General features: G+C 34.3%; 42 protein-coding genes (1 of these 42 only partly in view). 14 read left to right on the forward strand and 28 right to left on the reverse strand.

The window, feature by feature from the left end; all coding sequences use genetic code 11:
- The 11 genes from P7122_RS14930 to P7122_RS14980 all read right to left on the reverse strand — a co-directional run.
- Positions 1-259: the start of a hypothetical protein gene (locus tag P7122_RS14930; protein WP_278006603.1), read on the reverse strand. 380 nt of this gene lie to the left of the window's left edge; 259 of the gene's 639 nt are visible here — the first part of the coding sequence; the start codon lies at positions 257-259; its stop codon lies beyond the left edge, outside the window.
- Positions 260-414: 155 nt separating this feature from the next.
- Positions 415-1,077, reverse strand: coding sequence for a hypothetical protein (locus P7122_RS14935; protein WP_278006604.1), 663 nt, complete (start codon positions 1,075-1,077; stop codon positions 415-417).
- A 136-nt stretch (positions 1,078-1,213) separates the two neighbouring features.
- Positions 1,214-1,969 (reverse strand): toxin-antitoxin system YwqK family antitoxin, encoded by a 756-nt coding sequence (locus P7122_RS14940; protein ID WP_278006605.1) that lies wholly within the window; start codon positions 1,967-1,969, stop codon positions 1,214-1,216.
- A 147-nt stretch (positions 1,970-2,116) separates the two neighbouring features.
- Positions 2,117-2,548, reverse strand: a complete 432-nt coding sequence (locus tag P7122_RS14945) for a hypothetical protein (RefSeq protein ID WP_278006606.1) — start codon at positions 2,546-2,548, stop codon at positions 2,117-2,119.
- Positions 2,549-2,694: 146 nt separating this feature from the next.
- A complete protein-coding gene (locus P7122_RS14950; RefSeq protein ID WP_278006607.1) occupies positions 2,695-4,143 on the reverse strand; it encodes a TolC family protein in 1,449 nt (482 codons plus the stop codon).
- On the reverse strand, positions 4,136-7,384 hold the full coding sequence (locus P7122_RS14955) for an efflux RND transporter permease subunit (protein WP_278006608.1): 3,249 nt from the start codon (positions 7,382-7,384) through the stop codon (positions 4,136-4,138). The genes P7122_RS14950 and P7122_RS14955 overlap by 8 nt, the downstream gene beginning before the upstream one ends.
- An 18-nt stretch (positions 7,385-7,402) precedes the next feature.
- The gene (locus tag P7122_RS14960; protein ID WP_278006609.1) at positions 7,403-8,491 is read right to left on the reverse strand and encodes an efflux RND transporter periplasmic adaptor subunit; all 1,089 of its coding nucleotides are present in this window, start codon (positions 8,489-8,491) and stop codon (positions 7,403-7,405) included.
- A 125-nt stretch (positions 8,492-8,616) separates the two neighbouring features.
- Entirely contained in the window at positions 8,617-9,021 is a 405-nt protein-coding gene (locus tag P7122_RS14965; protein WP_278006610.1) for a hypothetical protein, read from the reverse strand.
- A gap of 81 nt (positions 9,022-9,102) precedes the next feature.
- Positions 9,103-9,534, reverse strand: a complete 432-nt coding sequence (locus tag P7122_RS14970) for a DUF4268 domain-containing protein (RefSeq protein ID WP_278006611.1) — start codon at positions 9,532-9,534, stop codon at positions 9,103-9,105.
- Entirely contained in the window at positions 9,534-10,208 is a 675-nt protein-coding gene (locus P7122_RS14975) for a ZIP family metal transporter (protein ID WP_278006612.1), read from the reverse strand. The genes P7122_RS14970 and P7122_RS14975 overlap by 1 nt, the downstream gene beginning before the upstream one ends.
- A complete protein-coding gene (locus P7122_RS14980) occupies positions 10,209-10,940 on the reverse strand; it encodes a class I SAM-dependent methyltransferase (protein ID WP_278006613.1) in 732 nt (243 codons plus the stop codon).
- Positions 10,941-10,995: 55 nt separating this feature from the next.
- On the opposite strand from P7122_RS14980, the gene P7122_RS14985 reads away from it, so the two are divergent.
- Complete coding sequence (locus tag P7122_RS14985) at positions 10,996-12,153, forward strand: THUMP domain-containing class I SAM-dependent RNA methyltransferase (RefSeq protein WP_278006614.1); 1,158 nt, start codon at positions 10,996-10,998, stop codon at positions 12,151-12,153.
- 327 nt (positions 12,154-12,480) lie between these two features.
- On the opposite strand, the gene P7122_RS14990 is transcribed toward P7122_RS14985, so the two are convergent.
- From P7122_RS14990 to P7122_RS15035, 10 genes are all read right to left on the reverse strand, one after another.
- Positions 12,481-12,954, reverse strand: coding sequence for a hypothetical protein (locus tag P7122_RS14990; protein WP_278006615.1), 474 nt, complete (start codon positions 12,952-12,954; stop codon positions 12,481-12,483).
- Between the two features lie 27 nt (positions 12,955-12,981).
- Entirely contained in the window at positions 12,982-13,254 is a 273-nt protein-coding gene (locus P7122_RS14995) for a DUF202 domain-containing protein (protein ID WP_278006616.1), read from the reverse strand.
- Positions 13,255-14,865 carry a class I SAM-dependent methyltransferase gene (locus P7122_RS15000; protein WP_278006617.1) on the reverse strand — a complete coding sequence of 537 codons (1,611 nt, stop codon included), beginning with the start codon at positions 14,863-14,865 and terminating at the stop codon, positions 13,255-13,257.
- Positions 14,866-14,944: 79 nt separating this feature from the next.
- A complete protein-coding gene (locus P7122_RS15005) occupies positions 14,945-17,356 on the reverse strand; it encodes an alpha-ketoacid dehydrogenase subunit alpha/beta (RefSeq protein WP_278006618.1) in 2,412 nt (803 codons plus the stop codon).
- Between the two features lie 155 nt (positions 17,357-17,511).
- Positions 17,512-20,358, reverse strand: coding sequence for a gluzincin family metallopeptidase (locus P7122_RS15010; RefSeq protein WP_278006619.1), 2,847 nt, complete (start codon positions 20,356-20,358; stop codon positions 17,512-17,514).
- A complete protein-coding gene (locus tag P7122_RS15015; protein WP_278006620.1) occupies positions 20,355-21,629 on the reverse strand; it encodes a T9SS type A sorting domain-containing protein in 1,275 nt (424 codons plus the stop codon). Before P7122_RS15015 ends, P7122_RS15010 begins: the two co-directional genes overlap by 4 nt.
- 21 nt (positions 21,630-21,650) lie before the next feature.
- Positions 21,651-22,337 carry an LOG family protein gene (locus tag P7122_RS15020; protein ID WP_278006621.1) on the reverse strand — a complete coding sequence of 229 codons (687 nt, stop codon included), beginning with the start codon at positions 22,335-22,337 and terminating at the stop codon, positions 21,651-21,653.
- A 48-nt stretch (positions 22,338-22,385) separates the two neighbouring features.
- Positions 22,386-25,214 (reverse strand): excinuclease ABC subunit UvrA, encoded by a 2,829-nt coding sequence (gene uvrA / locus P7122_RS15025; RefSeq protein ID WP_278006622.1) that lies wholly within the window; start codon positions 25,212-25,214, stop codon positions 22,386-22,388.
- Positions 25,215-25,391: 177 nt separating this feature from the next.
- A complete protein-coding gene (gene bamG, locus P7122_RS15030) occupies positions 25,392-26,627 on the reverse strand; it encodes a BamG family beta-barrel-assembly machinery protein (protein ID WP_278006623.1) in 1,236 nt (411 codons plus the stop codon).
- Entirely contained in the window at positions 26,614-27,921 is a 1,308-nt protein-coding gene (locus P7122_RS15035) for a DUF4270 family protein (RefSeq protein WP_278006624.1), read from the reverse strand. Before P7122_RS15035 ends, bamG begins: the two co-directional genes overlap by 14 nt.
- Positions 27,922-28,133: 212 nt before the next feature.
- Between P7122_RS15035 and P7122_RS15040 the strand changes: the two genes are divergently transcribed.
- From P7122_RS15040 to P7122_RS15070, 7 genes are all read left to right on the forward strand, one after another.
- Positions 28,134-29,051 (forward strand): DUF6268 family outer membrane beta-barrel protein, encoded by a 918-nt coding sequence (locus P7122_RS15040; RefSeq protein WP_278006625.1) that lies wholly within the window; start codon positions 28,134-28,136, stop codon positions 29,049-29,051.
- On the forward strand, positions 29,032-30,042 hold the full coding sequence (locus P7122_RS15045; protein WP_278006626.1) for a Kelch repeat-containing protein: 1,011 nt from the start codon (positions 29,032-29,034) through the stop codon (positions 30,040-30,042). The genes P7122_RS15040 and P7122_RS15045 overlap by 20 nt, the downstream gene beginning before the upstream one ends.
- Positions 30,043-30,176: 134 nt before the next feature.
- Positions 30,177-30,539 carry a DUF4907 domain-containing protein gene (locus tag P7122_RS15050; protein WP_278006627.1) on the forward strand — a complete coding sequence of 121 codons (363 nt, stop codon included), beginning with the start codon at positions 30,177-30,179 and terminating at the stop codon, positions 30,537-30,539.
- A gap of 26 nt (positions 30,540-30,565) precedes the next feature.
- Positions 30,566-31,600 carry a sensor histidine kinase gene (locus tag P7122_RS15055; RefSeq protein ID WP_278006628.1) on the forward strand — a complete coding sequence of 345 codons (1,035 nt, stop codon included), beginning with the start codon at positions 30,566-30,568 and terminating at the stop codon, positions 31,598-31,600.
- A complete protein-coding gene (locus tag P7122_RS15060) occupies positions 31,597-32,331 on the forward strand; it encodes a LytR/AlgR family response regulator transcription factor (RefSeq protein ID WP_278006629.1) in 735 nt (244 codons plus the stop codon). The genes P7122_RS15055 and P7122_RS15060 overlap by 4 nt, the downstream gene beginning before the upstream one ends.
- Positions 32,332-32,471: 140 nt before the next feature.
- Positions 32,472-32,759, forward strand: a complete 288-nt coding sequence (locus P7122_RS15065) for a DUF2188 domain-containing protein (protein ID WP_278006630.1) — start codon at positions 32,472-32,474, stop codon at positions 32,757-32,759.
- Between the two features lie 133 nt (positions 32,760-32,892).
- Entirely contained in the window at positions 32,893-33,039 is a 147-nt protein-coding gene (locus P7122_RS15070; protein WP_278006631.1) for a hypothetical protein, read from the forward strand.
- 16 nt (positions 33,040-33,055) lie between these two features.
- Here the strand turns inward: P7122_RS15070 and P7122_RS15075 are convergent, their stop codons facing one another.
- The gene (locus tag P7122_RS15075; RefSeq protein WP_278006632.1) at positions 33,056-34,042 is read right to left on the reverse strand and encodes an endonuclease/exonuclease/phosphatase family protein; all 987 of its coding nucleotides are present in this window, start codon (positions 34,040-34,042) and stop codon (positions 33,056-33,058) included.
- Positions 34,043-34,396: 354 nt separating this feature from the next.
- Here P7122_RS15075 and P7122_RS15080 point away from each other — a divergent pair, with 354 nt between their 5' ends.
- Entirely contained in the window at positions 34,397-34,921 is a 525-nt protein-coding gene (locus P7122_RS15080; RefSeq protein ID WP_278006633.1) for a DUF8685 domain-containing protein, read from the forward strand.
- 7 nt (positions 34,922-34,928) lie between these two features.
- Here P7122_RS15080 and P7122_RS15085 read toward each other — a convergent pair whose 3' ends face one another.
- The 4 genes from P7122_RS15085 to P7122_RS15100 all read right to left on the reverse strand — a co-directional run bounded on the left by P7122_RS15085 (position 34,929) and on the right by P7122_RS15100 (position 41,393).
- The gene (locus tag P7122_RS15085; RefSeq protein ID WP_278006634.1) at positions 34,929-35,678 is read right to left on the reverse strand and encodes a hypothetical protein; all 750 of its coding nucleotides are present in this window, start codon (positions 35,676-35,678) and stop codon (positions 34,929-34,931) included.
- Between the two features lie 70 nt (positions 35,679-35,748).
- Positions 35,749-39,006: a S41 family peptidase gene (locus tag P7122_RS15090; RefSeq protein WP_278006635.1), complete on the reverse strand. Its 3,258-nt coding sequence runs from the start codon at positions 39,004-39,006 to the stop codon at positions 35,749-35,751.
- Between the two features lie 84 nt (positions 39,007-39,090).
- Positions 39,091-40,794, reverse strand: a complete 1,704-nt coding sequence (gene ggt, locus P7122_RS15095) for a gamma-glutamyltransferase (protein ID WP_278006636.1) — start codon at positions 40,792-40,794, stop codon at positions 39,091-39,093.
- The gene (locus P7122_RS15100) at positions 40,791-41,393 is read right to left on the reverse strand and encodes an acyl carrier protein phosphodiesterase (protein ID WP_278006637.1); all 603 of its coding nucleotides are present in this window, start codon (positions 41,391-41,393) and stop codon (positions 40,791-40,793) included. The genes ggt and P7122_RS15100 overlap by 4 nt, the downstream gene beginning before the upstream one ends.
- 91 nt (positions 41,394-41,484) lie before the next feature.
- Here P7122_RS15100 and glmM point away from each other — a divergent pair, with 91 nt between their 5' ends.
- On the forward strand, positions 41,485-42,873 hold the full coding sequence (gene glmM, locus P7122_RS15105) for a phosphoglucosamine mutase (protein WP_278006638.1): 1,389 nt from the start codon (positions 41,485-41,487) through the stop codon (positions 42,871-42,873).
- 12 nt (positions 42,874-42,885) lie between these two features.
- Positions 42,886-44,391 carry an aminotransferase class V-fold PLP-dependent enzyme gene (locus P7122_RS15110; RefSeq protein ID WP_278006639.1) on the forward strand — a complete coding sequence of 502 codons (1,506 nt, stop codon included), beginning with the start codon at positions 42,886-42,888 and terminating at the stop codon, positions 44,389-44,391.
- A 1-nt stretch (position 44,392) separates the two neighbouring features.
- Here the strand turns inward: P7122_RS15110 and P7122_RS15115 are convergent, their stop codons facing one another.
- Entirely contained in the window at positions 44,393-45,283 is an 891-nt protein-coding gene (locus P7122_RS15115) for a lysophospholipid acyltransferase family protein (RefSeq protein WP_278006640.1), read from the reverse strand.
- Between the two features lie 63 nt (positions 45,284-45,346).
- Between P7122_RS15115 and P7122_RS15120 the strand changes: the two genes are divergently transcribed.
- A complete protein-coding gene (locus P7122_RS15120) occupies positions 45,347-45,982 on the forward strand; it encodes a rhomboid family intramembrane serine protease (protein ID WP_278006641.1) in 636 nt (211 codons plus the stop codon).
- A gap of 53 nt (positions 45,983-46,035) precedes the next feature.
- Here P7122_RS15120 and P7122_RS15125 read toward each other — a convergent pair whose 3' ends face one another.
- Positions 46,036-47,190 (reverse strand): TlpA disulfide reductase family protein, encoded by a 1,155-nt coding sequence (locus P7122_RS15125; protein WP_278006642.1) that lies wholly within the window; start codon positions 47,188-47,190, stop codon positions 46,036-46,038.
- Positions 47,191-47,336: 146 nt separating this feature from the next.
- On the opposite strand from P7122_RS15125, the gene mnmE reads away from it, so the two are divergent.
- Both mnmE and P7122_RS15135 read left to right on the forward strand, forming a co-directional pair.
- The gene (gene mnmE / locus P7122_RS15130; RefSeq protein WP_278006643.1) at positions 47,337-48,722 is read left to right on the forward strand and encodes a tRNA uridine-5-carboxymethylaminomethyl(34) synthesis GTPase MnmE; all 1,386 of its coding nucleotides are present in this window, start codon (positions 47,337-47,339) and stop codon (positions 48,720-48,722) included.
- A gap of 331 nt (positions 48,723-49,053) precedes the next feature.
- Positions 49,054-50,522: immunoglobulin domain-containing protein (locus P7122_RS15135; RefSeq protein ID WP_437130095.1), on the forward strand; the 1,469-nt coding region annotated here is incomplete at its 3' end.

The raw sequence follows: 50,522 nt of genomic DNA on the forward strand, positions 1-50,522 counted from the left end.
TTGCTTTTAACAAATCTTTCGTGATTTTCCACTTTTCAATGTCGCTTTGACTTATTTGATTTTCAATAAGTTTTTTTAATTCGGGATGTGCATTTTTTTGTTTGTAATTGAAAGAAAGAAGTTCGTAATAGAAATTCGGATTTAAGTTTTCCTTTAATTCGGTTGATTTATAAACCCATTTTTCAAAATTCGGCAGAAGTCCTTTTTCTGACCAAACTTTATATAATTCATCTTGTATGTTTCTTGAAATTTCGCTCATTTATCAAATGCACTACAACGGTCTCGTATAACCATCAGTTACGGGTTAAAGTAAGCAAATTTTTTGGTTTAGCACTGGCGTTAGCAATTCCGAGTGGATTCGGACGCAGTCGAATCCACCGTAATTGTGGTTATACATTGTTACCACACGTTTTTTTATTCCAACTCTGTCAATGTATGTTTTAATTCAGTTTTGTGGAATGTCCTTAATTCTATCGTTTTTTCTTTTTTGTTTTCAATTAAGTAAGGAACATCTCCGTCCAAAAATAAGATGTCAAATCCTTTGTGTTTAATTCGTTCCCAGCGAGATGTTTTAAATCTTGAGTCTTTATTTGATTTTCTCTCAAAAGTTGAGTCGGTTACAAAGTAAATAGTGTCTTGAAAGATTTCATTTTTCCAAGAAAATCTTTTTCCAGTCAGTTCAGCTTTTTGGTTGTTCTTATATTTTTCTGACAACTTTCTGTAAATATGCAAAAAGTTATTATTTGGAATTTTTACAACTAATGAATCTGCGTTTACTTTTATAATTTCATAATATTCTAAAGGGTTATCCTCTGAATATTCATCATTAAAGACAATATTGTCAGAAAAAAGATTTCTTTTACTTTCTCTAATTTGGTCAGTTCCAAAATCTCTGTACGAACCTTGAGCATAAACTTTGTTGTTTTCAAAAGTTATTAAATTTTGGATTGGAAAAATTATATCTGAATTAGTTGATGAAGAATAGTCTCCAATCCAAGTTCCTTTCAGGTTTTTGTCAGTTTGACAAGCAGATAGTAAAAGGACTAAAATTAATGATATGTATGCTGTTTTTCTCAAATGTGTGGTAACGGTCTTGTGTATGATTAGTTGCGGGAAAGGACGCAATCATTTTTCGCCGTAAACCAAAGATAATTAATAAGATTTAATTTTCGAGAGGAAATTCAATCGCAATGTGCTATACACGTTGTTGTGGTTAGTTATTTTTATCCGAAACATAAACTTCTTTTTCGAAGTATTTTTTGTGTTCGCTTACAGTTCCGATTGCTGAATCATTTCCGATATTTGTAAATTCGTATAATTCCTCGACGATTTGTCCTTTAATATTTTGCTTGCCTTTTTTAAATCCAAAAATTCCAAATCGATAGTCGTCATTTTCAATTCCAAAAGTGTCCATTTTTATTTCAGTTTCCGAGTATTTGTTTTCAATCACAACATACATTAACTTTTTGTAAACTTCGATATTTGAATTATAGTCAAAACTCGCTATGTTTTTTCCTGTCTTAATCGTATCTGGAATTTTTAAGTTGAAAAACGAACTGTTTTTATACTTGATTTCTCCATTTTGGTCGAAATATATTGATTGATTTTTATACAAACTATCTCTTAACGTTAACCATTCAGATTTTTCTTTAAGAGAGCCATCTTCTCTGTAATAATTCCACCAGCCTTTTTGAAATCCGTTTTCCACCAAACCTTTTTCTTTTATTTTTCCATTTTCGTAATAGTAAAATAATGTGTCGGCAGGCACTCCGTTTTTAATATAAGACAACGATTTTAGTTTACCGTTTTCATAAGCCTCTCCGCCAAAACCAGTAAATAGTGAATCAGCTTTAGAATCTGTAAATTCTACTTTGACCATTTCTCCGTTGTATTCTTGAAAAATTTCTTTTTTTTCAGATTTACAATTGATAAATACTAAAGCTAATAATATGTAAGTAAGTTTCTTCATAATTAACCACAACGGTCTCATATAACCGTCAGTTACGGATTTAAAGTTAATAATTTTCGGTTAAGCACTGATGTTAGCAATTCCGAGTGGATTCGGACGTAGTCGAATCCGCCGTAATTGTGTTTATACATTGTTGTGCAACGTTTTTTATTCAGTTTTATAATGCAATAATCCTTTTTCATAAAGCATATTTTTAAATTCTTTGGAATTGCAATTCACTTTGTCAGTAGATATTGCGTTTCCAATTCCATAAATAAAAGGTCCAGGTCGATTACTCCAACCTTTTCCAAATTCTCTTGGTTCATAACCAGCAATTCGTCCACTAATTAAAATCCGATTTTCGTCCGTTACCTTTTCCACGATTAAGTCAACACAAGGATAAATTTTGTTTTCGTCGAGATAAACTTTTTCCGCAATCAATTCAGTCACATTATCTTTTCCAATTGCTTTTATTCTTTCAGCGAAATGCCATTCAAACTCAAAGTCGTTTGGCAATTCTTTTCCCGAATGTAATTCAGCATAAAGTTTTAGTTCTGAAAGAGTCTTTTCGATATGTTTTTTGAATTCGTTTCGGGTCATTTTTCAAATGTTGCACAACTCGTTATATACCAACTAATATATGGTTTTATTTGTGAATTTGTGGAGATAAATGAAAGTGTAATAAAAAAAGCCACTCTACAACGAATTGCAGAATGGCTTATGAAATTAATTAAGGGTATTAAGGGTTAGTTCCAGCCACCACCTAAAGCTTGATATAGCTTTATGTTGGCTAAAAACTGATCTCTTTTGGTTTCTATAATCTCTATTTTAGAATCTAAAGCTTCACGTTGTGTTAATAACACTTCGGTATATTCTGCTCTGGCAGATTTAAACAGCTTTATGGATAAATCTATAGACTCTGTAAGCGCTTCAACTTGCTGCTCTTTAAGTTTGTAGCTTTCTTTTAGGTTGTTAATGTTAGAAAGCTCATTTGCAACTTCTATATAACCATTTAAGATTGCTTTTTCATATTCAAATACAGCTTGTAATTGTCGGTTGTTGGCTGTTTTGTATTCCGCTTTTATAGCATTTCTGTTAATTAATGGTGCAACGGCATCGCCAACCAAATTATATAATAAAGATTGTGGTGTGTCTACAATATATTTTGGTTTAAAGGCTTCTAAACCTACTCCTGCTTTTATACCAATAGAAGGGTAGAAGTTTGCTCTGGCAATTTTTACATTGAGTTTAGAGGCTTCCAATTCGTACTCAGCTTGCTTAATATCTGGTCTGTTTGCTAATAATTGAGACGGAATACCAGCATAGATGGTATTGATGTTTTGTTCTACAAAACTATTTGCATCTCTGGTTATGGGCTGAGGAAAACGACCAATTAGAAAGTTAATCTTGTTTTCGGTTTCAACAATTTGCTGTTGTATGGTGTACTTATTGCTTTGGTTTTTTAAAACTTCAGCTTCAAAGCGTCTCACAGCGAGTTGTGTTGCTCTTGCTGCTTGCTTTTGAAGTCTTACCATTTTTAATGCATTTTGCTGAATTTCTAAGTTTTGCTCTATGATGCTAAGTTGGTTGTCTAAGGCTAAAAGCTCGTAATACGAACTTGCAATTTCAGCAACTAAATTTGTAATCATAAAGTTTTTGCCTTCAATAGTGCTTAGGTATTCTAATACTGCAGCCTTTTTGCCGTTTCTTAGTTTTTTCCAAACGTCTAGTTCCCAAGTCGCGGAAAGACCTGCTGTGAAATTTGAAAGAGGTTCTGGAAATTCTTCATTTTCACGAATGTCTAGGTTATGTTCTACAGCACCATTTCTGGTGTATTCGCCAACTTTTTCTACTTCAGCACCAGCGTAAATATTTACAAACGGAAGGTATTCTCCTTTGCGGATTTGTACTTCGTTATTAGCAATGGCAATTTGTTGTAACATAATGTTTAGTTCCTGATTGTTTACCAATGCAGTATCTATCAATGCTATCAGGTTATCATCAGAAAAAAAATCGCGCCATTTTATCTGTGCAGAATTAGTGGTATCTGTCTCTTTATTTAGAAAATGTTCTGGTACAGTTTTATTCTCTTCTCGTATGGTATTTTGTGTAGGTACACATGAGCTTAAGATTAAAACAGCGACCAAGACAAAAAGCTTAAGAGGCTTTGATTTAAACAATTTATAGTTATTCATCTTTGTTGTTTTTTCTTAATTTGTTGAGTAATTTTTGAAGTCTGTTAATACTTTCGGTATTAATTTTGGTTTGGTCTTCTGCTTCACTTTTTTCAATGAACTCTTCAGAAAGTGGTTGGTCTTTTTCGTCCTTAATAAGACTTTTTCCATCTGCCATTTTACCAAAAATGTAATACAACCCAGGAATTATTAAAACACCAAACAATGTTCCTAAAAGCATACCACCAAGCGAAGAACCACCAATGGTTCTGTTACCAATTGCACCAGCACCAGAGGCAATAATTAAAGGAATTAAACCAGCTATAAAAGCAAATGAAGTCATTAATATAGGTCTAAAACGTGCTTTGGCACCTTCAATAGCGGCTTCTAAAATTGTGGACCCTTGACTCCGTTTTTGTACCGCAAATTCTACAATAAGCACCGCATTTTTTCCTAGTAGTCCAACAAGCATTATTATACCTATTTGGGCATAAATATCATTGGCAAGTCCCATAACTTTTAATAAAAAGAACGAACCAAAAATACCAACAGGTAATGATAGAATTACAGCGAGTGGTAAAAGGAAACTTTCGTATTGTGCTGCTAAAACCAAATAAACGAAGATGAGTACTACTACAAAAATGTAAATAGACTCGTTGCCACGAGATGCTTCATCATAAGATAGGCCTTCCCAAGCAACATCGTATCCTCTTGGTAGAGTAGCTTCAGCCACTTCTTGTATGGCTTTAATGGCATCTCCACTGGTGTAACCTGCAGCAGGTAACCCTCTAATTGCTGCTGAATTGTAAAGGTTGTAACGTGTTATTTCGTTTGGTCCTAATTTTTTTTCTAAGGTCATAAACGACGAATACGGAACCATATCTCCCTCTTCATTCTTAACAAAAAGTTTATCTAAATCTGTAGGCAATGCTCTGTACTCTGGTGCAGCTTGTGTGTATACTTTAAAGAATCTACCGTATTTAATAAAACCTTGCTCGTAAGTACTACCAATTAGGATGTTTAGGTTTTCCATAGCTTTACCAATAGAAACCCCTTTTTGCATGGCAACTTTGTTGTTTATTTTTATCTCGTATTGCGGATAATTTGCAGCATAAAATGTAAACAACCCAGTAATTTCTTTGCGAGCTCTAAGCGCATCCATGAAATTGTTATTTATTTTCTCAAACTCGTGATAATCGGTAGAGTTTGTTTTGTCTAATAGACGCATTGAAAAACCTCCAGAAGATCCAAATCCAGGTACAGCAGGTGGTTCAAAATATTCTATTACAGCTCCAAGGTTTTTGGTTTCTTCTTCAAGCTCTTCCATGATTTCGTGTACCGAATGATGACGCTCTGACCATGGTTTTAAGTTAATTAAACATGTACCTGCGTTAGAACCTCGACCTTCAGTCATAATTTCATATCCAGCTAAAGATGATACCGATTGTACACCTTCAGTTTCTTCACAAATCTTTTGAAGTTTTTTTGCCACTTCATTAGTACGCTCTAAAGTAGCTCCAGGAGGTGTCTGAATAATAGCATAGATCATTCCTTGGTCTTCGTTTGGAATAAAACCTGCTGGCAATACTTTGTTTGTGAAGAAGATACCAGCACAAAACACAGCTAGTATACCAAAGGTTAATACTCTACGTGCTACAATTTTATTTAACACTTTTACATAGCGTCCTGTAAGGCGTTCAAATCCTCTGTTGAACCAATCTATAAAACGATCTATTAGTGATTTTTTCTTTTTGCCATGATTGTGTTTTAGTAACATAGCACATAGTACAGGCGTAAGTGTAAGTGCTACTAATGCTGAAATAATTATAGAACCAGCCATAGTAATAGAGAACTGTCTGTAGAACACACCAACAGGTCCTGTCATAAAAGAAATAGGTACAAATACAGATACCATAACTAATGTAATGGCAATAATGGCACCACCAATTTCTCCAACAACACTTTTAACGGCTTCAAACGGACTGAGATGTTCTTCTTCCATTTTGGCGTGCACAGCTTCTACTACAACAATAGCATCATCTACCACAATACCAATGGCTAATACTAAAGCAAACAATGTAATTAGGTTGATAGATAAACCAAACAATTGCATAATAAAGAAGGCGCCAATAAGCGACACAGGAACTGCAATAATTGGAATAAGAGTAGAACGCCAGTCTCCTAAAAATATAAATACAACAATGGCAACAAGAAAGAATGCATCTCTTAATGTATGCACAACTTGTTCTATAGAAGCATCTAAAAAGTTAGAGACATCATAGCTTATTTTATAACTTATTCCTGGAGGAAGATCTTCTTTTAGTTCGGTTAACTTTTCTTTTACAGCATCAATAACATCACTACCGTTACTGCCAAAGGTTTGTTTTAATACAATAGAGGCAGAGGGTTTTCCGTCTAAATTAGAGTAGATGTCAAAAAACTCACTACCTAATTCTACATCTGCGATATCTTTTAATCGCAATATTTCGCCTTCTTCGTTGGCTTTTATAATAATGTCTTTGTAATCATCTGGCTCATTATACCTACCTTGATACGTAAGTACGTATTCTAAAGATTGTGCTTTAATACCAGAACTTCTACCCAAACGACCAGGACGCGCAATAATACTTTGCTCATCCATAGCTTCTAAAACTTCTTCTGCCGATATTTTATAAGCACGCATTCGATCTGGCTTTAGCCAAACACGCATAGCGTATTTTCTACTTCCTAGTATTTTGGCACTAGCAATACCCTTAATACGCTGTATTTCTGGGACAATTTTGGTGTAAGCGTAGTTGTATAAGAATTTTTCGTCTGTATGATCGTCGTCGCTAAACAGGTTTACATACATTAGCATACTTGGCTGTACAGGTGTAATAATAACACCCTCACGCTGTACCAGTTCTGGTAACAACGGCATTACCTGATCTACTCTTGTTTTTACCCTTACAACCGCTTCATTAGGATCTGTACCAGGATCAAAAATAATACGTAATGTACCTTCTCCTGCACTTGTGGCATCAGAGGCAATATAACGCATACCTTGCACGCCATTTATGGCTGTTTCTAAGGGTATTAATGTAGATTTTACTAATACATCTGCACTAGAACCTGGATAGGCTATGAAGATGTTTACAGTTGTTGGTGCAATTTGTGGAAATTGCGATATTGGCAATTGCTTTATAGAAAGCCCTCCAATAAATAATATGATTACCGAAATGACAATTGCCAAAACGGGTCTTTTTATAAATTGTTTAAACATAATGTTTGTAGATTTTTGTTACTCTGCGTATAATTCTAGATGCGATAAAACTTCGGTAGGATTCACCATTTCGGTTTTAATCTTTTCCTTGTTTTTTACCATCCTTATACCTTCTAGAAGTATGGTATCGTTTTCAGAGAGTCCTTTGTCTACAATAAAAAGGTGAGGTAGTTCTGCAGCAATACTTATTTGCTTTTGTATAACTGTATTGTTTTTGTCTATAACAAATACAAAGGTTTTGTCTAGTATTTCAAACGTTGCTTTTTGTGGAATTATAATAGCATCCTTGTGAGGCACTGTCATAAGTATACTACCTGTTTCGCCATGTCTTAAAATACCATCAGGATTTGGAAACGTTGCTCTAAATGCAATATTACCTGTTTGGTTGTTAAATTCTCCTTCAATAGTTTCAACAACACCTGTTTGGTTAAACGGTTTGTTATTAGCCATTAATAGAGTTACTTCTTGTTTGTTGTCTTTGTCTTTGCTGGTAATGTAATCTAGATACTCAGCTTCTGGAACATTAAAATATACCCACATTTTACTATTGTCTGATAATGTAGTGAGCAATTCGCCTTCATCTAATAGACTGCCTTCTCTGGCTTCTAGATGGTCCATAATACCATCAAAAGGGGCTTTTACATTGGTAAATCCTAAGTGAGTCTGAGCCAGAGCAACTTCAGCATTGGCTTTGTCTAGCTTGGCTTTAGCCATTGCAAGCTCGTTAGGCGATACTACATTACCATCTGCAAGTAGCTGTGTGTTTTGTAATTCTATTTCGGCAACATGAGATTCTGCTTTTGCTTTGTTGAGTTCTGCTTCATAAATATTAGGCATTATCTGAAACATTTTTTGCCCTTTTTTTACAAACTGACCTTCGTCTACATAGATGTTTTTTAGGTAACCTTTTTCTAAAGCTCTAAGTTCTATATGCCTTATAGAATGAATCTGGCTTACATAATCCTTGGTTGTTGAAGTGTCTTTTTTTACAGGATGTGTAACTAAAAATGTTGAAGATTCTTCGTGCTTTTCTTTTTTTGTTTCACAGCTAGAAAATAATAGAATGGTTACTGCTGTAATAACAGTGGTAATAAGTTTTGTTTTCACTTTTCTGAAATTTTATAATATGATATAATTGTAGTATCGTACTGCTGTGCAGTAACGATTTTTGTAGGAAAGAAATTCCTGGAAGGCTTAGCAATAACTGTATAGCTTGCTTAAGCGTAAGGGTATCATATTATAAAAACCTGAAAATCTGCGTATAACCTAAATTTAGCTCTGGTTATAGTATTAGGAGATCTAAAAACGCTTTTTTCTAGCTCTTTAGAGGAGTTTTCAAAAAGAAGCGCATTTATAAATGCTGTCGCATTTAAAATTATAGAATCTGATTTTGTTTTTGATGAAGATTCTTCATTCTCAGACTCTTCCTTTTCAGGTGCTTCAGCAAAATAATCAAAGTCAGAATTTTGATGAATAGTAGAGTACTGAAAAGAATCTACATCTAAATCGTCTACGTATTGATTAGAATATGTAAGATTACTACCAATAGAATTAACTGCATTAGCATGTAAGCTAGACATAGTGCCTAGTAACAATGCTAGTGTAAGGTACAGATATGTTCTAAAGGTATTTTTCATTTCAGCGGTCAAAATTATTGCAATCGATACACATTAACAAAAAAAAGAGAATTTTTAATTATAATTTAAGAGTCTTAGTGCTTACGACGCTTTTATAATGTCCTTATATTCTTCAAAAAAGGTTTCGAATAAGATCATGTTTACATTAAAAAATTCCATAACATCTCTCCATGTATTTTTGTTATGGATAGATACTTTCTGTTCTAAAGGAAGGTAAATACGCGATATTTCTTTACCGTTTTCTAAATAATATTCTTCCTCGTAGATTGCATCTGGTAAGTAATCTGTATGAAGTATATTTTTGAGTGCTTCTAATTTTTCCCAGCAATTAATTCGGTTTTCAAGATCGTCTTCTAAGTCTAAACTTATGGAAGCTTTTTTTGTATTGAAATGAAATTTAAAAGAAAGCCCTTTGATTTTTGTGTTATACAACAACCACTTTCTTGGAAATGATTTTCCAAAACTGGTCCAGAATTCTTGTCGTAATAAGCGGCTTTCTTCTTTGCTAAACATTATATAAAGTATGCAATAAATACACCTAAACTAATGGCTACTAGCTTAGATAAATTAAACTTATGACCTTCTCCTGTTTCAAACAAAATGGTTGTAGAAATATGCAAAAAGATACCGATTACCAGCGCATTAATGCTCATAAGGAAATTGGCATTTATAGCGGTAGTGTTAGAGATTAATGTGCCTATTGGTGTCATTGCAGCAAAGACCAGCATAAAACTAATAGCTTGCCCTTTTGTGTATTTTGATTGTAACAAAAATGACGTTAATAAGGCAGCAATAGGTATTTTGTGTATTAGCACTCCATAAACCATATCATTGTGTTGATGGATAGGAAAACCTTCTAAAAAACTATGTATACACAAGCTTAAAAAGAGTAGCCAAGGAAACTGCGAGTCTTGCTTATGAATATGAACATGGCCATGCTCAGCACCTTTAGAAAAAAATTCTAAAATGATTTGAAGCAGTATACCACACATTATAAAAAGACCTGTTTGTTTGGTTTCTAAATGGTGATAGACCTCTGGAAGTAAATCAAAAAGTGTGAGTGCAAGTAAGAAAGCACCACTAAAAGACAATAATAATTTGGTGTATACTGATTTTTTGTTTTTAGTTAAAAACGCAATGATAACACCAATAACTATAGCGTAAACAGGGAAAAGATATTTGTTCATTTATTTAAAAATCATAATCAAACGCTCAGAAGTTTGTGGATGATATTTACCTAACTTGTAATCTCCAAAAACATCGAGCAAATGTACATTAGCTTTTTCAAACAAAGCATTAAAATCGTCTAAGGTTAATGCTTTTACACGTTCTTGAAATTCGTAATGCTCACCATTAATTTCAAAACTAATGTCTTTAACAATATAACCGTCTTTAACACTTCTTTTTTGATGAAAGTCTATGCCTTCAACTGTTTTTATATCTTCAGCAACTAGATGTTCTGTAACATAGTTCACGTTCAAAAAATCTATAACACCAAAGCCATAATCGTTTAATTCTTCTTTAATGGCCTCTATGGTTTTTAGATTACAGGTATCGTCCTCAAAGTAGCCAAAACTTGTAAACAAATTAAAGACAGCATCAAAAGTTTCAGGATATGGTTTTGTCATATCGTGCACAGCAAACTTTAATGTTTCATTTTTAAATTGGTTGGCGTGTTTAATGCTCTGTTCAGATAAATCTACACCAGTAACATTAAAGCCTAGAGTATTGAGATAAATAGAATGCCTGCCTTTACCACAAGCCAGATCTAAAATTTTTCCTCCTTCAGGAATGTTAAGATAGCTCGTGAGGTTGTCCATAAAAACCTGAGCTTCAGAGTAATCTCTATCCTTGTATAGTATGTGGTAGTATGGTGTATCAAACCACGAAGCGTACCATTGTTTAGTTGAATTTGTCATAACATATTACGTCCTGCAAAAATAGTTTAAATTTGCAATCTATTTGACGTGTTATATGGACAATAATTTCAAAATGGTAGCCAAAACCTTATTTGGTTTTGAAGATATATTAGCAAAAGAGCTAACACAACTTGGAGCAATGCAAGTAGAAAAAGGTGTTAGAAATGTAAGTTTTGTTGGTGATAAGGGCTTTATGTACAAAGCTAACATGGGATTGCGTACAGCAATAAAAATTTTAAAACCTATAAAATCCTTTAGAGTTGCCAGAGAAGAAGATTTATACAATAACGTAAAAAATATTAAGTGGGAAAACTACTTAAAATCTGACGGTTCTTTGGCTGTAGATGCTACAGTGCATCACAGTGTATTTACGCATTCTAAGTACACAGCTCTAAAAACCAAAGATGCTATTGTAGACCGTTTTAGAGAGCAAGATGGCAATAGGCCTAATATAGATTTACGTTTTCCAGATTTAAAAATAAACGTGCATATAGATCGTCAACGTTGTACAATTTCATTAGATACTTCTGGTGAATCTCTACATAGACGAGGCTATAAAACAGCGACAAATATTGCTCCAATAAGTGAAGTTTTGGCAGCAGGATTGATATTAATGAGTGGTTGGGATGGTCAGTCAGATTTTATGGATCCTATGTGTGGTAGTGGTACTATTTTGGCAGAAGCAGCTATGATTGCGTGTAACATTCCACCAAACTTAATGCGAAAGGAATTTGCTTTTGAGCGTTGGGAAGATTGGGATGTAGATTTGTTTGAAAAGATAGAAGAATCCCTTTTGAAGAAAACACGAGATTTTCATCATAAAATCTTAGGCTATGATAAGTCTCCTTCTGCAGTAAAAAAGGCAAAAGACAATATTAAAAATGCGCATTTAGACGAGTTTGTACATATACAACACGAAGATTTCTTTAAAACCCAAAAGGCAGGTACAGCTAAGTTGCATATGGTCTTTAATCCACCTTATGGTGAGCGTTTAGAGAATCTTAATATAGAAACGTTTTACGGAGATATTGGTGCTACACTAAAGCACGGTTACTCAAACACAGATGCATGGTTAGTAACATCTAATCTTGAAGCTTTAAAATACATTGGTTTACGACCATCTCGAAAAATTAAAGTGTTTAACGCAAAATTAGAATCACGCTTAGTTAAATACGAAATGTACGAAGGCAGCCGAAAAGCAAAGAAACAATAAGAAGGAAGGGACTATCTTTTTTTAATAATCCAGATGTCTTGTAGTGGTTAAGATTTTGTATCTGAAGTCAATTGTATGTGTTCTAAAACAGTAGTTGTTTTAAATAAATATTTTACGAATATCTCTGGGTGAAAAGTGGTGTAGATTCTGTGTAATTATTTGATAGTGTTTGTTTTATTTATAACTCGCCTTGGTTGTGTTCTAAAATTTCAGACTCAGTTAGTTTTACTTTAAAATTATCTCTAGGCATGGTTAATAACATAATGAATTTGGTTTAATTCACTCAGGATTAAAATAATAAGATATCAGATGTGCTACATTGAAAAGCTATTGTAGTGCTTCTAATTGTAAATTATAGTCGTATTGCAAATCTTCATGAAGTACACTGATTTTTTTCTTTAAAGCCAGAATTTGTCTTTCGTATAGATTGCTCAGTGTTTTGTTTCTATGTATGGATGGTCTCAGTTCATTGAGTTGTTCGCAAAAGTAGAGTAGAAGTTCCACTTCTGTAGATTTTTTATTAGAGTATCTGCTATACACTCTTATTTGACGCAAAATCTTTCTAATAGTCTTTTTCATGTAGAAGTAACTATCTGTGTTTATACCTTCAAATAATTCATCTAATGAAGACTTAACGCTATCTACATAACCATCTTCATCATGTGCTTCAAACAACAAATAGGTGAGCAGTGCTTTGTTTTCTTTTTTGAATTTACCAAGACGTAGACATAATTCTAATAAATCTTCTTTAGGTAAATCTTTAAGCTCTTTTTTTATGGTAACAATAGATTCAATCTTCATTTAAAGGCAAACATTTTTACAGATAACTTAGTAGTGATTTCTTATGGTACGTCTTACTTTGAAAAGTCTAAAAATACCAATACATAATATAAAAGCCGAGACAATGATAAGGATAATACCATAAGATTTTAAGTCTGAAAAGAACTCTAATTTTAAGATGGTAACACCAGTTCCGAGAATTACCAAAAACGTTCTAAAGTAAGCTAAAAACGTACGTTCGTTAGCTAATTTGGTACGCTCTATAGCTAGCCAGTCTCTGGTAATTAATGGTTTGTTTTCGTCTTTGTTTTTTTCTGGCATTTAGTCTTTTCCTTTTAATAGATTAATACTTACTGTTGCTAGTTCGCTATCAGGAAATTTAGCAAAATGCATATCGTCTGGTATTAAACCAGTTTTTTCGGCTATGCTTCTAAAAACATCTACTTCTACAATATACTGATCGCTGTAACCGTGTGTTGCATCGTAAGCTGTGGCCGCAGTTTTACCTATGTTTTTGGCAGCCAATTCAGGCGAAATGGTATGCAGCTCTATAATTAGCAAACCAAATTTATCTACATAAGGCTTCCATTTACTTAGATGCTCTAATAGTGATGCTTCAACATCGTTGTTGTTTAAGCGACTTCCTTCACTAGCATAAGCACCAGAGGAAGTACTTGTAAAATCGTATGCTTTTTGTGGAGCTTCCCAAATACGATTGTGGTCTAAGAAGGTTCTTACGTTAAGCAAATCCTGAAGTTCTATATTGTAATCCTCTTTTAAGTCAGATGCTAGAATATCTGGTCTGCCAATATCTCCCCAAATAACCTTTGCCCAAATATCAGCAGAAATAAGGTTAGCTCTGGTAACTTTTAAAGCGGCTTTATTAAAGTCAGCACCAACTAAAAATAAAGGATGGTCATCTAGCATTTTTCCTCTTAGAGTTTGTTTTTCTATAATATTAAAAATATGCTCTATAAATGCACCATTACCACAACCCATATCTAATATTCCTTTTGGTTGCAGATCTATAGGTCTGTTGAATAAATCAATTATAACTCTGTCAATCACCTTAAAATAGGTAGTATGTGCTCCTCCGCTTCCCCAAACATTCATTTCTCGGTGCACATGCTTTTCTGTATCGTTTGGTGAATCTGTTTTTAACACTAAAGGATTGCCAAAAATAAGTTCATCGAGCTGAAGAAATGTAGGTATATAAGACACTGTAACACCATAAGCACTTGCACGCTTTGCAAAAAATAGACCTTTGTCTGTAAATTGGTAGGTGTCTCGTTTCTTTTTGAACCATCCTAGATGTGCAAAGAAGTCCAGGATTTTTTTAAAGCTTTCAGGATCTTTATGATATTCTTCAGCAGTAAAAGAAGCTTCCATAAAATATTTGTGAAACAATCCATTAACACCTAGTAGTACAATGATAGGTCCAGCTATGGTGCCTTCTATATGCTTGTATATTTGATATTCTATAGAATCTTCATTAAAAATGTCTAAACCAAAGTTAGTTTCAAACTTTTTAAATATGCGCTCTAGAGCAATAAAAGCATCAGTACTTATCACTTTTTCGGTGGCGAATCTATCAGAATAACGTAAGAGATTTACGGCATCTTCATAAAGGTGTACCAGCTGAAAAGCTGCTTTAGATTTATCATTAATTTTGTAAACAATTGTATTGGTTTTATTGTTAAGGTCTTGCTCTAGCCAACCTTGAGAACACAGAATTCTAAGTGCTACATTAAGGTATCCTTCATTGGCACTAAACACTTCAGAAAGTGTTTTTAACTCTATGGATTCTTTTTCTAAAATGTAATTTAATACTTCTTTTTTATGAAGAGCAAATGCTGATGTTGCAGTTGCTATGCCATCTAAATGGCGAAAAATTATACCTCTAAGTTGAGATTTATCTGACTTTGTAAGCATGAAAGATATATTAGTATTTAAATATAAAAAAACCATCATAAAAATGATGGTTTTGAATGCGTTAATATTTCTATAAGATTTATCTCAATTTAGGAAAATCTGAAGGGTTTGCTTCGTGCATAACATCATATACAGCTTCGAATATATCTTCTACAGAAGGTTTGGAAAAGTAATCTCCATCTGTACCATAAGCTGGTCTGTGAGGTTTAGCAGCTAATGTTTTTGGTTGGCTATCTAAATATTGAAAAGCATTTTGTTCGTTCAATATTTGGTCTAAAATGTAAGCTGATGCACCACCTTTTACATCTTCGTCTATAACCATAACACGATTGGTCTTGGCAACACTTTTTACAATGTCGTGGTCTAAATCAAACGGTAATAAAGACTGTACGTCAATAATCTCAGCATCGATTCCAACTTCTTGCAATTCTTTAGCAGCTTGCTCTACTAATCGAAGTGTTGAACCATAAGATACAAGTGTAATATCTTCACCTTCCTTAATAGTTTCTACAACTCCAATAGGTGTTTTAAATTCGCCTATATTACTCGGCATTTTTTCTTTTAGACGGTAACCATTAAGACACTCCACGATAAGAGCAGGTTCGTCACTTTCTAAAAGAGTGTTATAAAAACCAGCAGCTTTAGTCATGTTACGAGGTACTAAAACATGTATTCCTCTAATAAGGTTAAGGATACCTCCCATCTGAGATCCAGAGTGCCAGATACCTTCTAGTCTATGGCCACGCGTTCTTACAATTAATGGAGCTTTTTGGCGACCTTTAGTTCTGTATTGTACAGTAGCCAAATCATCACTCATTATTTGCAGAGCGTATAGTATGTAATCTAAATACTGAATCTCTGCAATAGGTCTAAGACCTCTCATTGCCATACCAATACCTTGTCCTAAAATTGTAGCTTCTCTAATACCTGCATCAGAAACTCTAAGCTCACCAAACTTTTCTTGTAAACCTTCTAAGCCTTGGTTAACATCACCTATATGTCCTGCGTCTTCACCGAACACTAAAGCCTCAGGATACTTATTAAAAATGGCTTCAAAATTATCTCTTAATATTACACGTCCATCCACTTCTGTAGTGTCTCCGTTGTACGTTGGTAATATTTCTTTTTGAAATTCTGCTTTATGCTTAGACTCGCTGTATAAGTGAGAGCTATACTTAGGTTGTATTTTTTCTATATAATTGTTTATCCAGTTTTGAAGCGCTAACTTTTCATTAGAATTTTCTGAAACTACATAGCGCAAAGTTTTACGAGCTGTAGATAGTATATCTTTTCTTAAAGGCTCGTCTATAGCGTCTAAATCATTTTTTAATTTAGAAATAAAAACACTGTTAGCGCTTGTGTTGGCTACACTTTCTATTAGAGATAATGCTTCTTGTTTTTCTTCTTTTATTGGGTTTATAAATGAAGACCAAGCCGCTTTTTTGCCATCTCTTACAGCTTTTTTAATATCTTTTTCTATGACAACTAACTCTTCGTCTGTTGCAATATTGTTGTCAATCATCCATTGACGCATCTGAGCATTACAATCGTACTCAGCTTCCCAAGCTAATCGTTCTTCATTTTTATAACGTTCGTGAGATCCAGAAGTAGAATGTCCTTGTGGTTGTGTTAACTCTTGTACATGAATCATTACAGGCACATGTTCTTTTCTTGCCACTTTTGCTGCACGTTGGTAAGTGTCTATTAACTCGGCATAGTTCCACCCGTTTACTCTAAAGATTTCGTAACCATTACTGTTATCATCTCTTTGAAATCCTTTTAAGATTTCAGATATATTCTCTTTTGTTGTTTGATGCTTTGCGTGTACGGAAATACCATACTCATCATCCCAAACACTAATAACCATAGGTACTTGTAAAACACCTGCAGCATTTATGGTCTCAAAAAATAACCCTTCACTTGTACTGGCATTACCAATAGTTCCCCAAGCAATTTCATTTCCTTCTTTAGAAAAGTTAGTAGTGTCAATGCCTTCTACATTTCTATATATTTTAGAAGCCTGAGCTAAACCTAATAATCTGGGCATTTGACCAGCAGTAGGTGAGATGTCTGCACTAGAATTTTTTTGCTCAGTTAAATTTTTCCAATTTCCGTTTTCGTCTAAACTGTGAGTTGCAAAATGACCTCCCATCTGGCGACCAGCAGACATTGGCTCTTCTTTTAAGTCTGTATTTGCATATAGACCAGCAAAGAATTGTTCAATGGTTAATTGACCAATAGCCATCATAAAGGTTTGGTCTCTGTAATAACCCGATCTAAAATCTCCATTATTAAAAGCTTTTGCCCAAGCAATTTGAGGCACTTCTTTACCGTCACCAAAAATCCCAAACTTAGCTTTACCAGTTAAAACCTCTCTACGACCAAGTAGACTACATTCTCTACTTGTAACAGCTAATTTGTAATCACTGATTACTTCTGTTTTAAAATCTTCGAAGGTAATTTCTGTTTTTGTATTGGGATTTATTTTCATATTGGTCGAATTTTTGGAGATACAAATGTACTAAATATCGACCTTTTGTGCAATAGCTGAAATAAGTATGATTTTAAATAATTCTCAGCATAAGTGCTTTTTTGTTGGTTTTTGCTTAAAAAAACTCAAAAAATTAACATTTGAGTAAGAATATGCTAATACCATTTGCGTCTAAATAGACCTAAAAGTACTTGAGGGTCTACCGTAATGATAAAACGAATGCGCTCTCCGTAATTTGGCTCTGCAATTTCCCATCCAAGGTTAGAGTAAACCGGGAAATATAATTCAAAATAGTCTTCCACCAAGTTGAGCCTTACACCAGAGTCGTATACAAAATGAGCGCTGTCAAATTTATTTTTAACCAAACCAAGGTCTCCATAAGCTTGAATGTACCTCCATATAGATGTGCTAAAGTTGGCCGTAGTCATCCATTGATTTGCAAAAGGTGTATCTAGCACAGACTTAAAACCACCATCTGCAATAATAAGTTGTTGGCTAAATAAGCCAGCAGCTTCTGAGCGGCCTAAGTAGTTTAGGTCAAATAAATAATCTGTTGGTCGGTCTAAACCAAAACTAAAAAAGTCTGAGCTTGGATCTGTGTCATTATTAAGAAATATACCAGCAAATAATCTAAGATTAATATTTCTGTTACCTTGTGTTAGCTTTCTAAATTCATAACTCAAGGAAAGCTTGCTAAAGTTGTTAGCCAATTGTAAATCTGAACTAAAACTAGAGAAGTTAATTCTTCCAGGATTGTAATGCGTGTATCTTAAGTTGAAAACATTATAGTCTGGCTCATTGATTTCTACTGTAGCGTTTTCGCCCAGATCTCTGTTAATACTTACAAATCTGGCGGTAATATTGTCTATTTGATCTGCTCTAAAATCTTTATCATTTCTAAAACTTAATGACAAAGTAGGGCGAATCCTGGTGAAAAATGCATCTTCAGCAAAGGATTGGTAACCAGCATTAATACCATAAGTAATGTCGTATAAGTTTTTGTTTTCAATATTGTGAGTGTAAAATATCGACGTAGATCCTGTTAACGATTTAGATTTTGTTGCGTATTGCGGAGAAAATCTATAGTTAAGTCGCTTCCTTAATATGGTTTTGTTATAGACTTTTGTGCCTAACGTTAGTCCATCATAGATATTATTAAACTCAACCAATGGCATAAAAAAGACTTGGTTGTAATAAGGATCTTCAATATCCTTAAATAACCTAAACTGAAGTGGTTTATTGCTTATAAACGAACCATTAACAGATTTGTAATTATCACGTTGATTAAACTCTGGTATAACGTTGTTATAATCTAAAACAAACTTATCGGTTTGGTTTTTTGGTAAGTTTATGGTTTTTGTGCCTTTAATGTTTTCTACCCATTTCTTACCAATTACAGAATCGTTGCTAATACTGTAAAGCGAAATAGGCATATTGTTATTGCGCTTATTTTTTACAGTAACTTTTATAGAGTCTTCTGTTGTTACAACACTTTTAATTTTGAAATCTATCTTTTTGCGCGTACCTATATAATCGTTAAAAAACCAATCGATATTTTTTGAAGTTTTCGTATTAACAAAAGCTTCAAAATCTGAAATTTTAGTGTTTTGGTTTAGTCTGTTTTGTTTTAAAAATTCTGTAATTGTTTCAGACAAATCAATATCGTCTGTAAACTTGTCTAGATAGTTAAGACCCACACCAGCTTTGTATTTTCCAGCGATATTGGCATTAAATTTTATTAAAGAGTCTTTAGATGTGGTTAAAGGTTGATCTCTGTTTTTTCTTGCAATTTCCATAGAATACAAGAAATACTGAAAATTAAAATCTACATCTGCAGCATGAAAAGCTCTAATTCCCCAAACATTAGCCAATGTTCCTAATAACTTCATGTCTGGATAATAGTCTTCAACATATTTTATCATGTAATAAATTTGAAGCCCTTCAGACAACCAATGTTCTTTTCTTGGGTTAAGTAATAATATGTTGTTTATATATTTCTTTAAGGCGCTTTTTAGCAGTTTTAATTCATATTGAAATTGATCTGGAAAAGGTCTAAGAAAATCTGGTAATTGGTTAAGACCATACAATGGATTTTTGCCATAATCTATTCTGGAAACCAAAAGTCTTTTATGCGGATATTCTCCTAAGTTTTCAATAAGAAACTTAGTGATTTTGTCTGTAAGAATCGCTTTGTCAGGACCAGGTAAACCACTTTCGTTAATGTTAGATACAACTATTAAGTCATCGGTTTGCACAGAGCGAAACATTGGAAACTTTTGAAGCGCTAAGTAGGTGTCCGTTCTGTCTTTTCCAAAATATAATGTTGACTGTCTTTTGGTATCTTTGTTTGGTACTGCAGATAACAGATCTAGCTCAGATGTTGGTCTGTAATTGATTGGGTGTTCAATGGTAATTTTTACATCAGACTTTGGAATAAAAAGATCATCGAGATTTTTATTGCTGTAGTAATGCCATTCGCCATCGTAAACTGCAGGTGTTATGTACCAGTATTTTAGTTCAAAATCTTTATTCTTGGTAATACCATAATCGGTAAATGTAGCATCTGGTAATACTAAAGCATAGCTTAAGTTTATATTGTACGATTCGCCAGGAAGTAGCACCTTACTTAAGCTTACTCTTAATACATCAGGATGTTTAGCTAGATGCTCAAAATTAAGGTTAGACTTGTCATTATTATCGGTAATGCCAGTTATTAGTGTAAATCCACGTTGTTCGCTTTTTGCCAGATGAAACTTTGTGCTAAACTCTTCTTCAAAACGTTTGGCTAAAGGTGTAGATTTAGTAGAATAACTGTTGTTCCAGTCGTGTAGGTAAATTTCGTTTAAGCTATCTCTTGTCTCGTTTTTATAGATTATAGTTTGAGATATTGTAATTGTTTTTGTTTCAACATCAACATTTGCATTAACGTCAATGTAATTTTGACCATAAACAGATGAACAAAAAAGACAAAGTAGGTATGATATGAAAATTCTTTTTATCAATGCGAAACAATAAATTTTAAAGGGCTAGTATTATAATCAGAAAACCCAACATAGTATATGCCATTACTTAGGTTGCTGATATTGAATGTCTGTTTTTGATGAGAGTTGGTTTGTAATTTTTTAACCAATTGGCCGAGTTGGTTATAGATGTTCAGAGGTTGATTTAAAAATTCAGGTGAATTTATGTAAACAATTAAATTTGAGTTAATTAAGGTTTTTTCTAATGCTATTTTTTGTGATGTTTCAAAATCGTTTTTGTTTGAAAGTGTAACGTCTGCTTCTAGTGAAAGCGTTACAGGTAAGTGGTCGCTAAAATTGTGTAAAGCATCTCTAATTTCAAATGAAAATTCTGAATTACTACTTCCGCAATTCGCAGTGTTTATGGCACTATTATAACAAGTGGTTAACGCATTATTGCCATAAACCTGAAAAGAATCTGAAACATAAGTAATGTCTGCATTGCTAAGCATATTTTCTGAAGTTAAGATAAAATCAAAACGATCATCAAAGCCTCCTGTGGTACCACCTAATCCTGTTTGTGTTCTGGTAGATTGTGTAAAAACGTCAATATAATTAGTGTTATTACTCCAGCTACCAACACGGTTTGGTGGATCTACAAAAGTAATGTTGTTGTTAGCGCTTAACAGTTCTTGAAAAGCAGCTTCAGAAGCTGTATAAAGATTAAGATCTCCACCTAAAAGCACATTAGCATCTGCTGGCAAAGTATCAAGGTAAGCCACTAGTTCTGTTACCATCTCAAATCTTCTCTGAGCATTTACTGTACCACTAGAAGCTTTTAGGTGGCAGACAATTACATAAATGTCAACAGGATTTGTGTCTTGGTCTACAGTATTTAATCTTATTTTGTAAACATTAAAATCTCTTAAATCTGTTTGGACAATGACTTCTTCTTGAATGCTAAATTTAGAACTATTATAGTACAGTAAATTCTGTAGATCGTTTTGGTCTCCAAAAACATCATCTGATGTGTTAGATACGTAAGTAGCCATTTCAAAATCTGGGTTAATAGCAGTTCTGGTAATATTTAGAACGTTATTAGCGCCAGTGATATTATTTAGCTCACAAACTAAAAACAAATCTGGTTGATAATCTGCTAAGATAAAAGCAAGATCTTGTTCGCGTCCTGGTACAGCATCTTCCAAAGGATAGTTCAATAGATTATAGAACATAACCTTAAATGTTTCTTGAGCAGAAACATTAGGATATGCTAATAGCATAGCAACCACAAAAACTAGCAATTTCTTTTTCATAGCATTAAAGAAGATAGTCTCTTAGAAGTTAGGGCTTAGGCCGTATTCTTTATAGAAATTATTTAATATTTCTATAATTTCATCAGATGTATCAACAAGATGAATTAAGTCTAAATCATCAGGACTAATATTTCCTGCTTCTAATAAAGTGTTTTTAACCCATTCAAATAAACCTCCCCAAAATTCTTTTCCGACAAGTATAATTGGGAATGTTTCAATTTTGTGAGTTTGTATAAGTGTAATTGCTTCAAAAAGCTCGTCTAAAGTTCCAAATCCTCCAGGCATTACAACAAAGCCTTGAGAGTATTTTACAAACATTACTTTACGAACAAAGAAGTAATCAAAGTCTAAACTTTTATCGCTGTCTATATACGGATTGTCGTGCTGTTCAAAAGGTAACTCAATGTTAAGACCAACAGATGTTCCGCCAGCGATGTGTGCACCTTTGTTACCAGCTTCCATAATACCTGGTCCACCACCTGTAATAACTCCATAACCATGTTCAACGATTTTTTGAGCTACATCTACAGCAAGTTGGTAGTATTTATGGTCTGGTTTGGTACGTGCTGATCCAAATATAGATACACATGGACCTATTTTACTCAGCTTTTCGTAACCATTAACAAACTCTCCCATGATTTTAAAAATTGCCCAAGAGTCGTTAGTTTTTATTTCATTCCAGCCTTTGTGTTTGCTTTCTTTTCTCATATTATATTTTGATGTCTTTATATTAGTTTATAGATGTACAATATAGTATTATTTCAATTCCTTCTTCAAAAATTTAGCAGTATAACTATTTTTGTGTTTTATAATTTGCTCTGGAGTCCCTTTGGCTACAACGTTTCCGCCACCTTTACCACCTTCGTAACCAATATCAATAATATAGTCTACAGTTTTGATAACATCGAGGTTGTGCTCTATAATTAAAACGGTATTTCCTTTGTCTACCAACTTATTAAGAACTTTCATTAAAACTCTAATGTCTTCAAAATGAAGACCTGTTGTAGGTTCGTCTAAGATGTAAAATGTGTTACCAGTATCGCGCTTACTGAGCTCCGTAGCTAACTTAATTCGTTGTGCTTCTCCACCAGAAAGCGTTGTGCTTTGTTGTCCCAGAGTAACGTAGCCTAAACCAACATCTTTAATGGTTTTTAACTTTCGGTGTATTTTTGGAATGTGCTCAAAGAAATCTACAGCTTCTTCAATCGTCATGTCCAGCACATCGCTTATCGATTTTCCTTTGTATCGTATTTCTAATGTTTCGCGATTAAAACGCTTGCCTTGGCAAGTTTCACATTCTACGTAAACATCTGGTAAAAAGTTCATTTCTATAACACGCAATCCACCTCCTTGGCAAGTTTCGCATCGTCCACCAGCCACGTTAAAACTAAAGCGTCCTGGTTTGTAACCACGAATCATAGCTTCTGGGATTTGTGCAAAAAGCTTACGTATTTCATCAAAAGTCTTGGTGTACGTTGCAGGATTACTTCTTGGAGTTCTACCGATTGGAGATTGGTTAATGTCTATAACCTTATCTATATGCTCTAAGCCTTTAATGCTTTTATATGGCATCGGTTTTTTAACACCATTAAAGAAATGTGCATTTAAAATAGGGTAGAGGGTTTCGTTAATTAAAGTAGATTTACCACTACCAGAAACACCAGTAACTCCTATCATTTTTCCTAATGGAAATTCTACATCAACATTTTTTAGATTATTACCAGTACAGCCTTTAAGTACTATTTTATTACCATTGCCTTTGCGACGTTCTTTCGGAACTTCAATTTCTTTTTTTCCATTAAGGTACTCGGCTGTAAGCGTATTAAAGGATAACAACTCTTTTGGTGTGCCTTCACTTATGATTTCGCCACCATGTTTACCTGCAAAAGGACCTATATCTATAACATGATCTGCACGTTCTATCATGTCTTTGTCGTGTTCTACAACAAGTACCGAGTTACCAACGTCTCTAAGCGATACTAACGAGTTGATAAGTTTTTCATTATCGCGTTGATGCAGTCCAATACTAGGTTCGTCCAGGATGTATAATACACCAACAAGTTGTGAGCCAATCTGTGTAGCCAAACGAATACGCTGAGCTTCTCCACCTGAGAGAGATTTAGAACTGCGATTAAGCGTTAAATACGTTAAGCCAACATCGAGTAAAAACTGCGTACGCGCTTTTATTTCTTTTATGATTTCTTCAGAAATTTTGCGTTGTGTTTCAGAAAGTCTGTTTTCTAAATCTTTTAGCCATTCAGCTAAATCTACAACATCCATTTTTACAAGGTCTGCAATGTTTTTTTCATCAACCTTGAAGTAGAGCGATTCTTTGCGCAAACGAGAGCCTTCACATACATTACATTCTACCTTATCCATGTATTCTTTAGCCCAACGAACTAAAGATGTAGAGTCTGATTTGTATTGGTTTTCTATAAAGTTAGCAACACCTTCAAAATCTATGTTGTAATCTCTGGCAACACCTAGCAATTTACTTTCTACAGTAAATTTATCTTTTCCACCATGAAGAATCATTTGTTTAGCCTCTTCAGGAATGTCTTTCCAAGGATCGTTTAATGTAAAGTCGAAACGTTGTGCTATGGTATGGAACTGTTTGAAAATCCAGCTTTTTTTCTCAGGTCCATGAGGTGCCAAAGCACCATTTTTTATCGATAGTGTTTCGTCTGGTACTAATTTTTTATCATTAACCACATACAGCTCTCCAATACCGTTACAGTTAGGACAAGCACCTTTTGGTGAGTTAAATGAAAAGTTATTAGGCTCTGGATTAGGATACGAAATTCCAGATGAAGGACACATTAAATTTCGACTAAAATAACGTGGCTCATTGGTGTCTTGGTCTATAACCATTAATACATCATCACCATGATACATGGCTGTATTTATAGACTCCATAAGACGTTTTTCGTTGTCCTGAGAATTATCAATTTTAAGGCGATCTATAACAATTTCTATATCGTGCGTTTTATAACGATCGAGTTTCATGCCTTTTTCAAGATCTACAATTTCACCATCGGTACGTACTTTTACAAAACCTTGTTTGGCAATTTGCTCAAACAACTCACGATAATGACCTTTACGCGAACGAATAACAGGCGATAAGATATTAATGCGTTTGCCATTGTAAGATTCTAGTATAAGGTCTTTGATCTGCTCATCGCTGTAGCTCACCATTTTTTCGCCAGTTTCGTAACTGTATGCATCTGCAGCTCTGGCAAACAGAAGACGCAGAAAGTCATAAATTTCTGTAATAGTACCAACAGTAGAGCGTGGTGATTTGCTAGTGGTTTTTTGCTCAATGGCAATTACAGGCGAAAGCCCATCAATTTTATCAACGTCTGGACGTTCTAAACTGCCCAAAAATTGTCTGGCATAAGCCGAAAACGTTTCAATGTAGCGTCGTTGTCCTTCGGCATAAATAGTATCGAAGGCTAAAGACGATTTACCACTACCCGAAAGACCTGTAATAACCACAAGTTTTTCTCTTGGTATGGTAATATCAATATTTTTTAAGTTGTGAACTCTGGCTCCTTTTACTTCAATGGACTCGTCGAAATGGCTCATAAATAGTTATCCTTCTTCTTTAATTCTAGCAAAGTTGCAAAGGTACGATTTTAGATGTTAAATAGTTGTGAAGTTATAATGCCATCGTTTTATACAGATTTATTTTTTTAAACTATTAATTATAATGCAATGAAGCTTTTAAGACGAATAACTAAAACGGAATTAAAAGTGTGGTTCTTAATGATACTTTCGCTTTTGAAACCACAAATCTGAAAGCGTTAAATTGATATTAAACATATTAGAACGCTCTTGTACCAGTATGTCTTCTGTTGTTCCTTTGTTGCTATACGTGTATGAAAAATTAAGACTAGAGTTTTTGCCTATTGGCAAGCCAAGACCTAGAGACGTATTAAAGCTGTCAATTTTTGTGTCATCAATTTTTAAATATCCTGAGTTATAATTAAAACCTATTCTGTAATCGACACGTTCAAAATAGTTGCGACTTTGAGGGTTTTTTTTATAAGATGCTCCTAAGCTAAAAATATCCTGATTTACATAATCTCCAATGGCATCTGTTTGATTAGTGCTAGACCAAAATCTTTTATTGTAGTCTGTTGTAAATAGAAGATTATTGAATTTTGCACTATATCCTAAACCAAGTTGTAACGGCAAATCAAAACTATTTATTCTTTCGTCTGTAGTATCTTCTAATGTGCTAGATGATTCTAAATTATACTTTATAACCAAGCTGTTTTTTGTTGCGCCTAAGCTAGTTGGAAAATCTAACGTAACACCAAATTTATGAGTGTCTAGCAAATTGTATTGAGCACCCAATCCAAATCGAACACCACTGTAAAAACTCTCTTCATATATTTCTAGATAGTTGGTAGACGCAACTATAGATTCGGTTTCTTCAACCTTACCAAATAAGTAAGACAACTTTGCACCAAGATTTAGCTTGTCTGTAAGTTTATAGCCATAATCCAAACGCATTTCATTAATACCACCAGAACCAGTTACATTAGTATAGAAAATATCATTGCTTCCTTCTACGTTGTTTTCTAATCCAATAAGTTCGTAACCTATATTGGTTGCTGGGTTTAGTGTTAGTCCTATTCCATATTTCGCTCTACTATAACCAATAGATATATTAGAAAAATTGTAAGTGTTTCTGGATTCGTTTATATCCGAATTAGAAATATTAACCATCTCTGCAGTAACACCAAATTCTAAGACAAAATTATCTTCTACCATAGAAGCAAATGCCGCAGGATTATATAAATTAAATCCGTTTGAAGCATCTAGTGCAATGCCAGAATTACCCATGGCACTGTTGCGCCCAGTACTTATGGAGCTTTCTACACCCAAGCCAAATAACGAATATGGACTTGATGTAAGGTTATTAGTTTGGCTGTATATAGCAACACTAAAAACAAGACCGATTACAAGGATGCTGCTTTTAATTTTTTTCATAAATGGCATAAGTAATAACGAGTTTTGTTTTAAAGTTTGAAGCTTCTCTGTCATTGAGTAATAGTTTGTTTATAGTACTATTATAATCCGTAGGAAGCATTATAAGTGCATTGTCAACCTCAGGTTCTTCATTAAGTTTGCTGTCTATATAATTCAGTACAGACATTGAATATACTTGGTTGTTGTACTCAGAATCATCACTGGTTAAATAAGCATATACATAATCTGAGCTACCACTTACTTGAGACGATAAATTATTGTTTTGATCAACGGTGTATAAAGACAATTCTTCAAAAATCGGTTGTATTTCTGAATGCGCTTCAACTACTGGTTCTACATATAATGTGGCTTCTAGTATTGTACCTTCATCATTGATGTCGTATATGTTTTTTATTGTAGGAAATTGTATTCGGGTTACATAGCCAACACCAGCTTGGCCATAGCTTATATTATTGCTATAGGCACTTGCTAGATTATACTCTTGCGATGTAATTTCTTCTATAGGCAAACCCGTAACATCACTTTCTATTTTATTGTAGTAAGCTGTACTTTCTGAGTCTATGCTAAAATCATATGTATATTCAGAATTTTCCAGTTCGTTTGGTATGGAATAGAAAAAACGAAGAAAAACATCAGAAGTATTAAATCCTACAATGGCACTATTGTCTGTGTTGCTAGGTTGTATGTATAATCCTTTTAGTTTTTGATAAAGAGACTCTTTGTCTGTAATGAGATTATCTTTAATGTCATTAAATATTTCCAGTCCAAAATTGTAATCTAAGGTTACATATAGAGAGTCTGCATTGGGTTCTGCTTCATAAGTTCTACTGCCTAAACTGTTAGCTTCGTAATTAAAATGACTTATGTTGTACAAATACCCATTATCAGATGTTAGCTTTTCTTCAAGCTTATGTACATTAATTGTTGAGGTTTGTGTAGTATCATTATAAAAGTATTGGTCGTATCCTAAAAACAGACCAACACTGTCTAACACAGCATCATCACTAACATAATAGCTGCTCGGATGTACTCTTAAATATGCAGAAGCCTTTACGGTACCAATGTGTTCATCATTGTAACGTCCCAATAACAAACGTCCTTGACTAGAAGTTACCAATGAGTCAAACTTCATTGTAGAAAGCTCTACAGCAAAAGTGTCTATAGAGAGTACTCTAATGTTTGTACTGGTAAAATCTTCACCAACAGACAAGGATGTAATGTCTTCAGAGTTGCAATTAAAGACTAATAAAAAGCAACAAAACGAGAGTATAAATGAAAGATGTTTATTTGGCATGCTCATAAGAATTTCAGCAAATCAACATAACAATAGGAGCTTATAAAAGCGAAATAGACAAGCCAGGATAAAGCATCTACAAACTTCAAAATTTTACCGATTAGTTTTTTCTGAAGCATTTATAGGTTAAAACAAGGTATTGGTCTATAAAAAAAACGGATCAGTCTATTTCGTATTAATCCAATTAGGATTAGGTAGTATGTTCGCCTAAGATGAAAAAAATCATATTACATATTATAGTTGTCAATGCTATGATCAATGCAGTTGCCGCACAAGATTTGGAAACAGAAACCTCTTTAAATCTTTTCTATGATCTGTATCCTACATTAAATTCTGTAGACCTGGATACTAAAGGACTTGCATTTAATACAGCATTTGCAGTGCCTAATGGAGAGCTAGGTGTAGGAGCAGCTTACACATACACCATGTTGAATAGTGATACATACACATGGTCTCCAGAACTAATGGCTTATGGAGATTTTCATCAAATACAATTATTGATGAATTACAACTACAATATTAATGATCAATGGTCTTTGGGTATGGAGTTTTCGCCATTGATAGCATCTACCTTAGCAACGTCTTTGCGTAGTAATGCAATTGTTTTAGAATCTAAATTTGAAGTAAAACGATTGCTTGGTCAACAAACCAAACCCTCTTACGTTACTGTAGGTTTGGCATACGGAACACAATTAGGAGCACCAAGAATATATCCTACACTAAGTTACTTTAACACAGTAAACGAAAAGTTGAGTTACAAGCTGGGTTTTCCAGAAACAGCATTGTATTACAGGCTAAACAATCAAAGCAAATTTGATTTTACATTAGCGCCACAATCTATATACACAATGCATAATCAGCCGTTGTACGATAATAATCTAGCAGCAGAAGTAACAGACTCATATCTCGAATTTACAGCGCTACAGTCAAGCTTAAGATATCATTTCGATTTTAATAACAATTGGTTTTCATTTTTTAAAGTAGGCTATACAACTTCAACAGCAATGAAGATTAAAGCTTTAGATACAGACAATACAATGTACAATTTCAAAGCTGATGATGGCTTTATGGTAGGTTTCGGATTAAATTTTAATATAAATAATAAACAAAATGATGCAAACAAAAAATAACCAACAATGGATGTTATTCATGCTTTTAACAGCAGCATTTATAACCTTTAGTAGTTGTAATAATGACGATGACAGCTCAGATTTAGATGGTAACTGGGTAAAGGTATCAACCTTTAACGAAGAGGCACGTAGTAGCTCTGCCGCATTTACTATTGGTAATGTAGGATATATGGGTACAGGTTACGATGGAGATGATTATTATAACGATTTCTGGAGCTATAATATGGATACCAACTCATGGCAGCAACTTGCAGATTATCCTGGTATAGAGCGCAGCTCTGCAACAGCATTTACTATTGGAGAAGAAGGCTACATAGGTACAGGATACAATGGAGATAGTAATGAAGAGTTAGAGGATTTTTATAAATACAACCCAGTAAGCAATACTTGGGAAGCTATAGCAGATTTTGGCGGATCAGCACGCTATGGTGCTGTTGGTTTTGGATCAGACACTTATGGTTATGTCGGCACAGGTTATGACGGTAGCGACAAAAAAGATTTTTGGAAATACAATCCAGATACAGATACATGGGAAGAAATCTTTGGCTTTGGTGGAGATAAGCGTAGAGAAGGTACCACATTTACCATTGGCAATGAAGTATATCTGGTTGCAGGTGTAAGTAATGGTATATATGAAGAAGATTTTTGGAAGTTTAATTTAGATACCGAAACATGGACAGCCTTAGTAGATGTAGATGATGACGACGATGATTATGTACAACGTTCTAACGCTGTAGCATTTACTATAGATGGCAAAGGCTATGTGGCTTGTGGAGATTATTCTGGTAGCCAATCTAGTGTGTATGAATATGACCCTAACACCCAAGAATGGGAGGAAAAGACAGGTTTTGAACTCTATGCAAGGAGAGATGCTGTTACCTTTAATAATGGATCCAGAGCTTTTGTAGGGCTTGGTAGAAATGGCACTTTATATCTTGATGATTTCATGGAGTTTTATCCAAATCAAGAGCAAGACGATGACGACAATTAATAGTTGGTTTTTAAATTTGATTGATGGCTATTAATCTAAGTTAATACTAGATTAATAGCGGATGGTAGTGTCCGGGCGACTGCACTTTTGTTTTGCGCTCGGCACTCACTATCCAGATAATTAAAGTTTTTTTTATGAGAAAGAATAACAAGAACGATATAGGCTTTTTTATAACCCTTGGTTTTATAGTACTGGTATTTAGTATAGGGTTTATGTTGAGTAATCCGCAACCTTCAAAAGCAAAAGACAATAATGTAAGTTATAGTATAGAAGTCCTTAAGGAAGACGGCAACTGGTTGTATAAAATTTTTAAGAATGACATTTTATATATAAAGCAAGACTATCTGCCAGCAGTACATGGTAAGCAACGGTTTGCTTCTAAAAAAGATGCCAAACAAGTAGCACAGCTGGTTGTACAGAAGTTACAAAGACAGAAAATACCGTTAATTACTAAAGAAGAGTTAATTACAAACAAAATAGCTTTTCAGCCTTTATAAAATACTAGTTTTGTCAAAATTGTGTTGTGAAAAAACTTCAAAGTAAAATTATTATAATTCATATTGTTGTATGGGTAGGACTCAGTTTATTTCCACTGCTCATCACATATGTAGATATAGGTGTAATTCCTAATAATTTGTTTGTAAAACAACTTTTACGACCAGTTTTGTTTTACACCAACTATTTGGTGTTTGTCCCTTTTTTACTCTTAAAACGTAAGGTAGCATTGTATATTTTAGTGTCCTTTTTGTTTTTGTTGCTTTACAACTATTTTACAGAAGCCTTAGTATTTAATTTTTTAGATAGTGCCCATCAATTCCCTTTTCGTAAGCCACCCAATGGACCAAGACCTATGCTCAATATGCGGTATGTAGTACCAGCAGTTTTTTCATTAACAGTGTATTTACTGGGCGGAATTTATGCCTTGGTAGTAGATTTTTACAAAAGAGAACGTATATCAAGAGCAATGGAGCACGAGAAGACAGATATAAGACTTCAATATTTAAGAAATCAATTAAACCCACACTTTCTGTTCAATTCACTTAACAGTATTTACTCTTTAGTAAGACGTAAATCAGACGATGCGCCCGAAGCAGTGATTACACTTTCAGAGTTAATGCGTTACATGTTGTACGAAGCCAACGACAAGGAAGTACCATTAGAAAAGGAGCTAGACTATATTCAAAATTATATCTCACTTCAACGACTCAGAATCAAAAACAGCGAAGACGTAAAAATCAACATACACGGCAATTCCAAAGGGCTTAAAATCTATCCGTTAATACTCATAACGTTTATAGAAAATGCCTTTAAATACGGAACCGATTACAAAGGAAAAACCTTCATAGACATTAAGATAAAAATAATTGAGAATCAGCTTCATTTTTATGTAAAGAACAATATAGGCATACACAAAGAAGACAAAGAAAACTCAGGCATAGGTCTAGAAAATATAAAAAGTCAACTGCAGTATCTTTATAGTGAGCAACATAACCTGTCAATAGACTCTAATCAGCATTATTACAAAGTCAACCTAACGCTAAACCTTAACACGCAATGAAATGTATAATTATAGATGATGAGCCTTTGGCAATAGACGTTGTAGAGTCTTATTGCAAAGCATTAGGAGGTATAGAAGTGCTAAAAACTTTTACAAACGCTATAGAAGCACTAGAGTTTATCAATACCCAAAGCATACAATTAGTATTCTCTGATATCGAAATGCCAAATATCAACGGTATAGATTTGGTAAAATCTTTAGAAGGAAAAGTACCATATTTCATTTTCACTACAGCATATCCACAATATGCTTTAGAAGGTTTCGATCTCAATGCTGTAGATTATTTAGTAAAGCCAATACCGTTTCCACGTTTTATAAAAGCTGTAAACAGAGTAAAAGAGATGATAAAGCTTAATAACATTCAAACATCTTTCAATATCTCATCAGCTGGCAGTATAAGTGTAGAGTCTGGTACAAAAGATGATTTTATTTTTGTAAAGTCAGAATACGAAAATATAAAGTTAGAAGTAAAGAATATCACATACATTCAAGGACTTAAGGACTATTTAAAAATTCATAATGGTACCAGCAAGTCAGTACTCACCTTAATGAATTTTAAAGAAATACAAGCCAAGCTACCAGAAACCACCTTTATCAGAGTACACCGTTCCTTTGTAGTTAATGTCAATAAGATCAATTCCATCCAAAAAAACCGAATTGTAATTAACGGAGAGCGCATACCAATAGGAGAAAGCTACAAGTCTTTAGTGTACGACAGGTTAGATATATAGGCCATACCTGTGCTCAATCAATTCATCAAAACAAGACTCTTCGTTAATACCACCCAAAAGCAAACAAGAAAGGAAAGACAAAAGCAGTAATATTAGTAAGCTTTTATTTTCTAAATTTACGCTTATAGCTCAAACTTACAATGTCTAAGCAAAATTCCTTAACCAATGCTATTCAGCAATTAATAAGCGCTATTCTAAAAGTCTTAGGGTATCACAATACACCCAAGCGTACATGGCACCAACACGTAGTACCCTATCAAGAGGGCTGGGCAGTACGTAGAGAAGGTAATAAACGCATTACATCCAAGCATCATAAGCAAGGCACTGCGATACGCAAAGCCAAAACCCTTGCTAAACGTTACAATGCAGATGTTATTATTCATCGTGCCAGTGGTGGTATCCGTAAGCGTATTAGTTATAAAGACTAGTGACTTACACTTCATTATTGTTTTCATTGGCTGTCTAATGTTAATAAAACACTAAATATTTAAAAACTAAACATTTAAGACATCCAAAATCCTTTTTTGCAACGTATCTTTAGTAACGTTAAAAACAAGTGCTATGAATCCATTTCAAAAATTAAGACTACAGTGGCTAAAACCACACAGTAAGCCAATACAAAAAGAAGGTAATAATGATGTTTCAGCTATAAAACAGAATGAAGCAAAAAGGGCATTCAAAGACGAAGATGTCTTTTTATTTATATAACCATAAGAGAAACCATTTAAGACTCCTTTAGTTTTACAGAAATAGGGTAGTGGTCACTATAACCATCAAGAAGGATCTTCTTACCCATACCACCAAAATGCTTAGGAATACCATAAGCACCAGGTTTTATCATTTCTGCAAAACGCTCAATACTCACAGAGTCTGGTATTATCTTAATAGGGTTGTTACTTTTTAGCATATTCTCATTAGCCAAAAACTGATCTAACATGTTGGGTTGATTCCCAAAGTAGAAGCTCGCAGTACCATAATCCATTAAAGGCCACATTAAGTTCAAAAAATAAGGAATACGACCACGCACCACGCGAGCTCTACTGCGCAAAGCTAGTGCAAAACGTGTCAACGACTCATTAAAAGGCTCATCGTTAAAGTCACCCATGGCCAATACCGGAGTATCATCACCATGCACCTCTCTAATACGCTGATGGAAATAACTCAACGTTTCACCAGCAATCTGGCGGTATCCACTAGACTCATACTGCCCACCACTACGAGAAGGCCAGTGATTAGCAATCAATACCAAACGCTGTTGGCCTTGGCTATGATTGGTTAAAAAATTAACCTGTAGAATGTCTCTGGTCGCAGTTCTTCTTAGTACAAAATGGTCATATACCTTAGGCTCACCGTTTTCTTCTTCAACAGTAAACACATCAGCATCATAAATAAAAGCCACATCAATACCACGTTTGTCATCCGAGTCGTCATGTACTAAGGCGTAATTCCGATTTAAAACACCCATTTTCTGAATCAACAGATGAAGCACGTGGGCATTTTCAACCTCACATACTCCCAAAATATCAGGACCATTGCCAGCATTCAATTGAATTATAATTCGGTTTAGTTGCTCTAGTTTTTGGTTAAGCTCTGTAGGTCCCCAACCTTTAACATCACTGCCAATAGCACGTTGTAGCTTCTCTGTGCGCCTGGGAGAGTGCTCAATATCAAAGAGGTTTTCTAAATTCCAGAAAGTAATGTGGTAGTCCATATCTTATATTGTTTTAGGATACGGCTATTAAATAGATTGGTTAAAGAGGATGTTTAAAAGTAGTAGATTTTAAATAAAAACCCAAACAGTATATTCAGATTTAATGACTAAATAATCTTAATAATACGCTCTATGCTAATATTCTCTTAAGTACATGAAAATTAAATGCACAAATGAATACACTAATACAGGGTTGATTTTTTGAAGTCTTTCCTGAGCATTATCGAGGGGTTTTGTATCAAGACAAAAGAACATAAGTATATTTTCATAGTTGTTTATTTATAAATAGCATGTCATAGAAATCTAACAGAGATTTAGTATACTTGTTACACCAATAACAAAACACAATCAATAATGAAATTATTAGGAATAGGATCTCGCATTAACCATACAGAACACGGAAAAGGAGTAGTAACTAATGTTACATCAAAGCACTATTGGGTAACGTTTATAGACAAAGGATTAGAAACAATAGAGTTAGATGAAGACTTCGAAATTATTGAAGCCGCAGAAGATGATGTAGATACAGTAAGTTTTTATGAAGTTGAAAAAAGCCTGAAAGACATTCTTAAAAAATGGTCAGACGTATCAGAAGTAGTCACTATTGCAGATAAATGGAAAGGCGGAACGCTAATAATGCAACCAGGAGACGAGAATTTAAAACCTAGTGAATTACCTATAGATAAGTTCTTTCATAAGATAACAATGGTTCGTGATCGCTTGCGCGTTATGGAGCAAAAGATAAACTCTAGTAATCTTGAAGAGCAAGAAAAGATAGATTTACAACAATACATTACCAGAAGCTATGGAAGCTTAACGAGCTTTAATGTGTTATTTAAACTGAAAACCCAGCAGTTTGTTGGGCAGCGTTCTAAGTAATAGAATCTTAAAATTTCAATCCTTTTACCTCTCCCATATCTAATTCAAAAACTAAGAATTTATGGGAGGTTGGTAACTTGATTCCACTTTCGGTAGTTATCCATTGATCCCAAGATGCTTCAAGACCATCAATAGGCAAAATATCTACCCACATTTGAAAGCTTTTAGGTAGTCCGTTTTCATCCAAATGCCATAGATAAGAATCGCCAGGAGTAGTACCACCTTCGGTGTACGTTACAAGCAAGGACTTTTTACCATCTTCTGTTGTTACTAATCTGCGTTCAGTACCATTATCAAACACTTTAAAAGGTGCCACTAACCAAAAGGAATCATTATTAAAAAACGTTATGGCTTTGTCTATATATTCTTGTTTTTCTACGCCATTATATTCGTGTTTACCAGCAAAGACTTTTGAGTTACCAGCATCACTAAAATCTAAAATTACTGTCATAGCATCCCATGATACTTCACAGGTATCATCCGTTTTGTACCATTTGTAATGGTGCTTACCTTTAAAGGTCCATTCTATATAATCAGTATTGAGATATGCTTCTTCGTTTAACGCGCTTAGCATGGTTGTAGCAAGTTCGTCTGCCTCAGTGCCTAGCTTTCCGGTAGGTAAATCTTCATTGTACTTAATGTACATAAAACCATAAAAAAGTAGAGTAGGTAGTGTGAAGAAAATGATGATTCCTCCAATAATTTTAAATATACGTTTAGTCTTTAAGTTTTTTGGCATTGTAATATTATTGTTCATTACGAGTAATTAATTTTCAGAAACATTATAGTTTGTCTGAGAACAGCATTACTCGTAATGAGTTGTATTGTTAATTATCAGATTTATAACCGTTAGGACGTTTCCAGCGTACAGGTGCTTTTGGTTCTGGTTTTAGTTCAAATTCGTTGTCTTTTAAAAGCTTTAGAGCTTCTTGTACAGCACGTTCTAATTGAGGATCATTTCCTTTTGAAGTTTCTCTAGGATGCTGAATCACTTCAATATTTGGTGCCACACCTTCACCTTCTACAGCCCATTCTCCATTCACATCATAGAAACCACCACGAGGTGCTACCATACGTCCACCATCAATAAATGCAGGTGTATCCCAAGTACCAACGAGTCCTCCCCAAGTTCTTGTACCTATTAATGGACCTAAGTTTCTCATTTTAAACATGTATGGAAGTAAATCTCCACCAGAGCCAGCACGCTCGTTAATTAGCATTACTTTTGGTCCCCAAATACCAGCAATAGGTGTGGTCCAAGGACGTTTATCACCAGCTTTACTGTTAAAGTAACCGTAAATCTCTCGAGACATAATATCCATCATATAATCTGCCGCAGAACCACCTCCATTATTACGTTCGTCTATAACAACCCCTTTTTTATCTTGCTGAGAGAAATAATATCTATTGAAAGAGGTAAAACCTCCGCCACCAGTGTTTGGTACATAGACGTAAGCGAGTTTACCATTAGATAGTTCATCAACTTTACGACGGTTGCCTTCAATCCAATCGATACTTCTTAAGCTACGTTCATTACTTACAGGTTTTACAAGTACGCTACGAGCATTGGTAAGTGTTGGTTGCGAATTTACCATTAAGGTAATTTCTCTGCCTGCAGTTTGCTCTAACAAAGCATAAGGATTGGTTTTGCTATCTAATGCAGTTCCGTTAATTGCTAGGATGTAATCACCTTCTTTAACGTCAATACCTGGTTTTGCCAAAGGAGCATCAATATCAGGATTCCAACGTTCACCAGTATAAATTTTAGAAATTTTGAAGTTGCCATTGGTTTTTTCAAAATCACAACCTAGCAACCCAACAGCGACACGGTCTACGTTAGGGAAATCTCCACCAGAAACATAAGAATGTCCAACAGCAACTTCACCACTCATTATATCTACAACATAGTTTAAGTCTGTTCTGTGACGTACATGGTCTATCCAAGGTGCATACCATTTGTATACTTCGTCCCATGGAGCACCATGCACATTATCTACATATAAGAAGTCTCTCATGTAGCGCCAGCCTTCTTTAAAAATTTGATGTGCTTCAGCTTTAGGATCTAACTTTATTTTGATATCAATCTTTAAGTTGTCTTTTCCAGGTTTTGGTGGAGCAGAGGTACCTGTTAGTACCCAATTACCATTCTGAGAAAGCAAAATAGATTTTCTGTCGTTAGAGGCTACCATGTCCCATACACCTTCAGCAAAGTCCGAAGCTTTTTCTTTTTCAACATCATAAGAATGTACTTTTAGTCCGCTGGCATTAGGAATGTCCTCAGCAATAAATAAATTGTTTTTAGGGCCTTTTAGTAATGCTATATAGTTTCTTTCAGGTAAGTTTAGCGCCACAGCTCTATCGAAAATACCATCTTCATCAATTGTTACCGTAACACTATCAGATGATTTTTTATCGTCCTTTTTATCTTCTTTCTTGTCATCATTTTCCTTCTTTTCTTCCTCCATGTCACTTTTAGGAAGGTTAGGAGCTTTGTCATCTTTACTTAAAACAACTGCGTATAAACTTCTGGTAAGATTGGCTGCAGGATCGTAATTACTCATGTCTAACCAACCACTTTGCAATCCATAATTCGTACTTGCTAACGTATATAAGTATTTCCCAGACTCATCCCAAACTGGCGTAATGGCATCAGCTATAGGATCTGTAATCTGAATCACTTTTTTAGAGTCTATGTTGTAAGCAAAAATGGCTTTAAAATGGTTATCTTGCTGTTTTGCGTATGCTATCCACTTGCTGTCTGGTGACCAAACAGGATTCATAGAACGGTTAGGATGTGCATATCGATCTGTATCAATCTTTTTTGTTTTTTTAGTTTCAAGATTTATAATCCAAACGTTATAATGTGTGTCTGTATAGGCAATGTGCTTACCATCTGGAGACCAATCTGGTTGAAAATAAAACGTTGGATTTGGCAACGAAATCGCTTCGACATTATCACCATTTTGGTCTGCCAGCATTAGTTGGTATTCGCCACTTTTGTCAGAAAACCAAGCAATTTTATCACCATTTGGTGACCATATAGGATTACGATCTGCAACAGCAGGCGAGTTGGTAATATTTTTCCATGTACCGTTTTCTTTAGGTACGGTAAAGATTTCACCACGATGTTCAAAAATAGCACGCTTTCCTGTTGGTGAAACATTAGGATTTATTAGTTGTCTGGCAGAAACATTATCCCATTTTGTTCTGTAGAAATTGAGATCTGCTTTAACATCAATATTTAATTGCTTTGTTTTGTTTGTTGAAGGATTGAAAACGTGAAGATAACCACCTTGTTCGTAAATCAATTTATCATCACTCGCATCTAAACTTTTTACATCAAACTTTTTATGAAAAGTTACTTGTTTTTCTTCTTTAGTTGAAGGATTAAATGACCAGATGTTCATGGTGTAATCGCGTTCGGACATAAAATATACCAGTCCGTTTAACCATACAGGATCTAAATGACGCTCCTTTGTTGGTTGCGATGTTCTTACTAGGTCTTTTGTTTTTAAATCTACAACCCAAATAGGCATTGCTTGTCCGCCACGATAGTTTCTCCACTCAGCATCCCAACCTGTAATAGGAGTATAAGCGAGATGTTTGCCATCTGGAGATATTTCTCCGTAGGCAGCTCTGGGAATATCTAAAGCTTCTGGCAAACCACCATCTGTAGAGACTGTAAAAAATTTATTGGTCATGGTTGGCTGTGCTTCTCTTCCGGATCGGAATAATACTTTGCCATCTGGTGTCCATCCTTGCACAAAATCACCACCAGGATGATAGGTAAGACGCTTAGGTTCTCCGCCTTCAGCAGGCATAACAAATACATCAACATTGCCGTCGTATTGCGCAGTAAAGGCAATTAGTTTTCCGTCATTAGAAAAATGAGGATTAGACTCATAGCCTTCATCACTGGTTAATCGTATTGCTGTGCCACCATTTAGAGATGATTTCCAAAGATCGTTGGCATATACAAAGACCACATCATCTCCATGAAGTGTAGGTTGTCTTAATAATTGTGTGCCTTGAGAAAATGAGAAAATAGAAGCGCATAGCGCTACAATTGCAATGTGATTTTTCATATCTGGTTGGTTTTAATGGTGGTTACTAGTTGATTGATGTAGCTAAAGATACGATATCCTTAAATTGAAAATTTAAAAACAATGTTAAAAACCAACAGCAGTATCGTCGCCTCTATGATCTGCACCTCCCTCTAATGTGCCATTATCTAAAATTAAAATACCATCTACTTTGCCAATAACAGGTGAGCGCTTTAAGTTGATGGTGTAGCCTAATGCTTCTAATTCTTTAATGAGTTTGTTATCAAAAACATTTGGCTCCATTCGTATCTCATCTGGTAACCATTGATGATGAAAACGCGGAGCATCTACTGCATTTTGCATTGTAAGTCCAAACTCATGCACATTTAGAATAGTTTGTAATACAGAGGTTATAATTGTAGATCCACCTGGTGTGCCAACCGTCATATAGAGTTCGCCTTCTTTTTCTACAATAGTAGGTGTCATGGAACTCAACATTCGTTTTTCTGGCGCAATGCTGTTAGCTTCTGCACCAATAAGGCCAAAGTAGTTTGGTTCGCCAGGCTTGCTGCTAAAGTCGTCCATTTCGTTATTAAGAAAGAAACCTAATTCTTCAGCATACAATTTAGAACCATAAGCACCATTTAGTGTCGTGGTTACAGCAATGGCATTACCGAATTGATCTACGATAGAGTAGTGCGTGGTTTCATCACTTTCATAACCAACAATATTACCATGTGACAAGTCATCTGAAGGAGTCGGTTTTTCAAATGAAAAATTATTCATTCTATCTTGAAGATAGACATCACTCAATAAAGTTTCTGTTGGGATATCTACAAAATCTGGATCTCCTAAATAGTAGCTTCGGTCTGCATAAGCACGCTTTTCGGCTTCGACGATAACCTGAATGGTTTTTAAAGCGTTGTGACCATAATCATTTAAATCGAAGGGTTCAATCATTTTCATAATTTGCCCTAAACAAATACCGCCAGAGGATGGAGGAGACATGCTGGTGATGGTTAAATCGTCATATTCAAAAGTTACAGGATTTCGCCATTTGGCTTCATATTTATTTAAATCTTCAAGTGTAATAATACTGCCTTCAGATTGAAGAAATGATACGAGTATTTCAGCAGTTTTTCCGGTGTAAAATTCATTTCTTCCATGATCAGAAATGCGCTGAAGCGTTTGAGTTAAAGCTATATTTCTTAGTGTATCTCCAGCTTTAATAGATTTATTGAATAGTATTTGCTTTTTGTTTACGGCAGTGAAAATACTATCGTATTCAGCAAATCGTTTTGCTTGTTTTTTGGTAACAACGAAGCCGTTATTTGCTAGTTCTATAACAGGTTTTAAGACGGTTTTTACATCGAGCTTACCATATTTTTGTTGGGCTTCAAATATACCTGCAATTGTTCCTGGAACTCCAATAGCCATGCTGCCAACAGTGCTTAAGTTCTTAATCACATTACCATTGTCATCGAGATACATGTTTTTTGTCGATGCCAGTGGAGCCTTTTCTCTATAATCTAATGCGCCTTTTGTGCCATCAGCTAGTCTAAAAACCAGAAATCCACCACCACCAAGATTACCAGCATAAGGATAGGTTACAGCCAAAGCCATTTCGGTTGCCATCATAGCATCAAAAGCATTACCACCAAGTTTTAGAATTTGTACACCAATCTCAGAAGCCTCTTTTCTGGCGCTAACAACCATTGCTTTTTCTGCAATAACTCCTCTTTGTTCTTTTGGACTTATACTTTTGTTAGATTCTTTTTTACAGGCAATAAGGCATAGAAATGCTATAAGTAAGATTATGTTGTGCTTCATATTTTAAATTGCTTTTCTACTTCGTTTTTTTTAGTAATTGCAAATGATTGAAGTTCTTGAAAAAATGACGTAAAATCTTTTTCAAACTCTGAGTAAAACTCTTTTAACTCATTAGTTGCTTCATTCATTTTAGATTTGCCTTTTGTGCGTTGATTCATTCCATTAAGAATATTTTGAATTCCATCTAATGTGGCATAACTTACTAACCAATTGTGCTCTATCATTATTGGAGTTAGATGTTTGAATCTAGCTGGCAAAATTTCAAAATTTTTATTAAGACTATGGTAAAAATCGTCTACATATTTATCTAAAGCTATACTTGAATAGTTTTTCCAGTTTTTTGCTAAGAAATGGTCATAGAAAATATCAACAATAACTCCGCTATAATGGCCATAGTTTTTGTGCAAACGTTTAGTGCTTTGTCTAAAAGTAGGATGCGCATCTGTAAAGGTGTCAATAGCTCTGTGCAACATAATACCAGCCTGAACTTTTTTAGGGTAAGTTTTGTATTTATTGCCTCTAATACCATCGGCAACAAAATTTCCGATGGTTAAGAGCTCGTCGTCTCCAGATAGATAAATGTGGGCTAGAAAATTCATAGGCTCGAATTTACGAATTCGTAATAACAAAATTCAAAAATCATTTCTAAAGCGTCTCTAAGATATTATATTTGCTCAAAATCAAAAATCTATGACTTTAATTAAATCTATTTCAGGAATTCGTGGAACAATTGGTGGTGCTGTTGAGGACAATTTAACACCAATAGATGCTGTAAAATTTGCTGCAGCTTATGGTACTTGGCTAAAACAACAACGCAATAAGGAAAACTATAGAGTTGTGGTTGGTAGAGATGCACGTATTTCTGGCGAAATGATTCAGAGTTTAGTTATGAATACCTTAATTGGTATGGGAATTCATGTTATAGATTTAGGATTGTCTACAACACCTACCGTTGAGGTTGCTGTGCCATTGGAGCATGCAGATGGTGGTATTATTTTAACAGCAAGCCATAACCCAAAACAATGGAATGCTTTAAAATTATTGAATCATAAAGGTGAATTTTTAAATGGAGTAGAAGGCAAGAAGATTCTAGATATTGCTGCATCTAACGATATGACTTTTGCTGAGGTTGATGATCTTGGTAAGATTACTAAAAATGATGCGTACATAGATTTGCATATCGATGAAGTTTTAAACCTTCCATTGGTGAATAAAGAGGCTATTGAAGCGGCAAATTTTAAAGTAGTAGTAGATGGTGTTAATTCAACAGGAGGTATTGCTATTCCTTTATTATTAGAGCGTTTAGGTGTTGAACCTGTAAAGTTATATTGTGAGCCAACTGGCCATTTTCCACATAATCCAGAACCTTTAAAAGAGCACTTGGGCGACTTAGCAAAAGCTGTGGTAAAAGAGCATGCCGATTTTGGTATTGTGGTAGATCCAGATGTAGATCGTTTGGCGTTTATGGATGAAAAAGGTGAGATGTTTGGTGAAGAATACACCTTGGTAGCTTGTGCCGACTATGTGTTGAGCAAAAATCCAGGGAATACTGTAAGCAATATGAGTTCTACACGTGCCTTACGTGATGTTACTGAAAAGCATGGAGGAACCTATGAAGCCAGTGCTGTAGGTGAGGTAAATGTGGTAGAATTAATGAAGAAAAACAAGGTAGTTATTGGAGGTGAAGGTAACGGAGGTATTATCTATCCTGAGTTACATTACGGACGTGATGCGTTAGTTGGTGTGGCTTTATTTTTAAGTCTTCTTGCAGAGAAAAAGTTATCAGTAAGTGCATTGCGTGCAACGTACCCAAATTACTACATGAGTAAGAAGAAAATTCAATTAACACCACAATTAGATGTTGATGCTATTTTAAAGACTATGGAAACCAATTATAGTCACGAAACATTAACAACCATAGATGGTGTAAAGATTGATTTTGCAGAAAATTGGGTGCACTTAAGAAAGAGTAATACCGAACCTATAATTCGTATTTATACTGAAGCACAGTCGCAAGAAACTGCAGACGATTTAGCAGATCGTTTTATTACTGAAATAAAAGCTATCGCTAATATTTAGTATCTTTAAATTATGATTTCTGAAGCAACTACACATAATACATCAACGCTTGAAGCTTATTTTGAGCAATTTAGAAAACACATTGTTGGCCAAAATCAGACGTTTGTGTCTCCTTTTGGTGAACAAAAAATAATCTATACAGATTGGACGGCTTCAGGACGATTGTACAGACCTATTGAAGAAAAATTACTAAATGAGTTTGGGCCTTTTGTGGCTAACACGCATACCGAAACAACAGTGTCAGGTACTGCCATGACAAAAGCGTACCATAAAGCTAAACATATAATAAAAGACCATGTTAATGCTAATGAAGACGATGTTTTAATCGTTACAGGTAATGGAATGACAGGTGTGGTTAATAAGTTTCAGCGTATTTTAGGACTAAAAATTCCTGAGAATCTAAGAGATTATACAACTGTGCCAGATGAAATGCGACCTGTTGTTTTTATCTCTCATATGGAGCATCACTCTAACCAAACCTCATGGTTAGAAACCATTGCCAAAGTAGAAGTAGTGCCACCAGACGATAACGGTTTATTCTGCTTAAATAATCTTGAAGTATTACTAGAACAATATAAAGACAGAACATTAAAAATTTGCTCTATTGTTGGTGGATCTAATGTTACAGGTATACAAACACAGTATCATAAAGCAGCCAAGCTTATGCATCAGCATGGAGGTGTGTGTTTTGTGGATTTTGCATGTTCGGCACCTTATGTAGATATAGATATGCATCCAGAAGATGAAGAAGAACAACTTGATGCAATATTTTTCTCACCACATAAATTTTTAGGTGGACCAGGAACTTCTGGTGTATTAGTTTTTAATAAAAAATTATATCATAATATGGTACCAGATTGTCCTGGTGGAGGTACTGTAAGTTGGACGAATCCTTGGGGAGAGCATAAATACATTGATAACATTGAAGACAGAGAAGATGGTGGTACACCAGGATTTCTTCAAACTATAAAAACAGCCTTATCTATTAAGCTGAAAGAGCAAATGGGAGTTAGTAATATCCTTGAGCGCGAGCATGAGCTTATAGATATTATCTTCAATAAGCTTCAACCGGTTTCTAACATTAATATTTTGGCTGGTCAGCATCAAGATCGTTTGGGAGTTATTTCATTTTATATCGATGATTTACATTACAACCTTGGTGTAAAATTACTAAACGACAGATTTGGAATACAGACTCGTGGAGGATGCAGTTGTGCAGGTACGTATGGACATTTTTTATTACACGTAGATCAGCAAACGTCTAAAGAGCTGACAGACGAGATTTCTATTGGAGATTTGGTACGCAAACCAGGTTGGATACGTATGTCTATTCACCCAACAACAACCAATGAAGAGATTGAGTATGTTTGTAATAGTATTGTTGACTTAGCTAAAAATCACGAGCAATGGGCTAAAGACTATGAATACTCTCGTTGCAATAACGAATTTATTCATAAATCTTTAATCGATAAGCCATGTACAGCGACTAATGTAGATGGTTGGTTTAATCTAGATTAGGTTACAAAAACTCTTTAGGAACGTCGTCTTTGTGTTTCCAGCGCTTGTGTGTCCAAAGATAAAATTCAGGCTTTTCATAGATTTGCTTTTCGATGTAGTCTATGTATCTATCTGTAAGTTCGTTTTCCGCTAAATCTTTAGGATTCATTATAACGTCATCTATTGTAGCTTCGTAATATCCGCGTTTTACTTTATCTATTCTAAAAAATACAACAGGAACATCTAAACGTTTAGCTATCATTTCTGGACCTGTAATTACAGGTGCTTTTATGCCTAAAAACGATCTCCAATAATGTGCTTTATTTTTTTTAGGAGATTGATCTGCTGCAAATCCGGCAATGAATAGTATGTTTTGAGACTTTAGGTTTGTTAGCGTAGAGATTGTCTCTTTTGTAGTAATAAGATACGCGTTATATCTCGCTCTTATTCGTCTTACAAGTTTATCGAAGTGCTTGTTTCTAAGTCGCTTGTATATAGCGTAGCCTCTATGTTTTATATAGCATTGAAGTACAACAGACCATTCCCAGTTTGCGTAATGAGAACACATTAGTAGTGCACTTTTATTGTCTGCTTCTAAGGCTTTAAATTTTTCAATATTTTTATAGACGAAGCGCTTCTTCATCTCACTTTCTTTAATGCTTAGCGATTTTATTGCTTCTAAAATAAGATCGCACAAATGATGATAGAACTTGCTAGTAAGTGTAGCAATCTCTTTTTCAGATTTATCAGGAAATACTAATCGTAGGTTTTCTTTTACAGTTGTTTTTCTATATCCAAAAATTTTGAAAAGAAAGATATATAATATATCAGACAGGCCATAAAGTAATCTAAACGGCAAAATAGAAATTAGCCAAAGAATAGGATAAATAAGAATATAGGCAATAAGTTGCATGAAAGTATGTTAATTTTGCAACTACAAATATATGCTATATTTGATTTATAAGATTAGAGTTTTATGTACAATTTAGATATCATAACCATTGTTATTATAGTAGGAAATGTTATAATTTCTACTAAAGGATTTAATGATCGTTTATTTTTTGAAAAATATAAATTTAATGTTGGTAGTATAAGACGTGGTGAACAAATAAGAATGTTTAGTTCTGGTTTTTTGCATGCAGATTCTAAGCATTTATTGTTTAATATGGTAACGCTTTTCTTTTTTGCTCACACCGTAATACGAGATTTAGGAAACTTAAATTTTATAACTGTTTATTTAGCAAGTTTAGTTTTTGGAAATTTGCTGTCATTGTATTTTCATAAGGAAGAGTTTTGGTATAGTGCTATTGGCGCAAGTGGTGCTGTTACAGGTGTTTTGTACTCAGCAATATTATTAGAACCAGATATGCGAATTAATTTTATACCAGGTTATTTATTTGGTATAGGTTATCTACTATATTCTATTTATGGAATGAAAAACAGAGTCGGAAATATAGGCCATGATGCACATTTTGGTGGAGCAGTAGGCGGCTATGCAGTAACTTTAATTTTAAAGCCTAGTTTGTTTGAAACCGACTTGCTTCATGTAGGTTTGTTAGCCGTTCCTATCATTATTTTATTTGTGCTTTATAAAACGGGCAAATTACATTAAAAAGAAAAAGCCTGCATTGCGCAGGCTTTTTTTATATAAAAAACGTACGGGTATTAAGGGTTACCTAGAAGCTCTTTAATTTTAAGTTCTAGAGCAGCGCCTCTCAAGTTTTTTGCTACGATTTTACCTTCTTCATCTAAGATATAGGTTGCAGGTATAGATTGTATGTTGTATTGTTTAGCAACAGGATCGTTAAAGTACATTAAACTAGATAGATGATTCCATTCTAATCCATCTTTTTCTATTGCATTTAGCCATGCTTTTTTAGGATCTTTTTGGTTTGGTGCACCATCTAATGAGATGCCAATAATTTCTAATCCTTTATCATGGTATTGTTCATATACCTTAACTACATTAGGGTTTTCTCTTCTGCAAGGACCACACCAAGCAGCCCAAAAATCTATAATAGTTACTTTTCCTTTTAAATCTTTTAAACTCACTGTTTCGCCTTCAGGTGTTTTAGACTCAAAGTCTGGTGCTATTTTGCCAACTTCTAGATAAGCGATTTTTTCATATTTTTTGTAGAGTTCATCTAATCTTTGTTTTACAATCTTACCTCTTTTAGATTCTTTTAAATGAGTAGGAAAACTTTCAAAAACCTCTTTGTATTTTACGATATCAAAAGTTGGTCTGCTAGATTCTAACTGAATAAGATTTAAACTAAAATAACTATCGTTATTATCTTGTACAAAGCTAAGAGGGTAAGCCATTTGTCTTTGTCTCATGTCTTCCATAACCTTCTTTATAGAATCTCTGGTTTTAGGAGCAGGCTCTTGTCCTAGCTCTTTAAATTTTGTCATGATAGCTTCTCCTTCTTTTCTAAATACGAGCATTCCGTTCTGGAAATCTTCATAACTTTTGTTAGATTCAGAACCAGTAACTTTAGAATCCATAGGTGCTTTAGAGTTAAAGTCTATGTTTATATTACTGTTTTCTAACATAAAAACCACATTTCCTGGAGTTCCGTCAGCAGATAAAAAATATACACCAGGTTCTTCAACAGCACCTTTAATTGTAAATTTTCCATCCATTATAACAGCAGAATCCTTTATAACTTGTTTTCCTTTTTCATTAATTTGAGCCAAACGTACTCTTACACCATTGTGTACATCTTCAGCATTACCATTTATAACGTATTCTGATTCTTTACTTTGTTTGCAGCTTGCAAATGCAAGTGCGATAACTAATAAGATTAGTAATTTTTTCATTTTTATCATTTTCAATTTTTGCTTAGCAAATATAATAACCTATGCTGATTATTCTAAGATTTCACTGTGAATTAAATCTTAAATAGAAGACCTTACTTTTTAACAATATCATATTTTGCAATACTTTTGCAACAAAGCAAAGAACTATGCATAACGATACCATTGTAGCTTTGGCAACACCATCTGGTAGTGGCGCTATAGCTATTATAAGATTATCTGGTAAAGACGCTATTGAGATAGCCACTTCAACGTTTAAGTCTGTTTCTGGTAAAAACCTAAAAAATCAATCTACTCATACGATTCATTTAGGTCATATTATTGATGGCAACAAGACCATAGATGAAGTTTTGGTATCTATATTTAAAAATCCAAATTCGTACACAGGTGAAGATGTTATAGAAGTATCATGTCATGGATCGCCTTACATTCAGCAAGAAATTATACAACTATTTTTGCGCCAAGGTTGTAGAATGGCAAATGCTGGTGAGTTTACTTTACGTGCATTTTTAAACGGTAAATTAGATTTAAGTCAGGCAGAAGCAGTTGCAGATTTAATAAGTAGTGATAATGAAGCTTCTCACCAAATTGCGATGCAGCAAATGCGTGGTGGCTTTTCTTCTGAGATTGCTAAGTTGAGAGAAGAGCTTTTGAATTTTGCGTCTTTAATTGAGTTAGAATTAGATTTTGCCGAAGAAGATGTAGAGTTTGCAGACAGAACTCAATTTAAAGAACTGATAGATCGTATCACTTTTGTATTAAAGCGATTAATAGACTCTTTTGCTGTTGGTAATGTGATTAAGAATGGAATTCCTGTAGCCATTGTAGGTGAACCTAATGTTGGTAAATCCACACTTCTTAATGCATTATTAAATGAAGAGCGTGCCATAGTTTCTGAAATTGCTGGTACTACAAGAGATACTATTGAAGACGAAATTTCCATTGGAGGTATCGGTTTTCGATTTATTGATACAGCAGGAATAAGAGAGACCAAGGATGTGGTTGAAAGTATAGGTATAAAAAAGACTTTTGAAAAAATAGAGCAATCTCAAGTAACGATTTATCTTTTTGATGCCAGCAAAAATATAAATGCTCTTAAAGATGCAAGAATTGAGATTGAAAAGATAAGAAATAAATACCCTCAAAAACCATTATTGGTTATAGCTAACAAAATAGATCAATTGGATGATACTCAATTGGCAAATATTAATACTACTATTGCAGATGTTTTATTGCTTTCTGCTAAAACAGGATTTGGCGTTGAGCAACTGACAAATTCTTTATTAAATCTTATAAATACAGGTGCTTTAAGAAATAACGAAACTATAGTAACAAACACTCGTCATTACGATGCTCTTTTAAAGGCTTTTGAAGAGATTCAAAAAGTAAAGTACGGTTTAGAGACTGGTTTGTCTGGCGATTTGTTGGCTATAGATATTCGCCAGGCCTTATATCATTTTGGTGAAATTACAGGTGAGATTACAAATGATGACTTACTTGGTAATATTTTTGCTAATTTCTGTATCGGGAAGTAATAATATATTTTCTAGATTATCAATAATGTACGCTTACCTTAAACCTAACTGTTTTATTATCCATATTTTTTATCAAAAGGAAAGGAAAAAATTAGAAGTCAACTTGTACGATTGACCATTCTGTTTCTAGTTTTTGTAGCTAGAGTGATTCATATTATTAAAAAATACTGAGGCAAAAAGAATGCCCTTTATTTAAGGAAACCCTTATTGTACAATGCATATTCCACCTTGTTGAAACGATAACACCATGATATGGAACAATATTTACAGAAGTTTTATGATTTATTTTTGAAATTTGTTAGAATTATACAAATCAAAATAATATTAATTAATGGTAGTTTCACAGCGTTTTGTTATTGCGTTATTTCTTTTTTTTGCGATTGGTTTTGTTTACAGTCAAGATGGTAATAACGAATGTATTGTTACAACTGTTAATAACGACTTTGAAGAACCTGTAAATGCAGGCATATATCCATTGTTTTTAAATGATGCTGTTATGCCGGGATGGAATACTACAGCATCAGATAGTCAAATAGAATTATGGGCAGATCCTAATTTTGAAAACGTTCCAGCCTATTCAGGGAGTCAATTTGTAGAGTTAAATGCAAATGTAATTTCAGGTTTATACCAGGATTATGATAGTCCAGAAGGCACTGTTTTCAATTATGGTTTTGCACATAGAGGAAGAATGGGAACCGATACATGTCAGTTATTGGCTGGTCCACCTAATGGTCCCTATGTTAATGTAGGACCACCTGTTTCAACAGGAAATACATCATGGAGTTACAATACCGGAACATATACCGTACCTGCAGGCCAACCCATTACACGATTTATATTTCAATCTGTTAGTGGAAGCACAGGAGATAATAGTGTCGGTAATTTTTTAGATGATATTAATTTTACAGCTAATGTTGGGATATTAACAGAGGGACCAATAGAGGTCTTTTGTGGTGAAGAAGCTATAGTAGAGAGTTTAGGAGGAGGTACTTGGGTAGCAGATTCTAATAACCCATCTACAACGGTAATTAGTGATGTAAACGGAAATAATATAAGTATATCAGGTTTTTCTGAAGCTGGTGAATATATTTATGAATGGGATTCTGTGTATTGTTCTTCTACGATAACCATAATTTATGATGAAGGTTTTGTAGAGCCGCCTATAGTAAGTGATGTTATTTATTGTGAAGGCAGTGCGGTAGATCCTCTAAACATTCAGCCCTTAGACGAGCATACTATATTATGGTATTCTGATAGTTCAGGTACAACGCAGCTGCCTGGTGAACCAACTATAGATACTAGTGTCGTTGGAGAAACTGTATATTACCTGTCTCAAGAAAATAGCGATGGATGTAATAGTGAATTAATTCCAATGGTAGTCACTATTAGTGCTGTACCTCAATCGAATACACCGTCTAACATCTCAGTTTGTGATGATGTTTCAAATGATGGGTTTGCCGAATTTGATCTTACGATAGCAGGTGAAGAAGCTATAGGTTCTCAAGAAGAAGCAGAGCTTGCAATATCTTATTATTTATCTTATTCAGAAGCAGATGCTGGTACAACGGAGGGTATAAGTAGTCCTGAGTTGTATACAAATTCATCTATAAATGATGAAACAATATTTGTAAGGGTAGAGAATATAAATAATGCAGAGTGTTATAGTGTTACCTCTTTCTTAATTATTGTCAACCCACTACCAGATACCATAGAAGTAAGTCCATATGAGTTATGCGACAATGACAATTCAGGGGACGAACAAGAGCAGTTTGATTTACCGAGTAAAGACGCTGAGATATT

This window comes from Winogradskyella marincola (assembly GCF_029624125.1).
Classification (GTDB): Bacteria; Bacteroidota; Bacteroidia; order Flavobacteriales; family Flavobacteriaceae; genus Winogradskyella; species Winogradskyella marincola.

What these genes read in the sequence shown, in the direction of transcription:
- P7122_RS14995 (WP_278006616.1), bottom strand. Translation starts at nt 13,254, where the DNA reads ATGCCAGAAAAAAACAAAGACGAAAACAAACCATTAATTACCAGAGAC.
- P7122_RS14965 (WP_278006610.1), bottom strand. Translation starts at nt 9,021, where the DNA reads ATGAAAAATACCTTTAGAACATATCTGTACCTTACACTAGCATTGTTA.
- P7122_RS15125 (WP_278006642.1), bottom strand. Translation starts at nt 47,190, where the DNA reads ATGAAAAAATTACTAATCTTATTAGTTATCGCACTTGCATTTGCAAGC.
- P7122_RS15050 (WP_278006627.1), top strand. Translation starts at nt 30,177, where the DNA reads ATGAGAAAGAATAACAAGAACGATATAGGCTTTTTTATAACCCTTGGT.
- P7122_RS15000 (WP_278006617.1), bottom strand. Translation starts at nt 14,865, where the DNA reads ATGCTTACAAAGTCAGATAAATCTCAACTTAGAGGTATAATTTTTCGC.
- mnmE (WP_278006643.1), top strand. Translation starts at nt 47,337, where the DNA reads ATGCATAACGATACCATTGTAGCTTTGGCAACACCATCTGGTAGTGGC.
- P7122_RS14940 (WP_278006605.1), bottom strand. Translation starts at nt 1,969, where the DNA reads ATGAAGAAACTTACTTACATATTATTAGCTTTAGTATTTATCAATTGT.
- P7122_RS15020 (WP_278006621.1), bottom strand. Translation starts at nt 22,337, where the DNA reads ATGAGAAAAGAAAGCAAACACAAAGGCTGGAATGAAATAAAAACTAAC.
- ggt (WP_278006636.1), bottom strand. Translation starts at nt 40,794, where the DNA reads ATGAAGCACAACATAATCTTACTTATAGCATTTCTATGCCTTATTGCC.
- bamG (WP_278006623.1), bottom strand. Translation starts at nt 26,627, where the DNA reads ATGAAAAAAATTAAAAGCAGCATCCTTGTAATCGGTCTTGTTTTTAGT.
- P7122_RS15110 (WP_278006639.1), top strand. Translation starts at nt 42,886, where the DNA reads ATGATTTCTGAAGCAACTACACATAATACATCAACGCTTGAAGCTTAT.
- P7122_RS14945 (WP_278006606.1), bottom strand. Translation starts at nt 2,548, where the DNA reads ATGACCCGAAACGAATTCAAAAAACATATCGAAAAGACTCTTTCAGAA.
- P7122_RS15005 (WP_278006618.1), bottom strand. Translation starts at nt 17,356, where the DNA reads ATGAAAATAAATCCCAATACAAAAACAGAAATTACCTTCGAAGATTTT.
- P7122_RS14990 (WP_278006615.1), bottom strand. Translation starts at nt 12,954, where the DNA reads ATGAAGATTGAATCTATTGTTACCATAAAAAAAGAGCTTAAAGATTTA.
- glmM (WP_278006638.1), top strand. Translation starts at nt 41,485, where the DNA reads ATGACTTTAATTAAATCTATTTCAGGAATTCGTGGAACAATTGGTGGT.
- P7122_RS14980 (WP_278006613.1), bottom strand. Translation starts at nt 10,940, where the DNA reads ATGACAAATTCAACTAAACAATGGTACGCTTCGTGGTTTGATACACCA.
- P7122_RS15120 (WP_278006641.1), top strand. Translation starts at nt 45,347, where the DNA reads ATGTACAATTTAGATATCATAACCATTGTTATTATAGTAGGAAATGTT.
- P7122_RS15100 (WP_278006637.1), bottom strand. Translation starts at nt 41,393, where the DNA reads ATGAATTTTCTAGCCCACATTTATCTATCTGGAGACGACGAGCTCTTA.
- P7122_RS15065 (WP_278006630.1), top strand. Translation starts at nt 32,472, where the DNA reads ATGTCTAAGCAAAATTCCTTAACCAATGCTATTCAGCAATTAATAAGC.
- P7122_RS15080 (WP_278006633.1), top strand. Translation starts at nt 34,397, where the DNA reads ATGAAATTATTAGGAATAGGATCTCGCATTAACCATACAGAACACGGA.
- P7122_RS14975 (WP_278006612.1), bottom strand. Translation starts at nt 10,208, where the DNA reads ATGAACAAATATCTTTTCCCTGTTTACGCTATAGTTATTGGTGTTATC.
- P7122_RS15090 (WP_278006635.1), bottom strand. Translation starts at nt 39,006, where the DNA reads ATGAAAAATCACATTGCAATTGTAGCGCTATGCGCTTCTATTTTCTCA.
- P7122_RS15045 (WP_278006626.1), top strand. Translation starts at nt 29,032, where the DNA reads ATGATGCAAACAAAAAATAACCAACAATGGATGTTATTCATGCTTTTA.
- P7122_RS15115 (WP_278006640.1), bottom strand. Translation starts at nt 45,283, where the DNA reads ATGCAACTTATTGCCTATATTCTTATTTATCCTATTCTTTGGCTAATT.
- P7122_RS15075 (WP_278006632.1), bottom strand. Translation starts at nt 34,042, where the DNA reads ATGGACTACCACATTACTTTCTGGAATTTAGAAAACCTCTTTGATATT.
- P7122_RS15015 (WP_278006620.1), bottom strand. Translation starts at nt 21,629, where the DNA reads ATGAAAAAGAAATTGCTAGTTTTTGTGGTTGCTATGCTATTAGCATAT.
- P7122_RS15070 (WP_278006631.1), top strand. Translation starts at nt 32,893, where the DNA reads ATGAATCCATTTCAAAAATTAAGACTACAGTGGCTAAAACCACACAGT.
- P7122_RS15085 (WP_278006634.1), bottom strand. Translation starts at nt 35,678, where the DNA reads ATGAACAATAATATTACAATGCCAAAAAACTTAAAGACTAAACGTATA.
- uvrA (WP_278006622.1), bottom strand. Translation starts at nt 25,214, where the DNA reads ATGAGCCATTTCGACGAGTCCATTGAAGTAAAAGGAGCCAGAGTTCAC.
- P7122_RS14950 (WP_278006607.1), bottom strand. Translation starts at nt 4,143, where the DNA reads ATGAATAACTATAAATTGTTTAAATCAAAGCCTCTTAAGCTTTTTGTC.
- P7122_RS15035 (WP_278006624.1), bottom strand. Translation starts at nt 27,921, where the DNA reads ATGCCAAATAAACATCTTTCATTTATACTCTCGTTTTGTTGCTTTTTA.
- P7122_RS15040 (WP_278006625.1), top strand. Translation starts at nt 28,134, where the DNA reads ATGAAAAAAATCATATTACATATTATAGTTGTCAATGCTATGATCAAT.
- P7122_RS14970 (WP_278006611.1), bottom strand. Translation starts at nt 9,534, where the DNA reads ATGTTTAGCAAAGAAGAAAGCCGCTTATTACGACAAGAATTCTGGACC.
- P7122_RS14985 (WP_278006614.1), top strand. Translation starts at nt 10,996, where the DNA reads ATGGACAATAATTTCAAAATGGTAGCCAAAACCTTATTTGGTTTTGAA.
- P7122_RS14955 (WP_278006608.1), bottom strand. Translation starts at nt 7,384, where the DNA reads ATGTTTAAACAATTTATAAAAAGACCCGTTTTGGCAATTGTCATTTCG.
- P7122_RS15060 (WP_278006629.1), top strand. Translation starts at nt 31,597, where the DNA reads ATGAAATGTATAATTATAGATGATGAGCCTTTGGCAATAGACGTTGTA.